The 47,568-nt window shown below is 70.2% G+C and carries 40 protein-coding genes and 3 pseudogenes; 26 read left to right on the top strand and 17 right to left on the bottom strand.

Going from position 1 to position 47,568, the window contains the following annotated elements; genetic code table 11:
* Positions 1 to 15 precede the first annotated feature (15 nt).
* Genes ACWDO5_RS18455 through ctaC form a run of 3 tightly spaced genes read right to left on the bottom strand, consistent with a single transcriptional unit; the run spans position 16 to position 3,103 of the window.
* A complete protein-coding gene (locus tag ACWDO5_RS18455; protein ID WP_450531376.1) occupies positions 16 to 414 on the bottom strand; it encodes a cytochrome c oxidase subunit 4 in 399 nt (132 codons plus the stop codon).
* Positions 411 to 2,147: an aa3-type cytochrome oxidase subunit I gene (ctaD, locus tag ACWDO5_RS18450; RefSeq protein ID WP_450531375.1), complete on the bottom strand. Its 1,737-nt coding sequence runs from the start codon at positions 2,145 to 2,147 to the stop codon at positions 411 to 413. The genes ACWDO5_RS18455 and ctaD overlap by 4 nt, the downstream gene beginning before the upstream one ends.
* Positions 2,144 to 3,103 carry an aa3-type cytochrome oxidase subunit II gene (gene ctaC, locus ACWDO5_RS18445; protein WP_450531374.1) on the bottom strand — a complete coding sequence of 320 codons (960 nt, stop codon included), beginning with the start codon at positions 3,101 to 3,103 and terminating at the stop codon, positions 2,144 to 2,146. The genes ctaD and ctaC overlap by 4 nt, the downstream gene beginning before the upstream one ends.
* A 249-nt stretch (positions 3,104 to 3,352) precedes the next feature.
* Between ctaC and ACWDO5_RS18440 the strand changes: the two genes are divergently transcribed.
* The gene (locus ACWDO5_RS18440) at positions 3,353 to 4,750 is read left to right on the top strand and encodes an aminotransferase class V-fold PLP-dependent enzyme (RefSeq protein WP_450531373.1); all 1,398 of its coding nucleotides are present in this window, start codon (positions 3,353 to 3,355) and stop codon (positions 4,748 to 4,750) included.
* A 144-nt stretch (positions 4,751 to 4,894) separates the two neighbouring features.
* Here the strand turns inward: ACWDO5_RS18440 and ACWDO5_RS18435 are convergent, their stop codons facing one another.
* Positions 4,895 to 5,869, bottom strand: a complete 975-nt coding sequence (locus ACWDO5_RS18435; protein WP_450531372.1) for a carbohydrate kinase family protein — start codon at positions 5,867 to 5,869, stop codon at positions 4,895 to 4,897.
* Positions 5,870 to 6,000: 131 nt separating this feature from the next.
* Here ACWDO5_RS18435 and ACWDO5_RS18430 point away from each other — a divergent pair, with 131 nt between their 5' ends.
* Both ACWDO5_RS18430 and ACWDO5_RS18425 read left to right on the top strand, forming a co-directional pair.
* Entirely contained in the window at positions 6,001 to 6,207 is a 207-nt protein-coding gene (locus ACWDO5_RS18430; RefSeq protein ID WP_450531371.1) for a hypothetical protein, read from the top strand.
* A gap of 118 nt (positions 6,208 to 6,325) precedes the next feature.
* Positions 6,326 to 7,801: a hypothetical protein gene (locus ACWDO5_RS18425; RefSeq protein WP_450531370.1), complete on the top strand. Its 1,476-nt coding sequence runs from the start codon at positions 6,326 to 6,328 to the stop codon at positions 7,799 to 7,801.
* A 66-nt stretch (positions 7,802 to 7,867) separates the two neighbouring features.
* On the opposite strand, the gene ACWDO5_RS18420 is transcribed toward ACWDO5_RS18425, so the two are convergent.
* On the bottom strand, positions 7,868 to 8,224 hold the full coding sequence (locus tag ACWDO5_RS18420; RefSeq protein WP_101387995.1) for an iron-sulfur cluster assembly accessory protein: 357 nt from the start codon (positions 8,222 to 8,224) through the stop codon (positions 7,868 to 7,870).
* Positions 8,225 to 8,468: 244 nt separating this feature from the next.
* Between ACWDO5_RS18420 and nadA the strand changes: the two genes are divergently transcribed.
* Positions 8,469 to 9,659: a quinolinate synthase NadA gene (gene nadA / locus ACWDO5_RS18415; protein WP_450531369.1), complete on the top strand. Its 1,191-nt coding sequence runs from the start codon at positions 8,469 to 8,471 to the stop codon at positions 9,657 to 9,659.
* A gap of 173 nt (positions 9,660 to 9,832) precedes the next feature.
* On the opposite strand, the gene ACWDO5_RS18410 is transcribed toward nadA, so the two are convergent.
* Complete coding sequence (locus tag ACWDO5_RS18410) at positions 9,833 to 10,537, bottom strand: alpha/beta fold hydrolase (protein ID WP_450531368.1); 705 nt, start codon at positions 10,535 to 10,537, stop codon at positions 9,833 to 9,835.
* A gap of 65 nt (positions 10,538 to 10,602) precedes the next feature.
* On the opposite strand from ACWDO5_RS18410, the gene ACWDO5_RS18405 reads away from it, so the two are divergent.
* A complete protein-coding gene (locus ACWDO5_RS18405) occupies positions 10,603 to 11,103 on the top strand; it encodes a GNAT family N-acetyltransferase (protein ID WP_450531367.1) in 501 nt (166 codons plus the stop codon).
* A 170-nt stretch (positions 11,104 to 11,273) separates the two neighbouring features.
* Here the strand turns inward: ACWDO5_RS18405 and ACWDO5_RS18400 are convergent, their stop codons facing one another.
* The 5 genes from ACWDO5_RS18400 to ACWDO5_RS18380 all read right to left on the bottom strand — a co-directional run bounded on the left by ACWDO5_RS18400 (position 11,274) and on the right by ACWDO5_RS18380 (position 17,684).
* Positions 11,274 to 14,405 carry an efflux RND transporter permease subunit gene (locus ACWDO5_RS18400; protein ID WP_450531366.1) on the bottom strand — a complete coding sequence of 1,044 codons (3,132 nt, stop codon included), beginning with the start codon at positions 14,403 to 14,405 and terminating at the stop codon, positions 11,274 to 11,276.
* A 146-nt stretch (positions 14,406 to 14,551) separates the two neighbouring features.
* Complete coding sequence (locus tag ACWDO5_RS18395) at positions 14,552 to 15,238, bottom strand: response regulator (RefSeq protein WP_450531365.1); 687 nt, start codon at positions 15,236 to 15,238, stop codon at positions 14,552 to 14,554.
* Positions 15,235 to 16,488 carry a sensor histidine kinase gene (locus ACWDO5_RS18390; protein WP_450531364.1) on the bottom strand — a complete coding sequence of 418 codons (1,254 nt, stop codon included), beginning with the start codon at positions 16,486 to 16,488 and terminating at the stop codon, positions 15,235 to 15,237. The genes ACWDO5_RS18395 and ACWDO5_RS18390 overlap by 4 nt, the downstream gene beginning before the upstream one ends.
* A gap of 112 nt (positions 16,489 to 16,600) precedes the next feature.
* Positions 16,601 to 16,879 carry a PspA-associated protein PspAA gene (gene pspAA, locus ACWDO5_RS18385; protein WP_450531363.1) on the bottom strand — a complete coding sequence of 93 codons (279 nt, stop codon included), beginning with the start codon at positions 16,877 to 16,879 and terminating at the stop codon, positions 16,601 to 16,603.
* A gap of 19 nt (positions 16,880 to 16,898) precedes the next feature.
* Complete coding sequence (locus tag ACWDO5_RS18380; protein WP_450531362.1) at positions 16,899 to 17,684, bottom strand: PspA/IM30 family protein; 786 nt, start codon at positions 17,682 to 17,684, stop codon at positions 16,899 to 16,901.
* Positions 17,685 to 17,989: 305 nt separating this feature from the next.
* On the opposite strand from ACWDO5_RS18380, the gene ACWDO5_RS18375 reads away from it, so the two are divergent.
* Both ACWDO5_RS18375 and ACWDO5_RS18370 read left to right on the top strand, forming a co-directional pair.
* Positions 17,990 to 18,586 (top strand): DUF3043 domain-containing protein, encoded by a 597-nt coding sequence (locus ACWDO5_RS18375; RefSeq protein ID WP_450531361.1) that lies wholly within the window; start codon positions 17,990 to 17,992, stop codon positions 18,584 to 18,586.
* 53 nt (positions 18,587 to 18,639) lie between these two features.
* The gene (locus ACWDO5_RS18370; RefSeq protein ID WP_450531378.1) at positions 18,640 to 19,377 is read left to right on the top strand and encodes a class I SAM-dependent methyltransferase; all 738 of its coding nucleotides are present in this window, start codon (positions 18,640 to 18,642) and stop codon (positions 19,375 to 19,377) included.
* A 397-nt stretch (positions 19,378 to 19,774) separates the two neighbouring features.
* Here ACWDO5_RS18370 and ACWDO5_RS18365 read toward each other — a convergent pair whose 3' ends face one another.
* On the bottom strand, positions 19,775 to 19,984 hold the full coding sequence (locus tag ACWDO5_RS18365) for a hypothetical protein (protein WP_450531360.1): 210 nt from the start codon (positions 19,982 to 19,984) through the stop codon (positions 19,775 to 19,777).
* Between the two features lie 91 nt (positions 19,985 to 20,075).
* Between ACWDO5_RS18365 and ACWDO5_RS18360 the strand changes: the two genes are divergently transcribed.
* The 4 genes and pseudogenes from ACWDO5_RS18360 to ACWDO5_RS18345 all read left to right on the top strand — a co-directional run.
* On the top strand, positions 20,076 to 21,278 hold the full coding sequence (locus ACWDO5_RS18360) for a bifunctional adenosylcobinamide kinase/adenosylcobinamide-phosphate guanylyltransferase (RefSeq protein ID WP_450531359.1): 1,203 nt from the start codon (positions 20,076 to 20,078) through the stop codon (positions 21,276 to 21,278).
* Positions 21,279 to 21,323: 45 nt separating this feature from the next.
* Complete coding sequence (gene cobT, locus ACWDO5_RS18355) at positions 21,324 to 22,394, top strand: nicotinate-nucleotide--dimethylbenzimidazole phosphoribosyltransferase (protein WP_450531358.1); 1,071 nt, start codon at positions 21,324 to 21,326, stop codon at positions 22,392 to 22,394.
* Positions 22,395 to 22,475: 81 nt separating this feature from the next.
* On the top strand, positions 22,476 to 24,275 hold the full coding sequence (locus tag ACWDO5_RS18350) for a phosphatidylglycerol lysyltransferase domain-containing protein (RefSeq protein WP_450531357.1): 1,800 nt from the start codon (positions 22,476 to 22,478) through the stop codon (positions 24,273 to 24,275).
* Positions 24,272 to 24,970: pseudogene (locus ACWDO5_RS18345) on the top strand (hypothetical protein); the annotation flags it as partial. The gene ACWDO5_RS18350 and the pseudogene ACWDO5_RS18345, both read left to right, overlap by 4 nt.
* Here the strand turns inward: ACWDO5_RS18345 and ACWDO5_RS18340 are convergent.
* Entirely contained in the window at positions 24,922 to 25,677 is a 756-nt protein-coding gene (locus tag ACWDO5_RS18340; protein ID WP_450531356.1) for a hypothetical protein, read from the bottom strand. The pseudogene ACWDO5_RS18345 and the gene ACWDO5_RS18340 overlap by 49 nt on opposite strands.
* Positions 25,678 to 25,750: 73 nt before the next feature.
* Here ACWDO5_RS18340 and ACWDO5_RS18335 point away from each other — a divergent pair, with 73 nt between their 5' ends.
* Positions 25,751 to 26,527 carry an adenosylcobinamide-GDP ribazoletransferase gene (locus ACWDO5_RS18335; protein ID WP_450531355.1) on the top strand — a complete coding sequence of 259 codons (777 nt, stop codon included), beginning with the start codon at positions 25,751 to 25,753 and terminating at the stop codon, positions 26,525 to 26,527.
* Between the two features lie 52 nt (positions 26,528 to 26,579).
* Here the strand turns inward: ACWDO5_RS18335 and ACWDO5_RS18330 are convergent.
* Positions 26,580 to 26,999 (bottom strand): annotated as a pseudogene (locus tag ACWDO5_RS18330) (spherulation-specific family 4 protein); the annotation flags it as partial.
* 274 nt (positions 27,000 to 27,273) lie between these two features.
* On the opposite strand from ACWDO5_RS18330, the gene ACWDO5_RS18325 reads away from it, so the two are divergent.
* The 7 genes and pseudogenes from ACWDO5_RS18325 to ACWDO5_RS18295 all read left to right on the top strand — a co-directional run bounded on the left by ACWDO5_RS18325 (position 27,274) and on the right by ACWDO5_RS18295 (position 38,040).
* Positions 27,274 to 28,839 carry a leucyl aminopeptidase gene (locus ACWDO5_RS18325; protein WP_450531354.1) on the top strand — a complete coding sequence of 522 codons (1,566 nt, stop codon included), beginning with the start codon at positions 27,274 to 27,276 and terminating at the stop codon, positions 28,837 to 28,839.
* 294 nt (positions 28,840 to 29,133) lie between these two features.
* Complete coding sequence (gene lpdA / locus ACWDO5_RS18320; RefSeq protein ID WP_450531353.1) at positions 29,134 to 30,522, top strand: dihydrolipoyl dehydrogenase; 1,389 nt, start codon at positions 29,134 to 29,136, stop codon at positions 30,520 to 30,522.
* Between the two features lie 53 nt (positions 30,523 to 30,575).
* On the top strand, positions 30,576 to 32,348 hold the full coding sequence (gene sucB / locus ACWDO5_RS18315; protein ID WP_450531352.1) for a 2-oxoglutarate dehydrogenase, E2 component, dihydrolipoamide succinyltransferase: 1,773 nt from the start codon (positions 30,576 to 30,578) through the stop codon (positions 32,346 to 32,348).
* A gap of 416 nt (positions 32,349 to 32,764) precedes the next feature.
* Positions 32,765 to 33,388: a GntR family transcriptional regulator gene (locus tag ACWDO5_RS18310; RefSeq protein WP_450531351.1), complete on the top strand. Its 624-nt coding sequence runs from the start codon at positions 32,765 to 32,767 to the stop codon at positions 33,386 to 33,388.
* Positions 33,389 to 33,711: 323 nt separating this feature from the next.
* On the top strand, positions 33,712 to 36,381 hold the full coding sequence (gene aceE, locus ACWDO5_RS18305; RefSeq protein ID WP_450531350.1) for a pyruvate dehydrogenase (acetyl-transferring), homodimeric type: 2,670 nt from the start codon (positions 33,712 to 33,714) through the stop codon (positions 36,379 to 36,381).
* Between the two features lie 108 nt (positions 36,382 to 36,489).
* Positions 36,490 to 37,037 (top strand): annotated as a pseudogene (locus tag ACWDO5_RS18300) (MerR family transcriptional regulator).
* Between the two features lie 37 nt (positions 37,038 to 37,074).
* Positions 37,075 to 38,040 (top strand): helix-turn-helix transcriptional regulator, encoded by a 966-nt coding sequence (locus ACWDO5_RS18295; RefSeq protein ID WP_450531349.1) that lies wholly within the window; start codon positions 37,075 to 37,077, stop codon positions 38,038 to 38,040.
* 23 nt (positions 38,041 to 38,063) lie between these two features.
* On the opposite strand, the gene ACWDO5_RS18290 is transcribed toward ACWDO5_RS18295, so the two are convergent.
* Positions 38,064 to 38,993 (bottom strand): SDR family oxidoreductase, encoded by a 930-nt coding sequence (locus tag ACWDO5_RS18290; RefSeq protein WP_450531348.1) that lies wholly within the window; start codon positions 38,991 to 38,993, stop codon positions 38,064 to 38,066.
* Positions 38,994 to 39,104: 111 nt separating this feature from the next.
* Between ACWDO5_RS18290 and ACWDO5_RS18285 the strand changes: the two genes are divergently transcribed.
* The gene (locus tag ACWDO5_RS18285; protein WP_450531377.1) at positions 39,105 to 39,626 is read left to right on the top strand and encodes a DUF4240 domain-containing protein; all 522 of its coding nucleotides are present in this window, start codon (positions 39,105 to 39,107) and stop codon (positions 39,624 to 39,626) included.
* A gap of 61 nt (positions 39,627 to 39,687) precedes the next feature.
* Here the strand turns inward: ACWDO5_RS18285 and ACWDO5_RS18280 are convergent, their stop codons facing one another.
* Positions 39,688 to 40,188 carry an N-acetyltransferase family protein gene (locus tag ACWDO5_RS18280; protein WP_450531347.1) on the bottom strand — a complete coding sequence of 167 codons (501 nt, stop codon included), beginning with the start codon at positions 40,186 to 40,188 and terminating at the stop codon, positions 39,688 to 39,690.
* A gap of 44 nt (positions 40,189 to 40,232) precedes the next feature.
* On the opposite strand from ACWDO5_RS18280, the gene ACWDO5_RS18275 reads away from it, so the two are divergent.
* On the top strand, positions 40,233 to 41,123 hold the full coding sequence (locus ACWDO5_RS18275) for a TIGR01777 family oxidoreductase (RefSeq protein WP_450531346.1): 891 nt from the start codon (positions 40,233 to 40,235) through the stop codon (positions 41,121 to 41,123).
* A 194-nt stretch (positions 41,124 to 41,317) separates the two neighbouring features.
* A complete protein-coding gene (locus ACWDO5_RS18270) occupies positions 41,318 to 42,667 on the top strand; it encodes an FAD-dependent oxidoreductase (RefSeq protein WP_450531345.1) in 1,350 nt (449 codons plus the stop codon).
* 118 nt (positions 42,668 to 42,785) lie between these two features.
* Here ACWDO5_RS18270 and ACWDO5_RS18265 read toward each other — a convergent pair whose 3' ends face one another.
* Positions 42,786 to 44,231 (bottom strand): regulator, encoded by a 1,446-nt coding sequence (locus tag ACWDO5_RS18265; protein WP_450531344.1) that lies wholly within the window; start codon positions 44,229 to 44,231, stop codon positions 42,786 to 42,788.
* Positions 44,232 to 44,475: 244 nt separating this feature from the next.
* Between ACWDO5_RS18265 and lipB the strand changes: the two genes are divergently transcribed.
* From lipB to ACWDO5_RS18245, 4 genes are all read left to right on the top strand, one after another.
* The gene (lipB, locus tag ACWDO5_RS18260) at positions 44,476 to 45,270 is read left to right on the top strand and encodes a lipoyl(octanoyl) transferase LipB (RefSeq protein ID WP_450531343.1); all 795 of its coding nucleotides are present in this window, start codon (positions 44,476 to 44,478) and stop codon (positions 45,268 to 45,270) included.
* Between the two features lie 102 nt (positions 45,271 to 45,372).
* Positions 45,373 to 46,338, top strand: a complete 966-nt coding sequence (gene lipA, locus ACWDO5_RS18255) for a lipoyl synthase (protein WP_450531342.1) — start codon at positions 45,373 to 45,375, stop codon at positions 46,336 to 46,338.
* A gap of 272 nt (positions 46,339 to 46,610) precedes the next feature.
* Complete coding sequence (locus tag ACWDO5_RS18250) at positions 46,611 to 46,820, top strand: SCO2195 family GlnR-regulated protein (RefSeq protein ID WP_307666000.1); 210 nt, start codon at positions 46,611 to 46,613, stop codon at positions 46,818 to 46,820.
* Positions 46,821 to 46,839: 19 nt separating this feature from the next.
* A complete protein-coding gene (locus tag ACWDO5_RS18245; RefSeq protein WP_450531341.1) occupies positions 46,840 to 47,547 on the top strand; it encodes a DUF4191 domain-containing protein in 708 nt (235 codons plus the stop codon).
* Positions 47,548 to 47,568 lie beyond the last annotated feature (21 nt).

The following is a 47,568-nucleotide window of genomic DNA, read 5'->3' as shown; positions in this document are numbered from 1 at the left end:
GTTGCTGAAGCGGTATTACTGGTTCTGGCTCTCACCGCGGTAGTACTCGAACACCCAGCCCCAGAGACCGACCAGGATGACCGGGGCCGAGAAGTACAGCAGCCACCAGCCGAAGACGACGCCAAGGAAGGCCAGGGCACCGCCGATGGCCAGGGAGAGCGGCTGCCAGCTGTGCGGGGAGAAGAACCCCACCTCGCCGGCCTCGTCCGCCACGTCGGCGTCCTTGTTGTCCTGCGCCATGGAGTCGACCCGCCGGGCCGTGAAGGCCAGGTAGTAGCCGATCATGATGCTCAGGCCGAAGCCCAGGAAGAGCGCGGTGGTACCGGCCGGCTCCTTCGACCACACGCCATACACGATGGCCATGGCGAGGATGAAGACGCTCAGCCAGAGGAACATCTTGCCCTGGATCCTCACTTGCCTGCCTCCTTCTCACCGGCGATGGCGCCGGCGCCGTGGCCGGCATGCTCGAGCTGGTCGAGCGCCGCGATCTCCGGGTGGTGCAGGTCGAACGCCGGGGATTCGCTGCGGATCCGCGGCAGGGTGAGGAAGTTGTGCCGCGGCGGCGGGCACGAAGTCGCCCATTCGAGCGAACGGCCGTAGCCCCACGGGTCGTCGACCTCGATCTTCTTGCCGTACTTGGCGGTCTTCCAGACGTTGTAGAAGAACGGCAGGACCGACAGACCGAGCAGGAACGAGCTGATCGTGGAGATGGTGTTCAGCGCGGTGAAGCCGTCGGCGGCGAGGTAGTCCGCGTAACGACGCGGCATGCCCTCGGCGCCCAGCCAGTGCTGCACCAGGAACGTGCCGTGGAAGCCGATGAACAGCGTCCAGAAGGTGATCTTGCCGAGTCGCTCGTCCAGCATCTTGCCCGTGAACTTCGGCCACCAGAAGTGGAAGCCGGCGAACATCGCGAAGACCACGGTGCCGAAGACGACGTAGTGGAAGTGCGCGACGACGAAGTACGAGTCGGAGACGTGGAAGTCCATCGGGGGCGAGGCCAGGATGACGCCGGTCAGTCCACCGAAGGTGAAGGTGACCAGGAAGCCGATTGTCCACAGCATCGGTGTCTCGAAGGACAGTGAGCCCTTCCACATGGTGCCGATCCAGTTGAAGAACTTCACACCGGTCGGTACCGCGATCAGGAAGGTCATGAAGGAGAAGAACGGCAAGAGCACGCCGCCTGTGACGTACATGTGGTGCGCCCACACCGTCACGGACAGACCGGCGATCGCGATGGTCGCGCCCACCAGGCCGATGTAGCCGAACATCGGCTTGCGGCTGAAGACCGGGATCACCTCGGAGACGATCCCGAAGAACGGCAAGGCGATGATGTACACCTCTGGATGGCCGAAGAACCAGAAGAGGTGCTGCCAGAGCAACGACCCGCCGTTGGCCGCGTCGAAGATATGGGCCCCGAACTTCCGGTCGGCCTCCAGCGCGAAGAGCGCGGCGGCCAGCACCGGGAAGGCGAGAAGGACCAGCACACCGGTCAGCAGCACGTTCCAGGTGAAGATCGGCATCCGGAACATCGTCATGCCGGGCGCGCGCATGCAGATGATCGTGGTGATGAAGTTGACCGAACCGAGGATCGTGCCGAAGCCGGAGAAGGCCAGACCCATGATCCACATATCGGCGCCGACACCCGGCGAGCGGACCGCGTCCGACAGCGGGGAGTAGGCGAACCAGCCGAAGTCGGCCGCACCCTGCGGGGTGATGAAGCCGGCCACCGCGATCAGCGAGCCGAAGAGGTACAGCCAGTACGCGAACATGTTCAGCCGCGGGAACGCCACATCGGGTGCACCGATCTGCAGCGGCATGATCCAGTTCGCGAATCCGGCGAACAGCGGCGTCGCGAACATCAGCAGCATGATCGTGCCGTGCATCGTGAACGCCTGGTTGAACTGCTCGTTCGACATGATCTGCGTGCCGGGACGGGCCAGCTCGGCGCGCATGAAGAGCGCCATCAGGCCGCCGATGCAGAAGAAGGCGAACGACGTGACCAGGTAGAGAGTGCCGATCGTCTTGTGGTCGGTGGTGGTCAGCCACGTCACGACGACTTTGCCGGGCTGCTTGCGCCGTACCGGCAGCTCGTTCTCGTACGAGTCGTCAGCTGCGGCGGCACCCTGGGATTCGTTGAGGATGCTCACAGTTGGTTCTTCTCCGCATTCCTGGCCGGGTCCGTCTGCTCAATGCCGGACGGGATGTAGCCGGTCTGCCCCTTCTCGGCCAGCCCCTTCAGGTACTGCTGGTAGCGCTCCGGAGAGACCACCTTGACGTTGAAGAGCATCCGGGAGTGGTCGACGCCGCAGAGCTCGGCGCACTTGCCGAGGAAGGTGCCCTCCTGGTTCGGAGTCACCTCGAAGACGTTGGTGTGACCGGGGATGACGTCCTGCTTGAACAGGAAGGGGACCACCCAGAAGGAGTGGATGACGTCACGAGAGGTCAGGACGAACCGGACCTTCTCTCCCTTCGGCAGCCACAGGGTCGGGCCCGGGTTGCCGGTCTGGGGATTACGGGTGCCGGGGATACCGGCGTCGTAGACGCCGCCCGCGTTCGCCGGGAAGTCCGCGCGGAACTTGTCCGGGATGGCCTTCAGTTCCTTGCTGGTCTTGGCGTCACCCTGGGAGCCTTCCACGTTCTCGACGTAGTTGAAGCCCCAGCTCCACTGGTAGCCGACCACATTGACCGTGTGGGCGGGCTTTTCGGAGAGGGTGAGGAGCTTCGTCTCATCACGCGCGGTGAAGTAGAAGAGCACCGAAACGATGATGAGCGGAACCACGGTGTACAGGGCCTCGATGGGCATGTTGTACCGGGTCTGCGGAGGTACCTCCACCTTGGTACGGCTGCGCCGGTGGAAGATGACACTCCAGATGATCAGACCCCACACCAGCACGCCCGTGACGAGCGCTGCCGCCCACGAGCCCTGCCAGAGGGAGAGGATCCGAGGGGCCTCTTCCGTTACCGGGGTGGGCATTCCAAGGCGGGGGAAGTCCTTGTATGTGCAACCAGAGGCGGTCGCCAGGACCACGCCCGCGCTCAGCACCTGGAGCAGCTTCCGCCGCATCGGGCGCCGCGACGAGCGGTCGGAGCCGTTGGGACTCACGTAGCGCCTTCCCGAGAGTCTCGGCCCGCGCGGCATGCCGCGGCCGTCTCGCTGGTCGGTCGCCGGCCCTGACGCGGGCAGGGGTTTGGATGTTTATGCGGACCAAACCCTACTGGACGCTATTTGGGGTCGCGCGGGGAGGGTGCTTAACGCGCCGCCCGACACCCCGAAGGGATGGAATGCCCCTGGAATCCCGGCCTCCGGCGGACATCTGACGCCCCTTCCGCGTATGGGGGTTAGCGTGGCAGCGTGCCTTACTTCGACGTCGCCTCATCCGCTCCGCTGCACCCGGTTGCCCGGCAGGCCCTGCAGGCATCCCTGGACGAGGGCTGGGCCGACCCCGCCCGGCTCTACCGTGAGGGGCGGCGCGCCAGGCTGCTGCTGGACGCGGCGCGGGAGGCCGCGGCGGAGGCCGTGGGCTGCCGTCCGGACGAGCTCGTGTTCACTCCTTCGGGGACGCACGCGGTTCACCAGGGAATTTCCGGCGCGCTCGCGGGCCGTCGGCGTGTCGGGCGTCACCTGGTGGTTTCCGCGGTCGAGCACTCCTCGGTGCTCCATGCTGCGACCTCGTACGAGGGGGCGGCGGAGGACGGGGCGGACGGCAAGTCGGTGACCGAGGTCCCGGTGGAGCGGTCCGGAGCGGTCTCCCCCGCCGCGTACGCCACCGCCCTGCGTGCGGACACCGCGCTGGCCTGCCTGCAGTCGGCCAACCACGAGGTGGGTACGGAGCAGCCGGTGGCGGAGGTCGCCGAGGCGTGCCGGGCGGCCGGGGTGCCGCTGCTGGTCGACGCGGCGCAGTCACTCGCGTGGGGGCCGGTGGCCGGGGACTGGTCGCTGCTCGCGGGAAGCGCCCACAAGTGGGGCGGTCCGGCGGGGGTCGGGCTGCTCGCCGTGCGCAAGGGTGTCCGGTTCGCGCCCCAAGGCCCCGCCGGCGAGCGGGAGTCGGGGCGGTCGGCCGGCTTCGAGAACATCCCGGGGATCGTGGCGGCGGCGGCCTCGCTGCGGGCGGTGCGGGCCGAGGCTGCGGACGAGGCGGTACGGCTGCGGGCCCTGGTGGACCGGATCCGCGCACGGATCCCGGAGCTGATCCCGGATGTGGAGGTGGTGGGCGATCCGGTGCGCCGGCTCCCCCATCTCGTCACCTTCTCCTGTCTCTATGTCGACGGGGAGACTCTGCTGCACGAGCTGGACCGGGCCGGGTTCTCCGTCTCGTCGGGCTCCTCCTGTACGAGCAGCACGCTCACGCCGAGCCATGTGCTGCGGGCGATGGGCGTGCTCTCGGAGGGAAATGTCCGCATCTCGCTCCCCCTCGGCACGCCGGAGGGGGACGTGGACCGCTTCCTGGATGTCCTGCCGGGGATGGTGGCGGAAGTACGGGAGCGGCTCGGCGCGCCGGTCACGCCTTCGGCGGCGGGCACGGCGGGATCCCTGATCGTCGACGCCCGGGGCAAACGCTGCCCGATTCCGGTGATCGAACTGGCGAAGGTGATCGGTGACGTGCCCGTCGGCGAGACGGTGACGGTCCTGTCGGACGACGAGGCGGCGCGGCTGGACATCCCGGCGTGGTGCGAGATGCGGGGGCAGGAGTACGTGGGGGAGGAGCCGGCGGACCGGGGTGCGGCGTACGTGGTGCGGCGGCTGGCGTGACGTGCGGGCCCGCGGGGTTTTTCCTCAATCGCCGGACCGGCAGAATCACGCCCGTCCGGCGACAGCAAGCCCGTCCGGCGATTGAGGACTGGGGGTCCCCCACGCGCCCGCCAGGGCGTGGGGGGGCCGGGGCGGACCCCGCCGCTAGCTGAGGTGCGCCCGGACTTCCGCCGCGGCCTCGTGGCCGTACGCCTTGGTGAAGCGGTCCATGAAGTGCGCCCGGCGCAGGGTGTACTCCTGGGTGCCGAGCGTCTCGATGACCAGCGTCGCCAGCATGCAGCCGACCTGCGCCGCGCGCTCCAGGCTCACACCCCAGGACAGGCCGGAGAGGAAGCCCGCGCGGAACGCGTCGCCGACGCCGGTCGGGTCGACCTTCGCGTCCTCCTCCGGGCAGCCGACCTCGATCGGCTCCTCGCCCGCCTGCTCGATGCGGACGCCGTTCGAGCCGAGTGTGGTGACCCGGTGGCCGACCCTGTCCAGGATCTCGACATCGCTCCAGCCGGTCTTGGACTCGATGAGCCCCTTCTCGTACTCATTGGAGAAGAGGTACGTGGAGCCTTCGAGGAGGGTGCGGATGTCGTCGCCGCTCATCCGGGCGATCTGCTGGGAGAAGTCCGCGGCGAACGGAATCGAGCGGGTCTTGCACTCCTCGGTGTGGCGGAGCATCGCCTCGGGGTCGTCCGCGCCGATCAGCACCAGGTCGAGGCCGCCGACCCGGTCGGCGACGGACTTGAGCTCGATCTGGCGGGCCTCGCTCATCGCGCCGGTGTAGAAGGAGCCGATCTGGTTGTGGTCGGCGTCCGTGGTGCACACGAAGCGTGCGGTGTGCAGGACCTCCGAGATACGGACGGAGTCGGTGTCCACGCCGTGACGGTCGAGCCAGGCGCGGTACTCGTCGAAGTCGGACCCGGCGGCGCCGACCAGGATCGGCTCGGTGCCGAGCTGGCCCATTCCGAAGCAGATGTTGGCGCCGACTCCGCCTCTGCGCACATCGAGGGTGTCGACGAGGAAGGAGAGGGAGACCGTGTGCAACTGGTCCGCGACGAATTGGTCGGCGAAGCGGCCGGGGAAGGTCATGAGGTGATCGGTGGCGATGGAGCCGGTGACTGCGATTCGCACGGCTGGGACGCTCCTGAGAAGGGGGGGCGTTGACAGTTAACGCTACCCGGTTCGAGCAACCGTGCTGAAGTGCGGAAACTACCCAATAGTAGGGCTTTTTTCGGGGACTCCCTGGTGCGTACGGTGCGGATATGACGAAGCCCATCGCCCCGCGCGTGTCGCGGGAGTCCGAGATCAGCCTGGCTCAGCTGCGCGGAGACTGCGCTCGAATGGCTCCGCACTGGGTGGTGCCCGCGGCCGCCGTGCCCGCGCCGGTGTCGCCGTCCCGTATCCACGGCGTGATCGTGCCCGCCTCGTCCGCCCGGCTGATCGACGCGATGTCCGACTACGGCGACTGACGATCGACGACTGAGGGCGCAGGCCGACGACTGAGGGCGCACGAGGGAACCGTGCGCTCCCCCGCTCCGTCCCATCCGTGTCCCCGTACAACGGGGACACGAGACAAGGAGCGATGTGGTGAGCAGCACGGAGAACACGCACGACAGCCCCCGCCGCCGGCGTTCCCCGCTCGCCGTCGCCTCGGTGGCGGCGGCGGTGCTGGTCGCGGGTGGCGGCGGTGCGTACTTCGCGACATCCGGCTTCGGCACCGGCGGCGGCAGCGCAAACGCCAAGAGCGGTGCGCAGCGCGACGCGAAGCCGCCGCTGCTGTCCCTGGAGACCTCCACCGGCAGCCCCGGCATCGCACCCGGTGAGCCCGACCCCTCGGGTGGCGGGATGGTCTACCGGGCCGAGGGCAAGCTGCCGGACGGTCCCGACAAGGCGTCCGTCCACCGTACGAAGGGTGCTGTCACCGCGGCCGAGGTGACGGCGCTGGCGAAGGCGCTCGGGGTGCCGGGCACACCGCGGCTGGACGGCCCGGCCTGGAAGATCGGGGCGGACAAGGACGGCGCGGGCCCGCTGCTCCAGGTCAACAAGCAGGCGCCGGGCACCTGGACGTTCGCCAGGTACGGGGCCTCGCCGGGCGGTGACAACTGCAAGAAGGTCGACGTCTGTCCGTCCCGTGGCGACACGGGGACGACGGGTGAGAGCCCGGCCGGCAGCGCGGCGGTGAGCGAGGCGGCCGCGAAGAAGGCCGCGGCCCCCGCACTGAGCGCACTCGGCCAGAGCGACGCCGATCTGGACGCCCGCCAACTGATGGGCGCGGTACGAGTGGTGAACGCCGAGCCGGTTGTCGGCGGGCTGCCGACGTACGGCTGGTCGACCGGGATCCAGGTCGGCGCGGACGGTCAAGTGGTCGGCGGCAGCGGGCAGTTGAAGAAGCCCGTGAAGAGCGACGAGTATCCGGTGCTCTCCGCAACGGAGGCGCTGCAGCAGCTGAACAAGGCCGGCCGGGACAGCGGCACGATCGGGATCGGCGGCTGCGCCACGCCGGTGCCGCTGGAGGGCCAGCAGAAGCCCGACGCGCCGTGCGAGCCCAAGGGCAAGCCGGCCGGCCCCGAACAGCTGACTGTCAGCGAGGCGGTTTTCGGGCTGGCCGCGCAGTACGTGGACGGGCAGCAGGCGCTCGTACCCTCATGGCTGTTCGAGGTGAAGCCCAACGGCGGCACCCAGCCGTTCATGGTCACGCACCCCGCGGTGGACCCGAAGTACCTGACGGAGTCCGCGCCGCCGCAGCAGGACATCAAGCCGACCGAGCCGCAGCAGGATCCGGCGGCGCCGTCCGACCGGCGCGTCCTGTCGTACAGCGTCGGCGGGCGGGACGGGCGGACACTGAGCCTGACGTTCTGGGGCGGAGTGTGCAGCGACTACGCGGCGAAGGCGACCGAGAGCGACAGCCAGGTGAAGGTGACGATCACCGAGTCGAACCCGGATCCGAAGCGCGTCTGCATCATGATCGCCAAGGAGCTGACGGAGAAGGTGACCCTGGACAAGCCGCTGGGCGACCGGAAGGTCGTGGACGCGGCGACGGGTGAGGCCGTCCCTCTGAAGTAGCACCTGGGCATGACGAACGCGGCGGCCCTGATTTCCGGGGGCCGCCGCCTTCGTACATACGCAGCTTTAGCTGAAGGAGTCGCCGCAGGCGCAGGACCCAGTCGCGTTCGGGTTGTCGATCGTGAAGCCCTGCTTCTCGATCGTGTCCACGAAGTCGATGGACGCGCCACCGAGGTACGGGGCGCTCATACGGTCGGTGACGACCTTGACGCCTCCGAAGTCCTTGACGACATCACCGTCGAGTGAACGCTCGTCGAAGAACAGCTGGTAACGCAGGCCGGAGCAGCCGCCGGGCTGAACGGCGACGCGCAGCGCCAGGTCCTCCCGGCCTTCCTGGTCCAGCAGGGCCTTGACCTTGGCCGCGGCGGCGTCGGACAGGAGGATGCCGTCGCTCACGGTGGTGGTCTCGTCCGATACGGACATCTGCTTCTCTCCCGGGTTGTACGGAGACTGCTTGCCGACGGTTGCAACCGGCGTGGCCGCGGATTCATTCCGGGCCGAGCGCATGTGGTTCCCTTTCATGCTCGCACACCGGATCGGCAAGGGGCACTGACCTGTGGACGGGGGGTGCGTCACATCGACGCTATCGGCATCGTCAAACTGACGTGAAGCAGTTATGATAGATACCGTCAAATAGACGAGAAGGTCTGTCTGCAGAAAAGAAAGGGTGCGTGTCGTGACCACCGCCCAAGCCCGCCCGGAGCTCGACGTCCAGCCGACGCCGCTCGCCCTGCTGCTGCTCGGCCGCGAAGCCGACCCCAGGAGCGAGCGCGGTGTCGAGTGCCCCGGCGACCTGCCCTCCCCGTCCGACCCAGACCTGGTGGAGCGTGCTCGCGCAGCCAAGGAGAAGCTCGGGAACAAGGTCTTCGTCCTCGGCCACCACTACCAGCGCGACGAGGTCATCCAGTTCGCCGACGTCACCGGGGACTCCTTCAAACTGGCCAAGGACGCCGCGGCGCGCCCGGATGCCGAGTACATCGTCTTCTGCGGTGTGCACTTCATGGCCGAGTCTGCGGACATCCTGACCTCCGACGACCAGAAGGTCGTGCTGCCGGACCTGGCCGCCGGCTGCTCGATGGCCGACATGGCGACGGCCGAGCAGGTCGCGGAGTGCTGGGACGTGCTGGCCGAGGCCGGCATAGCCGAGCAGGTCGTGCCCGTTTCGTACATGAACTCCTCCGCTGACATCAAGGCCTTCACCGGCAAGCACGGCGGGACGATCTGCACCTCGTCGAACGCGAAGCGCGCGCTGGACTGGGCCTTCGAGCAGGGCGAGAAGGTGCTGTTCCTGCCGGACCAGCACCTCGGGCGGAACACCGCCGTACGGGACATGGGCATGTCGCTCGACGACTGCGTCCTCTACAACCCGCACAAGCCGAACGGCGGACTGACCGTTGAGCAGTTGCGCGACGCCAAGATGATCCTGTGGCGCGGGCACTGCTCGGTGCACGGCCGCTTCTCGCTGGACTCGGTCAACGATGTGCGGGAGCGGATCCCGGGCGTGAACGTCCTGGTGCACCCGGAGTGCAAGCACGAGGTCGTGACGGCCGCGGACTACGTCGGCTCGACGGAGTACATCATCAAGATGCTGGAGGCGGCGCCGGCCGGCTCCAAGTGGGCGATCGGCACGGAGCTCAACCTGGTCCGCCGGGTCGCGAACGCGCACCCCGACAAGGAGATCGTCTTCCTCGACAAGACGGTCTGCTTCTGCTCGACGATGAACCGCATCGACCTGCCGCACCTGGTGTGGGCACTGGAGTCGCTGGCGGAGGGCAATCTGGTGAACCGGATCCAGGTCGACAAGGAGACGGAGAGCTTCGCGAAACTGGCGCTGGAGCGGATGCTGGCGCTGCCGTAGGACGTACCAGGGGGAAGGGGGCACCCCGGTCGTGTCGACCGGGGCGCCCCCTTCGGGTTGCCTGTCCGCCGCCTTGCCCTGCCCGCCGCGTTGCCCTCTTCCACTGCGCCGCGCCCCCAGGGGGTGGGTTGATGCGTAACGCATGGTCGGCCCCTACGACGACTCCTCCCCAGCTAGGACTGGGCCTCCGTGCGGCAGATCAGGTCGGCCAGCTCCAATGGGCGGCTCAGTGCGACGAGGTGCCCGCCGGGCAGGTCCTCGACAGGGACGCCCTGGAGGCGCTCCGCGGCGATACGCCGCTGGAACGCGAGCGGGAAGAACCGGTCGTCGCGTCCCTGCAGCAAGCGCGTGGGGACGTCCGGCCAGGTCTGGAGGGGCCACGGCTCGGCGAACAACGCTTCCGACGGTCCGGACGCCTCGCCGGACATCGCCTCGTCGGTGACGTCCTGGGGTACGTCGTGGAAGAAGTCGACGATCAGGTGGAATCCGGCATCGGGGTCGCGCCCCTCCTCGGCCGCGAAGGCCTTGGCGGCCTCGGCCCGGCCGGTGTTGTCCCACCACTCCCCCGCACTCTCGCCGGGGGCCGGGATCATGGGGTTGACGAGGATCAGCTGCTCGACGGGGGTGCGCTCACAGACCAAGGGGGCGATGAAGCCGGCGAGGGACTGGGCGACGAGGACGGGGCCGGGGCCGGGTGCGGAGGCCTTGTCCCCGATCGCGCCGATGACGGCGTCGACGTGCTCGGCGAGGCCGGCGGTGTTGTCGCTCGGCAGGTCGACGGCGATGACGTCGTGTCCCCGTTCGCGCAGCATCGGCACGACCCGGTGCCAGTACCAGGCGTGACCGTCGGCACCGGGGATGAGCACATACGTCGTCATGCGGAGCTCCTCGCAGGTGCGGCAGGCCGGCAAGCCCATCGTGGCGCCTGTATACCCTGACCCGCATGTCCACGCTCTTTCTTTCCCCGCTGCGGCTCTCCCCTCGGGAGATCGCCGAGGTGGTGGACCTGTACGCGAGCAATCCGGAGTACTGGCGGGCGGCGGGTGAGTACGACCCCGGGAACATCCGCGCCGCCCGGGTGGAGGCGGATCTCCGCAAGGAGGCCGGCGCGGAGGGCGCCGAGATCCTGCTCGCCCGGGATCCACAGGGCCGGCTCAACGGGATCCTGTCCCTGCTGGACCGCCATCCGGTGGACGGCCTGCCCTGGATCGGCATGCTGATGATCCACGGCGACATGCACCGTAAGGGCATCGGCCACGCGCTGGCCGACATGACGGAACAACGCTTCCGCAACGAGGGCCGGGAGGGACTGCGCCTCGCGGTTCTGGCGAACTACGAACCGGCGCTGCGCTTCTGGACGTCCCAGGGCTGGCAGGAGCTGACCCGCCGCAAGGACGCCGAGCACGGCCGCCCGTGCATCGTGCTGCACAAGTCCTTGGGCTGAGCCCGGGCGGCTGCCCCGGGGTCCCGATTCTCCGCCGGAAGGCGCTGTGGGGCAGGGCCTCACGTCCCGCGGGCCCGCTCCGCGGGACAGAACCCCGCGCTCCCGCCTCACAAGACAGCCACCCGGCCCGGGCCCCCCAGGGGTCCGGGCCGGGTGGCTCGAGTGAAGCGTTATGCGTTGGCCGGGGTCGGCTCCTTCGCGGTCGGGGAGGACTCATCCCCCGACTTCGCCGCGCGCTTCGCCGCCTTCTTCTTCGCGCGGCGCTCCTTCCGCAGCTCCACCATCGCGTACAGCGTCGGCACCAGCAGCAGCGTCAGCAGAGTCGAGGTGATCAGGCCGCCGATCACCACCACCGCCAGCGGCTTGGCGATGAAGCCGCCCTCGCCCGTGACGCCCAGTGCCATCGGGAGCAAGGCGAAGATCGTCGCGAGCGCCGTCATCAGGATCGGGCGCAGCCGGTGGCGGCCGCCCTCGACAACCGCTTCCACCACACCCAGGCCCTGCGAGCGGTACTGGTTGATCAGGTCGATCAGCACGATCGCATTGGTGACCACGATGCCGATGAGCATCAGCATGCCGATCATCGCCGGGACACCCATCGGGGTGCCGGTCAGGATCAGCAGACCGATCGCGCCCGTTGCCGCGAACGGAATGGACACCAGCAGGATCAACGGCTGGATCAGCGACCTGAAGGTGGCGACCAGCAGCATGAAGACGATCGCGATCGCCGCCAGCATCGCCAGGCCCAGCGAGGCGAAGGCCTCGTCCTGGTCCTCCGAGACGCCGCCGATGGAGGCCGTCGCGCCCTCCGGCAGGTCGAGGGAGTTCAGCTTGCTCTGCAGCGACGCGCTGACCGCGCCGGTGTTGTCACCCGTCGGCTTCGCCGTGATCGTCGCGGCCCGCGAGCCGTCGATCCGGGTCATCGAGACCGGGCCCGGCGCCAGCTTCACATCCGCGATCTCACTGAGCTTGGCGCCACCGAGGGAGAGGTTCCTCAGCTCCGCCAGCGTCATGGCCGGCTTTGCCGAGGTGATCACGACATCGCGCTCGGTGTCATTCAGGATCGCCTTGCCCGACGGGGTGCCGCGCACTGCCTGGCCGACGGCCAGACCCAGCGTCGTCTCGTTGAAGCCCGCCTCCGCCGCCTTCACGTTCGCCTTCACCGAGATCCGCGGGACGCTCTGCGCCAGGTCGCTCTGTACGTCGGTGACGTCGTCGAGCTTCGCCACCTCGGCCCGTACCGCCTCCGACGCCGTCTTCAGCGTGTCCGCGTCGGCAGCCTTCACCACGACGCTCAGGTCCTGGTTGCCGAAGCCGTCGCCCGCAGCGATCGTCGTGTCGCCGATGCCGTCGAGCTTGCTGAGCTCCTCGTCGATGCGGTCACGGGTCTTCTCGTAGGAGGCCGCGTCCTTCAGGGTCAGCTGGTACGTAGCCTGGTTCGCGCCCGTACCGCCGCCGAAGGCCGCCATGAAGCCGGAGGAGCCGACGGTGACCTGGTAGTCCTTGACCTCGTCGAGGCCGCCGAGGACCTTCTCGACCTTCTTCGCGGAGGCGTCGGCCGCCTCCAGGCTGGTACCGGGGGCCAGCTCCTGCTTGACGGACATGACCTCCTGCTCGCCCTGGTCGAAGAAGTTGGTCTTGAGCAGCGGGGCCATGCCGAAGGTGCCGACCAGGATGACGATCGCGAGCGCGACGCTGGTCAGGCGGCGCCGGGTCGCGAAGCGCAGCACCGGGACGTACAGCCGCTGCAGCGGGCTGCGCGCCTCCTTCTCCTCCGCCTTGCGACGGGCCTCCTCCGGGTCGATCCCCCGTACGGCCTTCGGTGCGCGCAGGAACCAGAACGACAGCACCGGCACCACGGTCAGCGACACCAGCAGCGAGGCCAGGAGAGCCGCGGTGACGGTCAGCGAGAACGAGCCGAACAGCTCGCCGATCATGCCGCCGGTCAGGCCGATCGGCAGGAAGACGGCGACCGTGGTCAGGGTGGACGAGGTGACCGCGCCCGCGACCTCCTTCACCGCGGTGATGATCGCGCTCTGCCGCTCCTCGCCGTAGCCGAGGTGCCGCTTGATGTTCTCCAGGACCACGATCGAGTCGTCGACGACCCGGCCGATCGCGATGGTCAGCGCGCCCAGCGTGAGCATGTTGAGCGACAGGTCGCGGGTCCACAGCACGATCAGCGCGAGGACGACCGACAGCGGGATCGAGACCGCGGTGACGATGGTGGAGCGGAGCGAGGCCAGGAAGACCAGGATCACGATCACCGCGAAGAGCAGGCCGAGCGCGCCCTCGGTGGTCAGACCGGAGATCGACTTGGAGACCGCCGGGCCCTGGTCGGAGACGACGGTCAGCTCGGCGCCGGAGCCCAGGTCCTTGCGCAGCCCGGGCAGCTTGTCCTGGACCGCGTCGGAGATGGCGACGGCGCTGCCGTCGTTGTCCATGGTGGCGAGGACGGCGAGGCTCGGCTTGCCGTTCGTACGCGTCAGGGCGACCGCGGTCGACGGCGTCTGCTTGACCGTCGCGACGTCACCGACCCGTACGGGCTTGCCGTCCGCGGGCGGCGTCGGCGCGATCCGCAGGTCCTCGATCTGCTTCAGCGTGGTGAATCCGCCGCCGACCTGGACCGTGCGGCTCTTGCCGTCCTCGGCGAAGGAGCCGGCCGGCATGGTCGCGCCGCCCGCCTTCAGCGCCTCGGAGAGCGCCATGGTGTTCAGGCCGGCCGCCGCGAGCTTCCTGTCGTCGGGGGTGACGGAGATCTGGAGGTCCTGGGCGCCGTCGATGGTGACCTGGCCGACGCCGGCGATGTCGGCGAGCGCCGGGACGACGGTGCGCTCCAGCTGGTCGGCGAGTGCCTGTTGGTCCCTGTCGGAGGTGACGGCGAGGACGACGGTCGGAATGTCGTCCGTCGAACCGGCGACGACCTGCGGGTCGACATTGTCCGGGAGTCCGGTACGTGCCCGGTTCACGGCCTGCTGCACGTCGGCGACGAGCTGCTTGGTGCCGTCCCCGTACTCGAAGCCGGCCATGATCACGGCGTTGCCCTCGCTCGCCGTGGAGGTGATGCTCTTGATCCCGTCGACGGCCTTGAGCGTGCTCTCGAGCGGTTCGACGACCTGCTTCTCGACCACATCGGGGGACGCGCCCTGGTACGGGGCGAGCACGGACACCATCGGGAGCTCGATGGAGGGCAGCAGTTGCTGCTTGAGCTGCGGGATGGCGATCGCTCCGAAGACGATCGCGACGATCGACATCAGACCTGTCAAGGCCCGTTGCGACAGGCTGAATTTGGACAGCCAGGACATAGGGTCTCTCTTCTGTGGCTAGCGGCAGGAGGGCATGGTCGACTGCCCCCGCTTATACGATCAGCCACTCGAAGGGGCTCTCCCCTCGACCGCAGGTCCAGTTCCTTAACTCGCGCATACCACGGCTGGAGTACGCCGAGGCCGGCTCACTCCACCCTTGGACGTACCAGGCCCGATTCGTACGCGATGACCACCAGTTGAGCGCGGTCGCGGGCGCCGAGTTTCGCCATCGCCCGGTTCACGTGGGTCTTGACGGTCAGCGGGCTGACTTCGAGCCGCTCGGCGATCTCGTCGTTGGGGTGACCGCCGGCGACCAGGACGAGGACTTCGCGCTCGCGCCCAGTGAGCGCGGCGAGCCGGTCGGAGTACGCCTGGGACTCCGGCTTGTCATCCGAAGTGCCGCCCTGCGCGAGGAACTTGGCGATCAGGCCTTTGGTCGCGACCGGGGAGAGCAGTGCCTCGCCCGCCGCGGCGATACGGATGGCGCTGAGAAGTTCGTCCGGTTCAGCCCCTTTGCCGAGGAAGCCCGAGGCCCCGGCCCTCAGCGACTGCACCACGTACTCGTCCACCTCGAAGGTGGTGAGCATGACGACGCGTACGTTGCTGAGCTCCTGGTCCGCGCTGATCATGCGGGTCGCGGCGAGGCCGTCCGTACCGGGCATCCGGATGTCCATCAGGACGACATCGGCCCTGGCGGAGCGGGCGAGGGCGACCGCTTCGGCGCCGTCCGCGGCCTCCGCGACCACTTCCATGTCGGGCTCGGAGTCCACCAGCACCCGGAATGCGCTGCGCAGCAGTGTCTGGTCGTCGGCGAGCAGCACCCTGATCGTCATCCGTCCTCCCCCGTCTGCGGAGCGTTGGCGGTAGCCAAACGCACCTTGAGGGGAAGTATCGCCTGTACACGGAAGCCTCCGCCGTAGCGGGGCCCTGCCGTGAGGGCGCCGCCGAGTGCGGTGACGCGCTCGCGCATGCCGAGCAGACCGTGGCCGCCGCCGTCCTTCGGCCCGTCCTCCTCCGCGCCGTTGTCCAGCACGGTGATCTCCAGGGTCGGGCCGACCCGGACCACACTCACCTCGGCCTTCGCATCCGGGCCCGCGTGCTTCTGCACATTGGTCAGCGCCTCCTGGATGATCCGGTACGCGGCGAGGTCGACGGCAGCGGGCAGCCGGACACCGTCGTCGGCGCGGGCGACTTCGACCGGCAGACCGGCCTGCCGGAAGGTGATGACCAGCTCGTCGAGCACATCGAGGCCGGGGGCAGGTTCGGTGGGGGCCTCCGGGTCGCCGGACTGGCGGAGCAGGCCGACCGTGGCACGCAGTTCGTTCAGCGCAGAGCGGCTGGCCTCCCGTACATGCGCGAGGGCTTCCTTGGCCTGGTCGGGACGTCTGTCCATGACATGGGCGGCGACGCCCGCCTGCACATTGACCAGGGCGATGTGGTGCGCGACGACGTCGTGGAGGTCGCGGGCGATCCGTAGCCGCTCCTCGGCGACCCGGCGGCGGGCCTCTTCCTCGCGGGTGCGCTCGGCGCGCTCGGCCCGCTCCCGTATCGCGTCGACGAAGGCACGGCGGCTGCGTACGGCATCTCCCGCCGCCGCCGCCATTCCGATCCAGGCGAAGAGGCCGACGTTCTCCTGCGTGTACCAGGGGGTCGAGCCGAAGAACATCGCGGCGCCGGTCAGCACAGCCATGGTCAGCAGACCGACCCGCCAGGTGGTGGGCCGGTCGGTGCGGGAGGCGACGGTGTAGAGCGCGATCACGGCGCTCATCGCGACCGGGGCGGGCGGATCGGCCGCGACCAGCTCGACGACGGAGACCGCGGTGGTGAACACAAGCACGGCCATCGGGTTGCGCCGGCGGAAGACGAGGGCGCCAGCGACCAGGACCATCAGCACCACACTGCGCAGTTCGGGGGTGCGGCTCCCGAACTGCGGCCCGTGCCGTCCGTTCGGGTCGGTGAAGGACCCGGCGAGCATGCAGATCAGTACCGCCACGGCCAGCGCGCCGTCCAGCGCCAGCGGATGCGCGCGGAGCCAGCGCTGGGTGCGGGCGAACCCGGTGGCGAATGAGGTCACATCCAGCAACGGTACGGCGTGTCACGACGGCCGCGTACCTCCCGGAGTGGGGCGGAAACACAGCGGCGCCCCGTTCCGGACCGGCCGGAGCGGGGCGCCGCTGTCTGTTGGAGTGCGAACGTCAGCCAGGGATCAGGCCGTCGTCGCCGAGCAACTGCCGTACGTCCTCGAGAGTCGCGTCCGGAGCCGGGAGGATCAGCTCGGACGGCTCCAGGGAGTCGTCCGGCAGCGGCTCGCCGAGCTCGCGGACCTTTTCCAGGAGCGCGTGGAGGGTCTGGCGAAAGCCGGGGCCGTCGCCGCTCTCCATCTCGGCAAGCAGCTCGTCGTCGAGCTTGTTCAGTTCGCCGAGGTGGCTGTCCGCCAGCTTCAGCTGACCCTCCCCCATGATCCTTACGATCATGACGAGTCCCTACTGCTTGTCACTGCTTGTCGAATTTGTGCGGGGTGTTCTGCTGCGGAGCAGCGTCCTGCTGGTCGGCCGTGCCGCCTTCGATGGCCTGCTTCGAGGTCGAGCCGCCAGCGAGCTCGGCCTTCATCCGCTGCAGTTCCAGCTCTACATCAGTACCACCGGAGATGCGGTCCAGCTCGGCGGCGATGTCGTCCTTGGCCATCCCGGACGGGTCGTCCAGGGCGCCGGAGGCGAGCAGCTCGTCGATCGCGCCCGCCCGGGCCTGCAGCTGGGCGGTCTTGTCCTCGGCCCGCTGGATCGCCAGGCCGACATCGCCCATCTCCTCGGAAATGCCGGAGAAGGCCTCGCCGATCCGGGTCTGCGCCTGGGCCGCGGTGTAGGTGGCCTTGATGGTCTCCTTCTTCGTACGGAAGGCGTCGACCTTGGCCTGCAGCCGCTGGGCCGCGAGAGTGAGCTTCTCCTCCTCACCCTGCAGCGTCTGGTGCTGCGTCTCCAGGTCGGTGACCTGCTGCTGCAGCGATGCGCGACGGGACAGCGCCTCACGCGCCAGGTCCTCACGGCCGAGCGCCAGCGCCTTGCGGCCCTGGTCCTCCAGCTTGGTGGACTGACCCTGCAACTGATTCAGCTGCAGCTCGAGCCGCTTGCGGGAGGTCGCCACGTCGGCGACTCCGCGACGCACCTTCTGCAGCAGTTCCAGCTGCTTCTGGTACGAGTAATCGAGGGTCTCGCGCGGATCCTCGGCCCGGTCAAGGGCCTTGTTTGCCTTCGCGCGGAAGATCATCCCCATACGCTTCATGACACCGCTCATGGGCTTCGCGCGCCCCCTTCTGACGGACTTAAGCTTCAGCACTCCAACAGAACCCACAGTACGGGCCCTGCATCCATTACCGCACTGTTCGAGCGCGGATGCGCTCCTCCCCAAGGACGACTGCTCAGGGCTTCGATCCGGCGCAAGGAGTAGGTGGCCGTGAGGGAAACCTCGGGCAACGTCCGCTCTGTCCGGCTTCCGCCGGGCTTCTGTCCCCTACAGACGTTCGGTGTTGCGGGATCGTTCCCCACGGGCGTTGGGTCAACGCGTTCCACCCCGTACCCTTGGGCTTTGTGTTTGGTAGCCGTTCCAAGGAAGAGAAGTCCCCCACCGACAAGGTGCCGCTGGACCTCTCCAAGCAGCCCCGCGACCCCGAGGCCCCGAAGGGCCGCCCCACTCCCAGGCGGAGTGAGGCCCAGACCCAGCGCCGCCGTGCCTCCAGCGCGCCGGCCGACCGCAAGGAGGCGATGAAGCGCCAGCGGGAGGCCCGCCGCACGGATATGGCCAGGCAGCGGGAGGCGCTCGCCAGTGGCGACGAGCGTTATCTGCCTGCCCGTGACAAGGGACCGGTCCGCCGGTTCGTGCGCGACTTCGTCGACTCGCGCTTCTTCATCGCGGAGTTCTTCCTGCCGCTCGCGGTGGTGATCCTGGTCCTGAGCATGGTCCGGGTGGCCTCCCTGCAGAACATCGCTCTGCTGCTCTGGCTCGGCGTGATCGTCCTGATCGTCGTCGACTCGATCGGTCTTGCGATCCGCCTGAAGAAGCAGCTGAACGAGCGGTTCCCGAACGAGCCCAAGCGCGGCGCCGTCGCCTACGGCCTGATGCGTACGCTCCAGATGCGCCGGCTTCGTCTGCCGAAGCCGCAGGTCAAGCGCGGAGAGCGGCCCTGAGCACGGTCGGTTTCGCGGGCGCTGCGGCCAGCTGGCTCAGTGGGCTCGGCGCGCTGCGCAACACCGTCCGCCAAGAGCTCGTCGCGCGTCAGCTCGATGAGCAGATAACGGCCCGCTACCCCGTCGGGCAGCGGCTGCGGATCCTCGACGTCGGCATGGGCCAGGGCACCCAGGCGCTGCGATTGGCGCGGGGCGGGCACACGGTGACCGGTCTGGAGTCCGATGCCGAGATGCTGATGGCAGCCCGTGAGTCGCTCGCCACCGAGCCGGCCGGGATCCGTGAACGGGTCCGGCTGATCGAGGGCGACGGCCGGGACACCGGGGTGCACTTCCTGCCCGGCAGCTTCGACGTGGTGCTCTGCCACGGGGTGCTGATGTATGTCCAGGAACCGGACGCGATGCTCGCGGGCCTGGCCAGGATGCTGGCGCCCGGGGGCCTGCTCTCCCTGCTCGTACGGAACGCGGACGCGCTGGCCATGCGGCCGGGGCTGGCCGGGGACTGGCCCCGGGCACTGACCGCCTTCGACTCGGGCACGTACACCAACCGGCTCGGGCTTGTGGTGCGGGCGGACCGGCTCGACGCGCTGACGGCGACGCTGGCGGGGATCGCGGCGCCGCTGCACGCCTGGTACGGGGTGCGGGTCTTCACCGACAACGTGCCGAACGAGACCGAACTGCCCGCCGCCGACGAGCTGGAGCGGCTGCTGGCCGCGGAGGACCGGGCGGGGCGCACAGATCCGTACCGCCGGGTCGCGGCCCTGCTGCATCTGTGCGGCGTACGCGGCTGCTGATTCGGGCAACCGCTCAGGTGTTCCGGGGGGTTTCGCGTCCTCGCTGAAGTGACCACCGCAGAGGCGGCCGTGCGCACGGCGAACTGGTGGCGGCGGATCCTCGCCCTGCCTTCGGCGGGGGGGACCCCCAGTACGGGAAGCCGGCGGCGACTGAAGTTCCTGGCGTCGGCCCCCTGATCGGATGCGCAACGCAGGCCGGGCCTTGGGGACAAAAGGGCTACCAGCGCAGTCCCGGACACGAGCCCCGGAGCGGCCCCAACCCGCACCGAACGGCCCCGCGCGCCCCTGAACGGCCAAGACCCGCACCGGCGGACCCCCGCACCCCGGAACGATCAAGGCCCGTACCCCGGAGCCGGGCGAAGCCGGCGCGGGGCGGGCCCTGCGCGCCCCTGCCTCCCTACGACTCGTTCGCCCGCAGGCTCATCGGCCCGTACACCTTCGTGCCGTCCTCCGACAGCACCACCTGCTCCGCGCCGCCCTCCAGCAAGTCCTTCCAGAACTCACCGATCCACGACTCCGCGTCGCCCTGCGTCGTGAACTCCTCCGGCTGCAGCGCCGGCTGGACCTCCGTACCGTCGGACTTCTCGAACCGCCACGTCCATGCCATGTCCGCCTCCCAAGGTCCACCAGTGATCTCTTTCCTGCCCGCAGCGTAGCCGGGCGCGCACGCCCCGGGGTGACGCGGGAGGATCGTGAGTGTGGAACTCACTCTGCTCGGCACCGGCGCCCCCGCCGGACTCCCCCGGCCCGACTGCCCGTGCGCCGCCTGCGCCACCGCGCGCGGGGCGTCCGCGCGGGCCGCCACCGCGTTGCTCGTGGACGGGGCTCTGCTGCTCGACCTCACCCCGGGCGCCGCTCTCGCCGCCGCGCGGGCCGGGCATTCGCTCGTCGGCGTACGGCAGGTACTGCTCACACATCCGCACAACGGGCCCGCCGTGGATCTGCCCGCCGGGCTGCCGTCGGCCGGGCGGGTGCCGGACGGGCGGGAGTTGACGCTGATCAGCGGGCACCGGGTGCGTGCCGTCCCGATGGATCAGCCGGGCACGGGGTACGAAGTGACGTCCCCGGAGGGCGAGCGGCTGCTCTATCTTCCGCCGGGCGGCTCGCCCGCAGGCCTCGCGGAGGGCCGCGCGGCGTACGACATGGTCGTCGCCGATGTCGTCGGACGGCCCGACGCGATCGCCCGGCTGCGCGCCACCGGCGCGATCGGCTCGACCACCGACATCATCGCCGTGCACATCGACCACGACGTCACCGGCGGCGGCCCCGAGCTGGACCGGCGGCTCGCCGCCGCGGGCGCGCGGGCCGTACCGGACGGGACGACGCTGATCGTCGGCGAGTACCACGCCGTCCCCGACATCCCCCGCCGCACCCTTGTCACCGGCGGCGCCCGCTCGGGCAAGTCCCTGGAGGCCGAGCGCAGGCTGGAGACCTTCCCCGAGGTGCTGTACGTCGCGACGGGCGGCCACCGCGAGGGGGACACCGAGTGGGCGGCCCGGGTGTCCCTGCACCGCGAGCGGCGCCCGGGCTCCTGGCGTACGAGCGAGACCTGCGACCTGGTACCCGTCCTCGCCGAGGAGGGGCCGCCGGTGCTGATCGACTGCCTCTCCCTCTGGCTGACCGACGTGATGGACCGGGTGGGCGCCTGGGACGACGCCACCTGGGCGGCGGACGGCGAGCGCGCGCTGCGCGAGCGGGTCGCCGAACTCGTCGCCGCGGTACGGCAGACCACGCGCACCGTCGTCGCGGTCACCAACGAGGTCGGCAGCGGCGTCGTGCCGGCCACCGCCTCCGGACGCCACTTCCGCGACGAACTGGGCCGACTCAACGCCGCCTTCGCCGCCGAGTGCGAGCACGTCCTGCTGGTCGTCGCCGGCCAGGCTCTGGTGCTGCGCAGCTGACAGGCGCTGCCGTGCCGCGACACCGCTGCCGGTACTGTTCGGCGAATGAGCAGGCTGAATCTCGACGACTTCTCCGACCTGATCGAGCGCCCCGACAGCGGCATGCGGCGTGCCGCCGAAGAACGCCGGGAGCGGCTGACCGTCCCGCCCGGCGCCCTCGGCCGGCTCGACGAGCTGGGCGAGTGGCTCTCGGCCGCGCAGGCCTCCGTACCGGTCAAGGCCATCGAGCAGCCGCGCGTGGTGCTGTTCGCCGGTGATCACGGAGTGGCCGAACTGGGCGTCTCCGGCCGGGAGTCCGGCTCCGCGCACGAGCTGGTGCGCGCCACGCTGGAGGGCGCGAGCCCGGTCGCCGTGCTGGCCCGCCGGATGGGCGTACCGGTGCGGATCGTCGACGCGGGGCTCGACTGCGACCCGGGGCTGCTGCCGGACGAGGTGGTACGCCACCGGGTGCGGCGGGGCAGCGGACGTATCGACATCGAGGACGCGCTGACTATCGAGGAGGCCGAAGCGGCCGTACGCCTGGGCATGGCGATCGCCGACGAGGAGGCCGACTCCGGCACCGACCTGGTTGTACTCGGCGATCTGAGCGTCGGCGGCACCACGCCCGCTTCGACGCTGATCGCCGCGCTGTGCGGCATGGACGCCTCGATGGTGACCGGCCGCGGCGGCGCGAGCATCGACGATCTGGCCTGGATGCGCAAGTGCGCGGCGATCCGTGACGCGCTGCGGCGCGCCCGGCCGGTGCTCGGCGATCAGCTGGAGCTGCTGGCGGCGGTGGGCGGCGCGGATCTGGCCGCGACGACGGGCTTCCTGCTGCAGAGCGCCGTACGCCGGATGCCGGTGGTCCTCGACGGAGTCGTATCGGCGGCATGCGCACTGGTCGGACAGCGTGCGGCGTTCCGCGCGCCGGACTGGTGGCTGGCGGGCCAGGTGAGCGGCGAACCGGCGCAGACGAAGGCGCTCGACCGCATGGGGCTCAACCCGCTGCTCGATCATGGCGTCACTGTGGGGGAAGGAACCGGGGCACTGCTCGCGCTCCCTCTCGTCCAGGCGTCGGCCGCGCTCGCGGCCGAACTGCCGGAGCGCACGGAGCCGGTGGAGAGCGACACGGACTGACGGGCCGATGTGGCCGCCCCCGACGGGGGTGGCCACATCCTCGCCCACTGTGACGCGCGATGCCCCATATCATCGCGTTTCATGGGAGAAGTCCGTTTGTCCACCGAAGAGGCGAGCCCAAGTACGAGTCCAAGTACGGGTACGGGTACGGGCCGGAGCAGCGTCCGCTCACGGCGCAGCGCGGCAATCGCCGTCTGGTATCTGCGCGCCGTGGCATTCGTCAACCTCCTGAGCGCCGTCTGGGTATCGCTCGGCCAGGATCTTCGGCGGCACAACATCGATGACTACTTCACGCCGTATCTGCTCACGGCGGGCTTCGCGTCCGGGGCCCTCACCCTCTTCCTGGCGATCACCATGCGCCGCCGCAAGCGGGCCGCCTGGATCCTCAACTCCGTACTGGCCGGGCTCTTTCTGCTGCTCTTCGCCCTCGCGATGGCCGTCGACCCGGAGGTCCGTGAGCACGCGCAGAACTGGATCTCGCTCGTCCTGACGGCCGCCTTCGTGCTGGCCCTGCTGCTCGGGCAGCGGGAGTTCTACGCGAAGGGTGACCGCGCCAACCCCAAGCTGGCCGCGGCCGTCGCGGTCGGCGGGCTGCTCGTCACCTCGCTGCTCGCCGGGTTACTCGTCACCGTCACCAACACCTCGGCCGGCCATTCCACCTTCCTCGAGCGCTGGCGCTACGGCGTGATGCGGCTGGTGTCGCTGGCCGCCGACGACTCCCACTTCGCCGGGATCAGCACACCCGGCTGGGTCAACGTCTCCATCAACGTCCTCTCCACCCTGCTGCTCCTCGCCGTGCTGTACGCCGCATTCCGCTCCCGCCGGGCGGTCGACCCGCTCACCGAGGGCGACGAGGAGAGGCTGCGCGCGCTGCTCGCGCGCCACGGCGACCGGGACTCGCTCGGCTACTTCGCGCTGCGCCGCGAGAAGAGCGCCGTCTGGTCCCCGACCGGGAAGGCCGCCGTCGCCTACCGCGTGGTGGGCGGAGTCTCGCTCGCGTCGGGCGACCCGATCGGCGACCCGGAGGCCTGGCCCGGTGCGATCGCCCCCTGGCTGGCCGAGGCCCGTGAACACGGCTGGATCCCAGCAGTGATGGGGGCGAGTGAGGAGGCGGGCACCATCTACGCGCGGCACGGCCTGGACGCCCTGGAGCTGGGCGACGAGGCGATCGTCGAGACCGACGAGTTCACGCTTGAGGGCCGCGCGATGCGGACCGTGCGCCAGGCCTACAACCGGGTCAAGCGCGCCGGGTACGAGGTGCGGATCCGCCGCCACGAGGAGATCCCGCCCGCGGAGATGGACGTACTGCTCGGGCGCGCCGACGACTGGCGCGACGGAGCCACCGAGCGCGGCTTCTCGATGGCCCTGGGGCGGCTCGGAGATCCGGCTGACGGCCGCTGCGTGATGCTCGAATGCACGGACGGCGAGGGCGAGTTGCGGGCGGTGCTGAGCTTTGTGCCGTGGGGGCCCGAGGGACTCTCGCTCGATCTGATGCGGCGTGACCGGGACTCCGAGAACGGCCTGATGGAGTTCATGGTCATCGAACTCCTGCAGCGCGCCCAGGAGATCGGGATCACGCAGGTTTCATTGAACTTCGCGATGTTCAGGTCGGTCTTCGAACGTGGCTCGAAACTCGGCGCAGGCCCGGTGCTGAGGCTGTGGCGCTCGCTCCTCAGCTTCTTCTCCCGCTGGTGGCAGATCGAGTCCCTCTACCGCGCGAACGCCAAGTACCGGCCCATCTGGGAGCCACGTTTCATGCTCTTCGAGAAGAGCGCCGACCTGCTGCGCATCGGCCTCGCTGCGGGCCGCGCCGAGGGCTTCCTGGAGGCGCCCGGGCTGCCCAAGTGGATGCACCGCAGACATCTGGAGACCAGGCGTTGAACACGGTGAGCGCCTTCGCGCGCCGCGAGTGGGGGCCGCTGTACGCGACCCTGCGGGAGGCGCTCGTCACCAAGAAGTGGCGGGCCGTTTTGATGACGCTCGGGGCGGTCTGTCTCACGGCGCTCTTCCAGCTGGTGCAGACCCGGTCATGGGGCTTCGGCCCGGTCCACGACATCGGCTTCATCGAGGCCGAGGACCCGCTCTGGGTGGCCCTCCTGCGCACCCCGCTGTCGCTGTTCGTACCGGGGCTGGATCTGCCGGTGTGGGGTGCGCTGGCGCAGGTGCTGCTGGTGTTCGGGATCGCGGAGATCTGTCTGGGCCGGTGGCGGACGCTGGTGATCGCATACGTGTCGACGGTGGCCGGGACGACGTACGCACGGATCGGCATCGCGCTCGGCCCCGACGGCTTCTTCGGGCTGCCCGCCTCCGACGCTCAGGTCGTCGACACCGGCCCGTCGGCGGCGGTCGTCGGCCTCGCGGTCTTCGTCTGCCGGCATTTCAGGGCATGGCTCACGGCGGGGCTGGTGATCGTGTCGATGGTCGTCGAGGTCCTGGTCAAGAACAACCTCGCGGGCAAGGAGCATCTGGCGGCGATCGCGGCGGTGCTCGTGGTGTGCGCGCTCGCGGCGCTGCGGCAGCTCATGCGTCAGCGTTTGCGCGCCGGCAGCCGGTCGGGGGCGCCGCCGATCAGGTCCTGGAACTTGCGCCTTGGCCGGTCCCAGCGGCGGTCGTGGCGGAAGGAGCGCAGCCGGGCCCTGGCGCGGGCCTTGGGCCTCTTGCGGTAGAAGCGGCGGGCCCAGGGAGAGCCCGGCCGGGCCAGCCGTACCGCCCCGAAGATCGCCACGAACGGCAGCAGAATGCTGATGAGGGCCATCCGTGGCTTGCCTTTGAAGAGCACGACGAGCACAAGAAGGAAGTTGATCGCCAGTGTCGCGATCAGCGAGGCGCGGTTCTGGCGTTCGTCGGGGGTCATTTGGTTGACGCCGAGCGGTGCGAAGCCGCTGAGGACCAGCATCGCCAGGGCCGCGGCGAGCACCACGACCTCCACGCTCTGACGGCCCTGCTCGGTCCAGTAGACGTCGTTGAGATGGAGGATGAGCGCGAACTCGTCGAGTACGAGGCCCGCGCCGATCCCGAAGATGACCGCGCAGGCCGCCGCGGAGGGGCCGTGCCGGGCGCTGCCGACCGCCCCGAAGCCGCCGATCACGGTCAGGATGACGCCGGGGACCACATGGTGGATGTGCATGCCGCCGGGCGTGACGTTCTTGAACGGCCCTCTGCCCGCCCTGATCAGCCGGGTGACCGTACGGGTCGCCAGGAAGGTGAGGATGAAGGAGGCCAGCGCGAGCAGCATCGGGAGTTTCCCCGGCTCGACGATGTTGCGGTAAAACCAGTGACCCATCCCATGCCACCCGCTCCCGATTCGCACGATATGCGCAATTTACCGTCACTCCGGCCGAGCTACCCTTCGCGCGATGATTCCTCTGGACGGCATACGTTTCGCTTTCGGCACCCTGACCGCGCTCCCGGTCCGCGTCACGCGCTGGGACCGTGCCGCGGCGCGCGCCGGAATGCTGTGCGCGCCACTGGCCGGGCTGGTCGTCGGCCTGTTCGCCGCGGGCGCCGGCGGGCTGCTGACGCTGCTGGGCTCCGGCCCGCTGCTCGCCGCGGCGGCCACGGTCGCCGTGCCGGCCGCGCTCACCCGGGGCCTCCATCTGGACGGCCTCGCCGACACGGCCGACGGCCTGGGCAGCGGAAAACCCGCCGAGGACGCGCTGCGCATCATGAAGCAGTCGGACATCGGGCCTTTCGGGGTCATCACACTGCTGTTCGTGCTCCTCGCCCAGGTGGCGGCGGTGGCCGAGCTGTACGGCGAGGGCTGGACGTACGGCGCGGTGGGCGCCGCGGTCTCGGGCGTAACCGCGCGCCTCGCCCTCACCCTCGCCTCACGTAAGGGCATCCCGGCGGCCCGCCCCGAAGGCCTCGGCGCGGCGGTCGCACAGGTCGTTCCCGTACGCACCGGGCTCGCCGTCGCGGCCCTGGTCACCGCGGTCTGCGCGACGGCGGGCGCACAGTTCGGCGGATACGGGGCGGTGCACCACGCGCTGGCGGTCCTGGCGGGCCTCGGCGCGGCCCAGCTGCCGCTGCGCCACTGCGTACGCCGCTTCGGCGGCGTGACGGGCGATGTGTTCGGCGCGCTGGCGGAGACGGCGGCGACGGTCTGCCTCGTCGCGCTGGTGCTCGGCATCTAGCACCGGCTGCGCCAGACCCCCAGCTCGTACTTCTTCAGCATCGAGCACGCGTAGCGAGTTCGGCGAAGGCCGGGTCGGGGTGGACGCCGTGGTTGAGGACGAGGGTGTCCGCGCCTGCCGCGCGGGCGGCCACGGCGAGGCGCCGGTAGTGGGGCAGCGCGTCGGGCCCGGCGGACGCCTGGTCGAGGAAGGCCCCGTCCGCGCCGTACCAGTCGCGGTGGCGTAACAGGTCCCGTAGGACCGCGTCGTGCGGGCGGCGGGCGTAGTCGGTGTCGGTGTAACCGAGGACGCGGACCCCGGCCGTGCGTAACCGGTCGCCGACGGCCGCGAACGCCGGGTCGGAGGCGGTGCCGGGGCCGCCGGCGGGGTTGAGCACGACGCCGTAGAGCAGGGGCGCCGCGGAGATGACGGCGTTCCACGCCTCGGGGCGTTCGGCGGGATGCTCGTAGTAGGGCACCAGCAACGTCTTCATGGAGCGCTTCCTCATATGCGGTGTGCGGTATATGCGGTGTGCGGTCGCACGGCACAGCAGAGCACAGACGATCCCGCCCGGCAGCCCTGCCCAGCAACACGCCGCCGCTGCCGCCGCGGCGAGGCCGACGAGCCGCGGGCCGGCGCCACGGACGAGTGAACTGCCGCCGCCGTGAGCGATACATGTGACCGCGCGTAGGCTCTTGTCCGGCGTGGGGTGTTGATCCACCCCCTTCTACGGCCCCGGAACTCAACGGAAGCGAGATTTCACCACCGTGACTGCTCTCACTCTCAGCACTGCCGGCGCGGCGACGCTGCGCGCCGACGCCCTCGTGGTCGGCGTCGCGAAGGGCGCCAAGGGCCCGGTCGTCGCGCCCGGCGCCGAGGCCGTGGACAAGGCGTTCGACGGAAAGCTCGCCTCGGTTCTGGACACCCTCGGCGCCACCGGTGCCGAGGGCGAGGTGACCAAGCTCCCCGCCCCCTCCGGGCTCAAGGCCCCGGTCGTCCTCGCGGTCGGCCTCGGCGCGGTGCCGGAGAAGGACGAGGCGTACGACGCCGAGACGCTGAGGCGTGCCGCGGGCGTCGCGGCCCGTGCGCTGAACGGCTCGAAGAAGGCCGCGTTCGCTCTGCCGGTCGAGGCGGCCGAGGACGCGGAGGCCATCGCCGAGGGAGCGCTCCTCGGTGCGTACGCCTTCACTGCCTACCAGGGCAGCGACAAGGACGCGAAGGACTCCAAGAACGGTGGGGGCACCCAGGCCTCAGGCTCTGCGGGAGGCGCGAAGCAGCCGCTCGGCGAGGTCGCCCTGCTCGGCGCCAAGCCGCGCGACAAGGCGCACAAGGCCGCGGCCGAGCGCGCGGTCGCGCTGACCGAGGAGATCAACCGCGCCCGCGACCTGATCAACACCCCGCCGAACGACCTCTTCCCCGAGTCCTTCGCCGCCATCGCCACCGCCGCCGGCAAGGAGCACGGCATCAAGGTGCAGGTGCTCGACGAGAAGGGCCTCGTCAAGGGCGGTTTCGGCGGCATCCTCGGCGTCGGCCAGGGCTCGGCCAACGGCCCGCGCCTGGTGAAGCTCGCCTACACCCACCCCAAGGCGGAGAAGACGCTGGCCCTGGTCGGCAAGGGCATCACCTACGACTCGGGCGGCATCTCGCTCAAGCCGGCCGGTCACAACGAGACGATGAAGTGCGACATGAGCGGCGCCGCCGCGGTGTTCGCCGCCGTCGTCACGGCGGCCCGCCTCGGCCTGCGGGTGAACGTCACCGGCTGGCTGGCGCTCGCCGAGAACATGCCGTCCGGCAGCGCCACCCGCCCCGGCGACGTCCTGCGCATGTACAGCGGCAAGACGGTCGAGGTGCTCAACACCGACGCCGAGGGCCGTCTGGTACTGGCCGACGCGCTGTGGAAGGCCTCCGAGGAGAAGCCGGACGCCATCGTGGACGTCGCGACGCTGACCGGCGCGATGGTGCTCGCTCTCGGCAACCGCACCTTCGGCATCATGTCCAACGACGACGCCTTCCGTACCTCCATCCACGAGATCGCCGAGGAGGTCGGCGAGCAGTCCTGGCCGATGCCGCTCCCCGCCGAGTTGCGCAAGGGCATGGACTCCCCGACCGCCGACATCGCCAACATGGGTGAGCGGATGGGTGGCGGCCTGGTGGCCGGTCTGTTCCTGAAGGAGTTCGTGGGCGAGGGCATCACCTGGGCGCACCTGGACATCGCGGGTCCGGCCTTCCACGAGGGCGCGCCGTTCGGTTACACCCCCAAGGGCGGCACCGGCTCCGCGGTCCGCACCCTGGTCAAGCTCGCCGAGCGCACCGCCGCCGGCGACCTGGGCTGAGGCTGGGGGCTGAGGCTTTTCTCTCGTACGGCCCCGGGCATACGTCCGGGGCCGTACGTGTTGTTAGGTTCCCCTTCAACGGAATCCGTACGTTCGTACGGGCCAGTAACCCCTCGGGACGGTCGATCAGCCGTCCCAGACCCCGGCCCCGCGTCCCGCCTCCCGTCAACAAGTGCGAAGATGGGTTCTCGGCAGGACAGGGCCCCCACCACAGGGCCGACGAAACAGCGGCCGAACACCAGCCGCCGCCCGGTCGAGGACCGGCGACCGGCGCACATGCATGGAGGACGTGACGTGGCGAACGACGCCAGCACCGTTTTCGACCTAGTGATCCTCGGCGGTGGTAGCGGCGGTTACGCTGCGGCGCTGCGTGGAGCTCAGCTGGGCCTGGACGTCGCCCTGATCGAGAAGGGCAAGGTCGGCGGCACCTGCCTGCACAACGGATGTATCCCCACGAAGGCTCTGCTGCACGCCGGCGAGATCGCCGACCAGGCTCGTGAGGCCGACCAGTTCGGTGTCAAGGCCACCTTCGAGGGCATCGACATCGAGGCCGTCCACAAGTACAAGGACGAGGTGATCTCGGGCCTGTACAAGGGTCTCCAGGGTCTGATCGCCTCCCGCAAGGTCACCTACATCGAGGGTGAGGGCCGGCTGTCCTCCCCCACCTCCGTCGACGTCAACGGCCAGCGCGTTCAGGGCCGTCATGTCCTCCTCGCCACCGGCTCCGTACCGAAGTCGCTGCCGGGCCTGGAGATCGACGGAAACCGCATCATCTCCTCGGACCACGCGCTGAAGCTGGACCGCGTCCCGCAGTCCGCGATCGTGCTGGGCGGCGGCGTCATCGGCGTCGAGTTCGCCTCGGCGTGGAAGTCCTTCGGCTCCGACGTCACCGTCATCGAGGGCCTGAAGCACCTGGTTCCGGTCGAGGACGAGAACAGCTCGAAGCTTCTTGAGCGCGCGTTCCGCAAGCGCGGCATCAAGTTCAACGTGGGCACCTTCTTCGAGAAGGCCGAGTACACCGCCGAAGGTGTGCGGGTCACCCTCGCGGACGGCAAGGCCTTCGAGGCCGAGGTGCTGCTGGTCGCCGTCGGCCGCGGCCCCGTCTCCGCCGGTCTCGGCTACGAGGAGCAGGGCGTCGCGATGGACCGCGGCTATGTCCTGGTCGACGAGTACATGCGGACGAACGTGCCCACCATCTCGGCGGTCGGTGACCTCGTCCCCACGCTCCAGCTCGCGCACGTCGGCTTCGCCGAGGGCATGCTGGTGGCGGAGCGGCTGGCCGGTCTGAAGACCGTTCCGATCGACTACGACGGCGTGCCCCGGGTGACGTACTGCCACCCCGAGGTCGCCTCCGTGGGCATCACCGAGGCCAAGGCCAAGGAGATCTACGGCGCGGACAAGGTCGTGGCCCTGAAGTACAACCTCGCGGGCAATGGCAAGAGCAGGATCCTGAAGACCGCGGGCGAGATCAAGCTCGTCCAGGTCAAGGACGGTGCCGTAGTCGGCGTCCACATGGTCGGTGACCGTATGGGCGAGCAGGTCGGCGAGGCTCAGCTGATCTACAACTGGGAGGCTCTGCCGGCCGAGGTCGCGCAGCTCATCCACGCGCACCCGACGCAGAATGAGGCGCTCGGCGAGGCCCACCTGGCACTCGCGGGCAAGCCCCTGCACTCCCACGACTGAGCCCCTCGGGCGCGACGACCACTTCCGCACATTCGTTAGGAGCAACTGAAACCATGTCGGTTTCCGTAACCCTTCCGGCGCTCGGCGAGAGCGTCACCGAGGGCACTGTCACCCGCTGGCTGAAGGCCGAGGGCGAGCGAGTCGAGGCTGACGAGCCGCTGCTCGAGGTGTCGACCGACAAGGTCGACACCGAGATCCCGGCCCCGGCTGCGGGCATCCTCGCGTCCATCAAGGTCGCCGAGGACGAGACCGTCGAGGTCGGCGCCGAGCTGGCGATCATCGACGACGGCACCGGTGGCGCGGCTGCGGCACCGGCACCCGCCGCCGCCCAGGCCCCGGCCCCCGCGGCTCCGGCCCCGGCCGCGGAGGCGCCCGCAGCCCCGGCCGCGGAGCCCGCTCCGGCGGCTGCCCCCGCGGGCGGCGCCACCGGCACGGACGTAACCCTCCCCGCCCTCGGCGAGAGCGTCACCGAGGGCACCGTCACCCGCTGGCTCAAGCAGGTCGGCGAGAGTGTCGAGGCCGACGAGCCGCTGCTCGAGGTCTCCACGGACAAGGTCGACACCGAGATCCCGGCCCCGGCTTCCGGTGTGCTGCTGGAGATCGTGGTCGGCGAGGACGAGACCGCCGAGGTCGGCGCCAAGCTGGCCGTGATCGGTGCCCCTGGTGCCGCTCCGGCTCCGGCTCCGGCTCCCGCGCCTGCCGCTCCGGCCCCCGCCGCCGCTGCTCCGGCTCCGGCTGCCCCTGCGGCTCCCGCTCCGGCCCCGGCCGCGCCGGCGGCTCCGGCTCAGGTCGCTGCTCCGGCTCCGGCAGCTCCGGCGCCCGTCACCCCGGCTCCGGCTGCTCCAGCCGCCCCCGCGGCAAGTGACGCCAGTGACGCGTACGTGACCCCCCTGGTCCGTAAGCTCGCCGCCGAGAACGGCGTGGACCTGTCCACGGTCAAGGGCACCGGCGTCGGTGGCCGTATCCGCAAGCAGGACGTCATCGCCGCCGCAGAGGCCGCCAAGGCCGCCGCCGCTCCGGCACCGGTCGCCGCCGCCCCGGCCGCCGCCGCCCCGGCCGCCGCTTCGAAGGCCCCGGGCGGTGTTTCCATCGAGCCGTCCCCGCTTCGCGGTCAGACCGTCAAGATGACCCGGATGCGCAAGGTCATCGGCGACAACATGATGAGGGCCCTGCACGGCCAGGCTCAGCTGACCTCGGTCGTCGAGGTCGACATCACCAAGCTGATGAAGCTGCGCGCCAAGGCCAAGGACGCCTTCGCCGCCCGTGAGGGCGTCAAGCTGTCCCCGATGCCCTTCTTCGTCAAGGCCGCGGCCCAGGCGCTGAAGGCCCACCCGGTCATCAACGCCCGGATCAACGAGGACGAGGGCACCATCACGTACTTCGACTCGGAGAACGTCGGCATCGCCGTGGACTCCGAGAAGGGTCTGATGACGCCGGTCATCAAGGGTGCGGGCGACCTGAACCTCGCCGGCATCGCCAAGAAGACCGCGGAGCTCGCGGGCGCCGTGCGCTCCAGCAAGATCACCCCGGACGACCTGGCGGGCGCGACCTTCACCATCAGCAACACCGGTTCGCGTGGTGCGCTGTTCGACACGATCATCGTGCCGCCGAACCAGGCCGCCATCCTGGGCATCGGCGCCACCGTCAAGCGCCCGGTGGTCATCAACCACCCGGATCTCGGTGAGACCATCGCCATCCGCGACATGACGTACGTCGCGCTCTCCTACGACCACCGTCTGGTGGACGGTGCCGACGCCGCCCGCTACCTGACGACGGTCAAGGCGATCCTGGAGGCCGGCGAGTTCGAGGTCGAGCTCGGCCTGTAAGGCTCCAGCACTGTGGGTGTGCCCCCGTCCGGTCCGCCGGACGGGGGCACATTCATGTGCGCGCCCCGCCGTAGGAACTCGTTCTGACGCGCCCGCCCGTCAGTGAACAGGTCGGCGGCCAGCCGCAGTTGATCCCGCGCCGTGACGGCCCGACCGGGACCGCCGCGGCCGCTCCCCGCACACCAGCGCGGTTTCCCGTACCGGACGGGGGCGGCGGTGGACGGCGGAGCCACGGTGGGCGTGGCGCAGTTGTGGCCGGAAGGCTTCCCGAAGCCGCCCGGGCAGTGAGGGGTTCAGGGCAGCTGCACGGGTATGCAGGACTGGGTCGATCAGTGCGTGGAGCTACTGCGCAGTACTGCCGCCGCCGAGCGGCGGCAATAATGACAGGGTCCGCGCTGTCCTCCCCAGGAGCCCTCATGACCCCGCCCGTCATCCACTCGCTGCGCGAACAGATCCGCGAGCACATCGTGGAGGGGATCGTCAGCGGCCGCTGGAAGCCCGGCGAGCGGATCGTCGAGCGGCGGATCGCGACAGAACTGCAGGTGTCCCAGACGCCCGTGCGCGAGGCGCTGCGGGAGCTGGAGAGTCTGCGGCTGATCGAGTCGGCGCCCAACAAGGGTGTACGCGTACGGAATCTCACGGCCGCCGACCTGGAGGAGAGTTACCCCGTGCGGGCCGGCCTCGAGCAGATCGCGGCCGAACTGGCGGCCGGGCGGCTGGCGGAGGACTGTTCCGCGCTGGAGCCTCATGTGGCCGCGCTGTACGCGGCGGACAGGGCGGGCGACTCGGCCGCGCAGGTGCGGCACACGGTCGGATTCCACCGCGAACTGGTGCGGGCAGCGGGGAACGGCGTGCTGCTGCACACGTGGGAGGGGCTGGGGATCGAGGTGTTCACGGCGCTGTCGATCCGGTGGCTGGGGACGGTGCAGAAGTCGTACGCGGAGGAGCACGAGGAACTCGTCGAGGCGTTCCGCCGCCGCGACCAGGAGATCGGCGCGCTGGTGAAGGCGCACGTGTTGGGCTGCGCGCCGCGGGCGTGACGCCGGTGGCCGCGTTCTGGTCCTCTCTCCCCCAGACTTCGTCCGCGGCCCCAACAGGCGTGAATTGGCGTCGGCGGGTTCGGAGCCCGCACACCGGGTCACCGGACCTTGCCCGGTGACCGGCACACCGCCGTGCCCGGAATCCACCCATTCTCGCGGCACTGAGTGCCCCATTTCGCGGCACTGCATGCCAATTTTGCTTCAATCTTTGATCGATCATCGATCAGAGACTTACAGTCGACCTGGGGTCCACCGACCCCTCGCCCTGTCCTGCCAGACAAGGCCCCCTTTTCTCCCCCCCTCCTGTCCGGAAGGCGGCGATCATGTCCGACCCCGTAGGCAAGCTTCCGAGCGAGCTCGACCAGCTCCCGGACCGCGACGCCGAGGAAACCGCCGAGTGGGCGGCGTCCCTCGACGCCGTCACCCAGCACGCCGGCCCGCACCGCGCCGCGTACCTTATGCGCCGCACGCTTCAGCACGCCGAGTCCGCAGGGGTCCCCGTGCCCCGGCTGCTGGAGACGGACTACGTCAACACCATCCCCACCGCCGCCGAGCCCGCCTTCGACGGCGACGAGGCGATGGAAGCCCGCATCACCGCGTGGAACCGCTGGAACGCGGCCGCGATGGTCACCCGCGGCTCCCGCTCCGGCGTCGGCGGCCATATCGCCACCTTCGCCTCCGCCGCCTGGCTCTACGAGACCGGCTTCAACCACTTCTTCCGCGGCAAGGAGGGCGACGGCAGCGGCGACCAGCTCTACATCCAGGGCCACGCGTCCCCCGGCATCTACGCCCGCGCCTTCCTCGACGGACGCCTCACCGAGGCGCACCTCGACAACTTCCGGCAGGAGGCCGGCGGCAACGGCCTGCCGTCCTACCCGCACCCGCGGCGCCTGCCCTGGCTGTGGGAGTTCCCCACCGTCTCCATGGGCCTCGGCCCGCTCTCCGCGATCTACCAGGCACGCTTCAACCGCTACCTGGAGAACCGGAAGATCAAGGACACGTCGAACTCGCACGTCTGGGCCTTCCTCGGCGACGGCGAGATGGACGAGCCCGAGTCGACCGCCGCCCTCGCCCTCGCGGCCCGTGAGCGGCTCGACAACCTGACCTTCGTCATCAACTGCAATCTGCAGCGCCTCGACGGCCCGGTCCGCGCCAACTTCAAGATCGTGCAGGAGCTGGAGGCTCAGTTCCGCGGCGCCGGCTGGAATGTCATCAAGTCGCTCTGGGGCTCCGCCTGGGACGAGCTGTTCGCCCTCGACACCGCGGGCGCGCTGGTGCGCCGCCTGCGCGAGGTGCCGGACGCTCAGTTCCAGACGTACGCGAGCCGGGACGTGGCGTACATCCGTGAGCACTTCTTCGGCGCCGAGCCCGCGCTCGTCGAGCTGTCGAAGCTGATCAGCGACGCGAAGATCGCCGAGTGCTTCTTCACCTCCCGCGGCGGCCACGAGGCCCGCAAGGTGTACGCCGCGTACAAGGCGGCCGTCGAGCACAAGGGCGCGCCGACCGTGATCCTCGCGCAGACGGTGAAGGGCTACACCCTCGGCAAGGGCTTCGAGTCGAAGAACGCCAACCACCAGATGAAGAAGCTGACGATCGACGAGTTCAAGGGCATGCGCGACCTGCTCGGACTCCCGATCGCGGACAGCGCCTTCGCCGACGGCCTGGTGCCCTACGGCCACCCCGGCCCCGACTCCCCCGAGATCCGCTACCTCACCGAGCGCCGCGCCGCCCTCGGCGGCCCCGCCCCCGCCCGCCGGGTGCACGCGGTGGCGCTGCCCGAGCCGGACGAGCGCGGCTTCAAGGCGCTCGAAAAGGGCTCCGGCAAGCAGGAGATGGCCACCACCATGGCCTTCGTACGCCTGATGAAGGACCTGATGCGGGACAAGGAGACCGGCAAACGCTGGGTCCCGATCGTCCCGGACGAGGCCCGCACCTTCGGTATGGAGTCGCTCTTCCCGTCGGCCGGCATCTACTCCCCGCTGGGCCAGACGTACGAGCCGGTCGACCGCGACCAGTTGATGTACTACAAGGAGGCCAAGGACGGCCAGATCCTCAACGAGGGGATCACCGAAGCCGGGGCCATGGCGGACTTCATCGCCGCGTCGACGTCGTACGCGACGCACGGCGAGCCGATGATCCCGTTCTACATCTTCTACTCGATGTTCGGCTGGCAGCGCACGGCCGACCAGATGTGGCAGCTGGCCGACCAGCTCGGCAGGGGCTTCATCGTCGGCGCGACGGCCGGCCGTACGACGCTGACGGGCGAGGGTCTGCAGCACGCGGACGGCCACTCGCACCTGATCGCGTCCACGAACCCGGCATCGCTCAACTACGACCCGGCCTTCGCGTACGAGATCGCCGTCATCGTCAAGGACGGTCTGCGCCGGATGTACGGCCCGGATGCGGAGAACGTCTTCTACTACCTCACCGTCTACAACGAGCCGAAGCCGCAGCCCGCGATGCCGGAAGGCGTCGAGGAAGGCATCGTGCGCGGCCTGTACCGCTTCAAGGAGGGCGTGGCCGCCTCCGCGGACGCGCCGCGGCTCCAGCTCCTCGCCTCCGGCACGGCGATCCACTGGGCCCTGGAGGCGCAGGAACTGCTCAGCGCCGACTGGGGAGTTGCGGCCGACGTATGGTCCGCGACGTCCTGGGGCGAGCTGCGACGCGATGCGCTGGAGGCCGAAGAGGCTCTGCTCCGCGGCGAGCAGCGCACGCCGTACGTCACCCAGGCGCTGGAAGGCGCGCCGGGCCCGGTTCTGGCGGTGTCCGACTGGATGCGCCAGGTCCCGGACCAGATCAGCCAGTGGGTCGAGCAGGACTACTCCTCGCTCGGCACGGACGGCTTCGGTCTCTCCGACACGCGTGAGGCGGCCCGTCGCCACTTCGGCGTCGACGCCCAGTCGATCACGGTCGCGGCGCTGGCCCAGCTGGCCCGGCGCGGCGAGGTCCCGGCCTCGGCCGTGAAGGAGGCGCGCGAGCGCTACGGCCTGTAGAAGGTCCTGAAGTAACCCCCGGCGGCCCGACGGCCGCCGGGGGTTTCGTCATTGTCCTCGGCGATGCTTGCCCCTGACACCGTGTGAAGCCGTGCACTGGGAGACGTCATGTTCACCATCGGAGACTTCGCCAGGCACGGCCGTGTGTCGGCCCGCATGCTGCGTCACTACGACGCGATCGGGCTGCTGCGTCCCGCCCACACCGACCTGTACAGCGGGTACCGCGGGTCGCCGAACTGACTGCCGTGGCCGCCAGTTACGCGCCCGAGCACATCGGCCCGGTCATCAGCCCGTTGTACGAGGAGCTGTTCCGGCGGCTGAAGGCCACCGGGGTGACCCCGACGGGGCCCGGAATCGCGTACTACGAGGACGCGCCGGAGGGCGACGGCGCGATCCTGGTGCACGCGGGGTGCACGGTCGCTGCCGGCCAGGCGCCCGGCCCGGACTTCGAGATCGCCGATCTGCCGGACGTCGAGCGGGCGGCGACGATCGTGCACCACGGGCCGATGGACACGATCGTGCCCACGGCCCAGAACCTGGCCCACTGGATCGACGCGGGCGGCCACAGCTCGGCGGGCTATGCGCGGGAGATCTACCTCGAGTGCCCGCCGGACAAGGAGAAGTGGGTGACCGAACTCCAGGAGCCGCTCGCCTGACCTCCGTCGTCACCCTGGCCTCCGCCATCATGGGGACATGCGCGCTGCCCGGCTGATCAAGATGGTGCTGCTCCTCCAGGCAAGGCCCTCCATGACCGGGGCCGAGCTGGCACGCGAGCTCGACGTGTCGGAGCGGACCATAACCCGGGACGCCCTCGCACTGTCCGAGGCGGGCGTCCCGATCTACGCCGACCGGGGACGGGCCGGCGGCTACCGGCTCGTCGGCGGCTACCGGACCCGGCTGACCGGGCTCGGGCGCAGTGAGGCCGAGGCCCTCTTCCTGTCCGGGCTCCCGGGCGCCCTGCGGGAGATGGGCCTCGAGGACGCGGCGTCCGCGGCACGCCTGAAGGTGTCCGCGGCGCTGCTGCCCTCGCTCAGGGACGCCTCCCACAGCGCGGCCCAGCGCTTCCATCTCGACGCACCCGGCTGGTACCAGGAGCCGCGGACGCCCGAGCTGCTCCCGGCCGTCGCGGAGGCAGTGTGGGACGACCGCCGTATCAGGGCCCACTACCGGCGCCAGGACACCGAGGTCGAGCGGGAGTTGGAGCCGTACGGACTCGTACTCAAGGCGGGCGTCTGGTATTTGTGCGCCCGCGCGGATGCGACGTTCCGGGTGTACCGGATCGACCGGTTCACGGCGGTGGACCTGGACGGGGAACTCTTCCTACGGGACGAGGAGTTCGACCTGCCCGGCTTCTGGGAGGAGCGCGCGGCCCAGTTCGCGCGCTCCATACTCCGCGCCGAAGTGGTGGTCCGGGTCAACGAAGAGGGCGCGCGCCGACTGCCGTACGTCACGGACCGGGCGGCGGCCCGCGAGGCGCTGGCGGCGGCCGAACCCCCGGACGGGCAGGGCCGGGTGACTCTCACCCTGCCCGTCGAATCCCACGAGGTCGCGTTCAGCCAGCTCTTCGGCCTGGGCCCCCATGTGGAGCTGCTGGCGCCGCCGGATCTGCGCGCCCGTTTCGCCGAGGCCGCGGAGCGGGCGGCGCGGCTGTATCGGTAATGGCCCTACCGCTGGATACGGCCCTACCGGTAGTCGGCCATGGACGGGTCCGCGCCCGCCGCCTCCTCCAGGATGTACGTCCAGACGTCCGGCCTGCTGCCGTCCGCGTCCGTGACGCCGTACACCTTCGCCAGCTGCCCGCTGGAGAGCGACTGCCCGTTCCAGCGGGCCCGCTCCGGGTCCGCGGCGAGCGCCGCGACGCCCCGGCCGACATAGACCGGCGACTCGGACAGCGCCCAGTGCGCCTGCTTGTCGATCGCCTCACGCCAGGTCTCCTCGGTGACGCCGAAGATGTCGAGCATCTCCTCGGAGCGCAGAAAACCCGGGGTGACGGACACCGCCGTGCCGCCGACGCTCTTCAGCTCTTCGCCGAGGATGAAAGCCATCCGGATCGGGCCGTTCTTCGCGAGGTCGTAGTAGAAGTTCTCGCGGAAGCCTTTGTTGGTCTCGGCCGTGCCGTCGGTGACCTCGACGACCAGTCCGCCGGGCTGCCGTACGAGCAGGGGCAGCACGATGCTGCTGGTGATGATGTGGCTCTTCACTCCGAGGTCGATCATCCGCAGCCCGCGGCTCAGCTCGACGTCCCACATCCTCGTGTCGAAGTCGAGCAGGTGGTTGCCGCCCCAGATGTCGTTGACCAGGATGTCGAGCCGGCCGTGATCGCGGTCGATCCGCTCGACGACCGCCCGTACCTGCTCGGGCTCCAGATGGTCGGCCGGTACGGCGATGCCTTCGCCGCCCGCCGCCGTGACCAGCTCCGCGGTCTCTTCGATGGTCTCCGTCGCCCGGCCGACCTCGCTGACGTGCTCGCGTGTGGTCCGTCCCGTCACATACACCCGCGCTCCGGCCGCGCCCAGCTGTACGGCGATGGCGCGGCCCGCGCCCCTGGTGGCTCCCGCGACCAGTGCGACTTTCCCTGTCAGTGGTGTGTCCGTCGGTGTGTCCGTCGTCATACGCCGACGGTCGCACGGATACCGGACATCTCCTGTCCGCCATTCGAAAGAGTCAGCTTTTCGGCGGCTCCGCGTGCGCCGCCCCCCGCCAACCACGATGCTTGTCCCGTGATGGACGAGACGGAGTTCTGGGAGATCATCGACACCACCCGCGAGGCCGCCGAGGGCGACCCCGAGGACCATGCCGAACTGCTGGTCGAGCGGCTGCTGCAGCTCGACCCCGACTCCGTGCTGGACTTCGCGCGGCATTTCGAAGCCCGTTACAACCGCGCGTACACCTGGGATCTGTGGGGCGCGGCCGCCGTGCTGCTCGGCGGCGCGAGCGACGACGCCTTCGACTACTTCCGCTGCTGGCTGATCGGGCAGGGCCGGGAGGTCTTCGAGGGCGCGCTGCACGACCCGGACGCGCTGGCCGAGCTGCTCGACGAGTTCGACGAGGACATCGACGGGGACGGCGAGGAGCTCGGGTACGCGGCGGACGAGGCCTACGAGCAGCTCACCGGGGTCGTCGCGCCGGCTCTCGGGATCGCGCCCCAGGCGGCCGAGCCGGCCGGGACGCCGTTCGACTTCGACGACGACGAGGCGCTGGCGCAACGTTTCCCCCGGCTCTGGGAACGCTTCGGCAACCTGTGAGAACTCCCGCCCGGTTCAACGCCGTTGGCGTCCGGCGGGGAGCTGTTGGTCACGACGTTGCTCACCCGGTGAGGCTACGGCCCATCATCACGTCGTCGACGTACTGCCCGTCCAGGTAGAACTCCCCCGGCAGCACGCCCTCGACCGCGAAGCCCTCCGACTCGTACAGCGCACGGGCCGGTCTGTTGTGGCCGAGCACCCGCAGCGTGATGCGCACCGCGCCCTGCCGCCGCGCCTCGGCGAACGCCGCTCGCAACAGCGCCCGCCCGGTACCCCGCCCGCGCGCCCGGTCGGCCACGGCGAGGCCCTGGATCTGCCGCACATGCTGGTTGCAGGCGAGCGGGGTGGGCGGGATCAGCCGGATGTAGCCGATGACCGTGCCGTCGGCGTCCTCGGCGACGAGGAAGTCCTCGGGCAGGCGGTGGCGTAAGTCGAAGAACCTGTCGTACGGCGGCGTCGGCCTCGGCTGTACCGCGTGCAGCGACGACCAGGTGTCCCGGTCGAGCTCGCCGAGGGCTTCCTCGTCGGTGCGCAGTGCGGGGCGTATGTGCGACTCGGACATGAAGGTCACTGTGCCATGCGGCCGTACGGGGGCAGGATGTGCCCATGAGGATCGCGGTCACCGGCTCCACCGGACTCATCGGTACGGCACTTGTGCGCTCGCTGCGCTCGGACGGGCACGAGGTGGTGCGCCTGGTGCGCCGCCCCGCGCGGACCGGGGACGAGGTGGAGTGGGACCCGCACCGGCAGTACGTCGACGTGGGCGGCCTGGTCGGCTGTGAGGGCGTCGTGCATCTCGCCGGGGCGGGCGTCGGCGCCCGCCGCTGGAACGACGCGTACCGCAAGGAGATCCGGGACAGCCGGGTGCTGGGCACGGCCGCGATCGCGGAGGCGGTCGCCTCCCTGGACGTACCGCCCCGGGTGCTGATCAGCGGGAGTGCGGTCGGCTTCTACGGCGACACCGGGGACCGTGCGGTGGACGAGAGCGCGCCGCCCGGCGACGGCTTTCTGCCAAAGATGGTCGTGGAGTGGGAGGAGGCGGCGGCCCCGGCCGAGGAGGCGGGCATCCGGACCGCCTTCGCCCGCACGGGGCTTGTGGTGGCACGCAAGGGCGGGGCGTGGGGCCGGATGTTCCCGATCTTCAAGGCGGGCATCGGCGGGCAGCTCGGCAACGGCCGGCAGTACTGGAGCTACATCTCGCTGCACGACGAAGTGGCGGCGCTGCGGCACATCCTGGACACGGAGTCGCTGTCCGGTCCGGTGAATCTCACGGCCCCTCACCCGGTCACCAACCGCGAGGTCACCGAGGCGATGGGCCGGGCGCTGCGGCGTCCCGCGTTCTTCGCGGTCCCCGCGCCGGTGCTGCGCGTCGTCCTCGGCGACTTGGCCGGGGACGTCCTCAGCAGCCAGCGGGTGCTGCCGAACCGGCTGCTGGAGTCGGACTTCTCGTTCGCGTTCCCGGGCATCGACGAGGCGATCCGCGCGGCTCTGCGGTAGCCCGGTACCCGGGCCGCGGGGTCCGGGGGCGCAACCCCGGGAAAGATGTGTGCGCCCCCGCGCCCCGGTGCTCCACCGCATGCGCGACTTGCGGTTCGGCCACCGCTGCCTACTCTCGTCCGAACTCGGGCATTCCGGGGACCTGTTGGGGGCATGAGCCTCCCACCAGCCGCGCCGACCCCGGGGAGGGGCACGTGCTCAGCAGCACCGCTCACCATGCGGACGTCGTCATCGTCGGGGCCGGGATCGCCGGTCTCTCGGCGGCTCATCAACTCATCAGCGCAGGCATCACGGTCAGTGTTCTGGAGGCCGCCCCTGAGGTGGGCGGCCGGATGGCCACCGAGGAGATCGACGGATTCCGGCTCGACCGCATCGGCCAGTTGCTCAACACCTCGTACCCCGAACTGCGCCGCACCAAGGGGCTCGCGGACGTCGTCCTGCGGCCCTTCTCGCCCGGTGTGCTCGTGCACAGCGGGGGCCGGCTCCAGCGGACCGGAGATGTGGTCAGGCGGCCCGGTGAACCAGGGAGCGCACGGTGGGGGTCCCCCCACGCCCTCCGGGGCGTAGGGGGAGCATTCACCGTCGCGCGCGCCCTCGCAAGCGCCCCCAGGCCGCTCGACCAGGCCCGGCTCGGCGCGTCCCTCGCTCGTCTCGCTGGCACCCCGGTGGAGCGCCTGCTGGCCCGCCCCGAGCGGCCCACGGCGGACTCGCTCTGCGCCCGCGGCGTGCCGGCCCGAACGGTCCACGGCTTCCTGCGCCCGCTGCTGTCCTCATTGCTCTGCGACCCCGCGCTGACCACCTCGAGCCGGTGCGCCGATCTCGCCCTGCGCGGCTTCGCACGCGGCCGGATGTGCATACCGGAGGGCGGCGCGGCGGCTCTGCCCCGGCAGCTGGCGGCCGCCCTGCCGCCCGGCACCGTACACACGGGGATACGGGTCACCGACGCCTCCATCAGCCGCGTCATGACCGAGGAGTACGGCGAACTCGGCTGCCGTGCCCTGGTGCTGGCCACCGGCGCCCGCGCGGCGGCCGAGCTGCTGCCGGGCCTGCGCGTGCCGGCGTTCCACCCGGTCACGGTGGTGCACCACACCGCGCCCGAGACCCCGCTCGCCGACCCGGCCCTGGTACTGGACGCGGACCGCAGCGGGCCCGTCTCGCACACCACCGTGATGAGCGAGGTCGACCCCTCGCGCGCGCCGTCCGACCGCGTGCTCATCTCGTCGACGGTGCTCGGGACTCCCCCGCCGCAGCTGGACCGGGCCGTCCGCGACCATCTCGGCACGCTGTACGGCACGTCCACCGCCGACTGGGAGCTGCTCGCGGTCCACCACGCCCCGGAGGCGGTGCCGGCGATGCCCCCGCCGCACGATCCGCGCCGCCCGGTGCGGCTGCTGTCCGGGCTGTACGTCTGCGGGGATCATCGCGATACGAGTACGGTCCAGGGCGCGCTGTTCTCCGGCCGCAGGGCGGCGAACGCGATCCTGCGGGACTTCGGCGTCCAGCCGGGCTACGAGGAGGCGGTCCCGCTCTCGGCGGTGGCGTAGGCCCGGGCGGTCCGGCAGCCGGCTTGTCCTCAAATCTCCCCAGCCTCCGTCCGGCGATCGAGGACTGGGGGTCCCCCCACGCCCACAGGGTAGGGGGTTCCGGGGCGGAGCCCCGGGTTCAGCCCAGCGCTGCCACCCGGTCGCGATAGTTCCGTGCCGCCGCCGCGTCCCGGTACGGCTCCAGCCGCCGCTCGAATTCCCGTACGTACTCCGTCGCCCGCGCCGACCGCAACTCCGACGCCTGCAACGCCGCCTCCGCCCCCAGCGCGCACGCCTGGTCCAGCTCCCCCAGGCCGAGCCGGGCGGAGGCCAGCACCACCCGGCAGAAGACCCGGCTGCGCGCGAACGCCGGGGCGCGCAGCTGGAGCGAGCGCTCCGCGTGCTGCGCCGCCGACCGGTACTGCTGCAGATCCCGGTGGCAGTGCCCGAACTCGTCCGCCAGTTGCGCCTCGTCGAAGAACCGCGCCCAGTGCGGCACATCGTCCCCGGGCCGCGCCGTCTCCAGCGCCCGTTCGGCCCGCACCAGCGCGGCGGTGCACGCCCGCGCATCGCTGAGCACGCCGTGCCCGCGCGCCTCGACGGCGTGCAGCAGCGCCTGCACCAGGGGCGGCGCCGACGAGCCCACACCCTGCTGAGCCACACGCGTCAGCTGTACCGCCTCCCGCCCATGCCCGAGATAGACCGCCTGGCGGCTCATGGTCACCAGCACATAGGAGCCGTAGGCACGGTCTCCGGCGGCCTGCGCGAGCCGCAGCGCCTGGACGAAGTAGCGCTGGGCGAGGCCGTGGGCGGCGATGTCGTACGACGTCCAGCCGGCCAGCCGGGTCAGATCGGCGGCCGCGGCGAACAGCCGCCGCCCGGTGACCTCCCCATAGGTGCCGCGCAGCATCGGCTCGGCCTCGTGCTCGAGGTAGCGGACCAGCGCCTGCCGGGCGTGCCCGCCGCCGTAGGCGTGATCGAGGGTGCGGAACAGCTCGGCGACCGAGCGCAGGGCCGCGATGTCGCCGCTGGAAACCCTCTGACCGGGCCCCCGGTCGGTGGAGCGCCGCCCGGGGACGGAGACCCGGCCCTGCAGGGGAACGCGGGTGGTCCCGTTCTGCCCGGTCTCCCCCCGGCTGACCCGCTCGTCGGCCCGCCCGATCAGCCAGTCCCTGCTCGGCACGACAAGCCCGGCCGGAGTGAACGCGATCTTCCGCAGCTCCGCGTGGCTGCCGGAGTCCTTGCGCCACAGCACGCTGACGATGTCCACGGCCTCCTCGGGCGTGGCCGCGAACTCCAGACCGGCGTAGACGGGCGCACAGGCGTCGAGCCCCAGATCCTGCGCCGACAGCCGTCGGCCGAGCCGCCGGGTGAACACTTCGGCGATCAAAGCGGGGGTGGTGCCGCGGGGCTGCTGACCGCGCAGCCAGCGGGTCACGGAGGTTTTGTCGTATCGCAGATCCAGCCCATGCTCGAGTCCGAGCTGGTCCACTCGGCGGGCAAGACCTGCGTTGGAGAATCCGGCTTCTGCGATCAGCGCGCCGAGCTGTCGGTTCGGGACGCGCTGTGGAGGTCGTTCCGTCATCAGCTGTGCGGTCTCCTGCCTTCCGGGCCGCGAGCAGCCCTCATGGAACGGCGTGAATTTAGCGACCCTTCGCGCCCGCACCGCCAGCTTCGCCCCATATTCATCCGATCGTGTGAGGATTGGGGAAGTCGCTGACGGGAAGCACCTGCCCCGTCGGCCCCCTGCGAGCCGCCGTACAGTGGGCTGGGCGTGATGAGTGCAGGGTGAACGTTGTGCAGGGTGAGGGTTCTAGGGAGGCTCAGCCGTGAGTGAGCTGCGGTTCGTCCAGCTGGGGTTCGGCGACGAAGCGGTCGAGTACCAGGAGGCGTGGCAGAAGCAGCGCGACGTCCACGCCGCCCGGTTCGCCGACGAGATCGAGGACACCTGCCTGCTCCTGGAGCACCCGCCCGTCTATACGGCGGGCCGGCGCACACAGGAGAGCGAGCGCCCTCTGGACGGAACCCCCGTCGTCGACGTCGACCGCGGCGGCAAGATCACCTGGCACGGCCCGGGCCAGCTGGTGGGCTACCCGATCGTGAAGCTGCCGCGCCCGGTGGACGTCGTCGCGCATGTGCGCCGGCTCGAGGACGCGCTGATCCGCACCTGCGCGGAGTTCGGCCTGGAGACCAGCCGTATCGAGGGCCGCAGCGGTGTGTGGGTGCTGGGCGACCCGATCGAGGCCCGCCCGGCGATCGGCGGTCTCTCGCTGGACTTCGACCCGCGCCTGCAGGACGACGAGTTCGACCCGCGGCTGAACGGCCCGGAGTACGCCCCCTCCAACGCCGGCCAGCGCCGCGAGGACCGCAAGCTCGCGGCGATCGGCATCCGTATCGCCAAGGGCGTCTCGATGCACGGCTTCGCGCTCAATGTGAACCCGGACAACACCTGGTTCGACCGGATCGTGCCGTGCGGGATCCGGGACGCGGGGGTGACGTCGCTGGCGAACGAGGTGGGCCGCGAGATCACGATCGCCGATGTGCTTCCGGTCGCCGAGAAGCACCTGCGGGCCGTCCTGGAGAACGCGGACCTGCGACCGAGGCCCATCGAGACCTCCGTCTAGGGAATGCGCCCCTGTGGCCTGGGGTTGACCAGACGCAGGGCCAAACAAATAACGGGCGTACCCTGGTGTCCGCCGAAGAAACGAAGTCGTAGGGAGCCGGACGTGTCCGCAGTCGCACCCGACGGACGCAAGATGCTGCGCCTGGAGGTCCGGAACAGCCAGACGCCCATCGAGCGCAAGCCCGAGTGGATCAAGACCCGGGCGAAGATGGGGCCCGAGTACACGCAGATGCAGAAACTCGTGAAGAGCGAGGGTCTGCACACCGTGTGCCAGGAGGCCGGCTGTCCGAACATCTACGAATGCTGGGAGGACCGCGAGGCGACCTTCCTCATCGGCGGCGACCAGTGCACCCGGCGATGTGACTTCTGCCAGATCGACACCGGCAAGCCCGCCGCCCTCGACCTCGACGAGCCCCGCCGCATCGGCGAGTCTGTGGTCACCATGGACCTGAACTACGCCACCATCACCGGCGTCGCGCGCGACGACCTGGAGGACGGCGGCGCCTGGCTGTATGCCGAGACGGTGCGCCGGATCCACTCGATGACGTCGGAGCGCGAGGCGGGCCGCACCAAGGTCGAGCTCCTCATCCCCGACTTCAACGCGGTGCCGGAACAGCTGGCCGAGGTCTTCTCGTCCCGCCCGGAGGTGCTCGCGCACAACGTCGAGACCGTGCCGCGGATCTTCAAGCGGATCCGCCCCGGTTTCCGTTACGGGCGCTCCCTCGAGGTCATCACCCGCGCCCGCGAGGCGGGCCTGGTCACCAAGTCGAACCTCATCCTGGGCATGGGCGAAGAGCGCGAGGAGGTCAGCGAGGCGCTGCAGCACCTGCACGACGCGGGCTGCGAGCTGATCACAATCACCCAGTATCTGCGTCCTTCCGTACGCCACCACCCGGTCGAGCGCTGGGTGAAGCCGCACGAGTTCGTGGAGCTGAAGGAGGAGGCCGAGGAGATCGGCTTCTCCGGTGTCATGTCGGGTCCGCTCGTCCGTTCGTCGTATCGCGCGGGCCGGCTTTACCAGCAGGCGATCGAGCGCCGGGGCGCCGTGGTCGCCTCGCAGGCCGTGTGAACTCGGGCACAGACAACTACTGGACAGTAACGGCGAGTTGGACGCGGCTCGTACCCTCCCCGCAGGTCGGGGGCGGCGTACGGGCCGCGTCAGTGTTTGGGCGCGGACCGTATAGGTTTCATCGGTGTTTGACCGCTCGGTCATGCCCTGGTAACACCAATCAGTGACACTGGGTTTACGGACAGCACACACCGCTCGCTCTGTGCACGCGCTTTCCGTGCTGCCCCGCACCGCTCCCGCTTTTCGTCTCTCGCCCCGAGGGGGGACAACACATGCAGGCCGCGCCGGTTCGTCCCGTACGCGCTACCGCCATCCCGTCCGTCACCGATGCCCTGCGCGCCATGGAGTCGCTGCTCCTGGGCAGCGGCCAGCGCACCGCCCGCAGGAACGCATGGACGGCGGTCCTCGAAGATCGACGCCGGGCCAAGGACCGGGTCGAGGCGCAGCATGTACTGGAGGCCGTGGCCGACCGCACTTCCTAGGCCACGTAAACTTCTGCTTATGGCGAGGAAGGCAAACTCAGACAGCGCTGACGCTGCTGCGAACCCCGGGCGACTGAAGCAGGTCGCCCTGACGTACAAGATGACCCGAAAGGCCGACTCGAAGGTCGGTCTTGTTGTCGCGGCTGTGGGAATCGTCACCTTCGGTGTCCTCCTCGCGATCGGTTTCTTGATCGACCACCCCATTTATCTGGGCATCCTCGGATTCCTGCTGGCCTTCCTCGCGATGGCGATCGTCTTCGGACGCCGCGCCGAGCGGGCGGCCTTCGGGCAGATGGAGGGCCAGCCGGGCGCGGCGGCCGCGGTGCTGGAGAACGTTGGCCGCGGCTGGAGCACGACCCCCGCAGTGGCGATGAACCGCAGCCAGGACGTGGTGCACCGGGCGGTCGGCAAGGCCGGCATCGTGCTGGTCGCGGAGGGCAACCCGAACCGGCTGAAGTCGCTGCTGGCGGCCGAGAAGAAGAAGATGGCGCGCATCGTGGTGGACGTGCCGGTGCACGACATCATCGTGGGCACCGGCGAGGGCCAGGTGCCGCTGAAGAAGGTGCGCACGACGATGCTGAAGCTGCCGCGGGTGCTCACCGGGCCGCAGGTCACGGCGGCGAACGACCGCTTGCGGGCGATGGGCGACCTGATGAGCAATATGCCGCTGCCGAAGGGGCCGATGCCGAAGGGGATGCGGATGCCGCGGGGCGGAAAGATGCGCTGACGACGTACGAGACATGGAGGC

Source organism: Streptomyces sp. NPDC000880 (assembly GCF_053599675.1).
Note: the sequence above shows the minus strand (reverse complement) of the source record. Positions and strands in the feature narration are given on the sequence as shown.

What these genes read in the sequence shown, in the direction of transcription:
- ACWDO5_RS18430 (WP_450531371.1), top strand. Translation starts at nt 6,001, where the DNA reads ATGACGAAGCCCATCGCCCCGCGCGTGTCGCGGGAGTCCGAGATCAGC.
- ACWDO5_RS18420 (WP_101387995.1), bottom strand. Translation starts at nt 8,224, where the DNA reads ATGTCCGTATCGGACGAGACCACCACCGTGAGCGACGGCATCCTCCTG.
- ACWDO5_RS18410 (WP_450531368.1), bottom strand. Translation starts at nt 10,537, where the DNA reads ATGACGACGTATGTGCTCATCCCCGGTGCCGACGGTCACGCCTGGTAC.
- ACWDO5_RS18405 (WP_450531367.1), top strand. Translation starts at nt 10,603, where the DNA reads ATGTCCACGCTCTTTCTTTCCCCGCTGCGGCTCTCCCCTCGGGAGATC.
- ACWDO5_RS18400 (WP_450531366.1), bottom strand. Translation starts at nt 14,405, where the DNA reads ATGTCCTGGCTGTCCAAATTCAGCCTGTCGCAACGGGCCTTGACAGGT.
- ACWDO5_RS18395 (WP_450531365.1), bottom strand. Translation starts at nt 15,238, where the DNA reads ATGACGATCAGGGTGCTGCTCGCCGACGACCAGACACTGCTGCGCAGC.
- pspAA (WP_450531363.1), bottom strand. Translation starts at nt 16,879, where the DNA reads ATGATCGTAAGGATCATGGGGGAGGGTCAGCTGAAGCTGGCGGACAGC.
- ACWDO5_RS18380 (WP_450531362.1), bottom strand. Translation starts at nt 17,684, where the DNA reads ATGAAGCGTATGGGGATGATCTTCCGCGCGAAGGCAAACAAGGCCCTT.
- ACWDO5_RS18365 (WP_450531360.1), bottom strand. Translation starts at nt 19,984, where the DNA reads ATGGCATGGACGTGGCGGTTCGAGAAGTCCGACGGTACGGAGGTCCAG.
- cobT (WP_450531358.1), top strand. Translation starts at nt 21,324, where the DNA reads ATGAGCAGGCTGAATCTCGACGACTTCTCCGACCTGATCGAGCGCCCC.
- ACWDO5_RS18350 (WP_450531357.1), top strand. Translation starts at nt 22,476, where the DNA reads ATGGGAGAAGTCCGTTTGTCCACCGAAGAGGCGAGCCCAAGTACGAGT.
- ACWDO5_RS18340 (WP_450531356.1), bottom strand. Translation starts at nt 25,677, where the DNA reads ATGGGTCACTGGTTTTACCGCAACATCGTCGAGCCGGGGAAACTCCCG.
- ACWDO5_RS18335 (WP_450531355.1), top strand. Translation starts at nt 25,751, where the DNA reads ATGATTCCTCTGGACGGCATACGTTTCGCTTTCGGCACCCTGACCGCG.
- sucB (WP_450531352.1), top strand. Translation starts at nt 30,576, where the DNA reads ATGTCGGTTTCCGTAACCCTTCCGGCGCTCGGCGAGAGCGTCACCGAG.
- ACWDO5_RS18310 (WP_450531351.1), top strand. Translation starts at nt 32,765, where the DNA reads ATGACCCCGCCCGTCATCCACTCGCTGCGCGAACAGATCCGCGAGCAC.
- aceE (WP_450531350.1), top strand. Translation starts at nt 33,712, where the DNA reads ATGTCCGACCCCGTAGGCAAGCTTCCGAGCGAGCTCGACCAGCTCCCG.
- ACWDO5_RS18295 (WP_450531349.1), top strand. Translation starts at nt 37,075, where the DNA reads ATGCGCGCTGCCCGGCTGATCAAGATGGTGCTGCTCCTCCAGGCAAGG.
- ACWDO5_RS18290 (WP_450531348.1), bottom strand. Translation starts at nt 38,993, where the DNA reads ATGACGACGGACACACCGACGGACACACCACTGACAGGGAAAGTCGCA.
- ACWDO5_RS18285 (WP_450531377.1), top strand. Translation starts at nt 39,105, where the DNA reads ATGGACGAGACGGAGTTCTGGGAGATCATCGACACCACCCGCGAGGCC.
- ACWDO5_RS18280 (WP_450531347.1), bottom strand. Translation starts at nt 40,188, where the DNA reads ATGTCCGAGTCGCACATACGCCCCGCACTGCGCACCGACGAGGAAGCC.
- ACWDO5_RS18275 (WP_450531346.1), top strand. Translation starts at nt 40,233, where the DNA reads ATGAGGATCGCGGTCACCGGCTCCACCGGACTCATCGGTACGGCACTT.
- ACWDO5_RS18265 (WP_450531344.1), bottom strand. Translation starts at nt 44,231, where the DNA reads ATGACGGAACGACCTCCACAGCGCGTCCCGAACCGACAGCTCGGCGCG.
- ACWDO5_RS18250 (WP_307666000.1), top strand. Translation starts at nt 46,611, where the DNA reads ATGCAGGCCGCGCCGGTTCGTCCCGTACGCGCTACCGCCATCCCGTCC.
- ACWDO5_RS18245 (WP_450531341.1), top strand. Translation starts at nt 46,840, where the DNA reads ATGGCGAGGAAGGCAAACTCAGACAGCGCTGACGCTGCTGCGAACCCC.